Origin of the sequence: Nonomuraea sp. NPDC048826 (assembly GCF_043198225.1) — a bacterium.
Lineage (GTDB): Bacteria > Actinomycetota > Actinomycetes > Streptosporangiales > Streptosporangiaceae > Nonomuraea.
Genome location: NZ_JBICUQ010000005.1, coordinates 337,367 through 393,699, shown reverse-complemented (window position 1 = coordinate 393,699; position 56,333 = coordinate 337,367). Strand labels below are relative to the sequence as shown.

The 56,333-nt window shown below is 71.8% G+C and carries 51 protein-coding genes, 1 tRNA gene, 1 pseudogene and 1 riboswitch (1 of these 54 cut by a window edge); of the genes and pseudogenes, 33 read left to right on the top strand and 20 right to left on the bottom strand.

Going from position 1 to position 56,333, the window contains the following annotated elements:
- The first annotated feature begins 160 nt into the window (after positions 1–160).
- From ACGFI7_RS20160 to ACGFI7_RS20120, 9 genes are all read left to right on the top strand, one after another.
- Positions 161–1,849 carry a substrate-binding and VWA domain-containing protein gene (locus tag ACGFI7_RS20160; RefSeq protein WP_393406393.1) on the top strand — a complete coding sequence of 563 codons (1,689 nt, stop codon included), beginning with the start codon at positions 161–163 and terminating at the stop codon, positions 1,847–1,849.
- Between the two features lie 125 nt (positions 1,850–1,974).
- Positions 1,975–3,507 carry a sigma factor gene (locus ACGFI7_RS20155; RefSeq protein WP_393406390.1) on the top strand — a complete coding sequence of 511 codons (1,533 nt, stop codon included), beginning with the start codon at positions 1,975–1,977 and terminating at the stop codon, positions 3,505–3,507.
- A gap of 263 nt (positions 3,508–3,770) precedes the next feature.
- Positions 3,771–4,142, top strand: a complete 372-nt coding sequence (locus ACGFI7_RS20150; protein ID WP_393406388.1) for a hypothetical protein — start codon at positions 3,771–3,773, stop codon at positions 4,140–4,142.
- A gap of 254 nt (positions 4,143–4,396) precedes the next feature.
- Positions 4,397–5,263, top strand: a complete 867-nt coding sequence (locus tag ACGFI7_RS20145; protein WP_393406386.1) for a GNAT family N-acetyltransferase — start codon at positions 4,397–4,399, stop codon at positions 5,261–5,263.
- 155 nt (positions 5,264–5,418) lie between these two features.
- A complete protein-coding gene (locus ACGFI7_RS20140) occupies positions 5,419–6,252 on the top strand; it encodes a glycosyltransferase family 2 protein (protein ID WP_393406383.1) in 834 nt (277 codons plus the stop codon).
- A 28-nt stretch (positions 6,253–6,280) separates the two neighbouring features.
- On the top strand, positions 6,281–7,222 hold the full coding sequence (locus ACGFI7_RS20135; protein WP_393406381.1) for a glycosyltransferase family 2 protein: 942 nt from the start codon (positions 6,281–6,283) through the stop codon (positions 7,220–7,222).
- Positions 7,219–8,022 carry a polysaccharide deacetylase family protein gene (locus ACGFI7_RS20130; RefSeq protein ID WP_393406379.1) on the top strand — a complete coding sequence of 268 codons (804 nt, stop codon included), beginning with the start codon at positions 7,219–7,221 and terminating at the stop codon, positions 8,020–8,022. Before ACGFI7_RS20135 ends, ACGFI7_RS20130 begins: the two co-directional genes overlap by 4 nt.
- A complete protein-coding gene (locus tag ACGFI7_RS20125; RefSeq protein WP_393406377.1) occupies positions 8,015–9,334 on the top strand; it encodes a lipopolysaccharide biosynthesis protein in 1,320 nt (439 codons plus the stop codon). The genes ACGFI7_RS20130 and ACGFI7_RS20125 overlap by 8 nt, the downstream gene beginning before the upstream one ends.
- A gap of 92 nt (positions 9,335–9,426) precedes the next feature.
- Positions 9,427–12,711, top strand: coding sequence for a hypothetical protein (locus ACGFI7_RS20120; protein WP_393406374.1), 3,285 nt, complete (start codon positions 9,427–9,429; stop codon positions 12,709–12,711).
- A gap of 3 nt (positions 12,712–12,714) precedes the next feature.
- Here ACGFI7_RS20120 and ACGFI7_RS20115 read toward each other — a convergent pair whose 3' ends face one another.
- From ACGFI7_RS20115 to ACGFI7_RS20105, 3 genes are all read right to left on the bottom strand, one after another.
- Positions 12,715–14,109 (bottom strand): xylan 1,4-beta-xylosidase, encoded by a 1,395-nt coding sequence (locus ACGFI7_RS20115; RefSeq protein WP_393406372.1) that lies wholly within the window; start codon positions 14,107–14,109, stop codon positions 12,715–12,717.
- A gap of 98 nt (positions 14,110–14,207) precedes the next feature.
- On the bottom strand, positions 14,208–14,957 hold the full coding sequence (locus ACGFI7_RS20110; protein ID WP_393406369.1) for an SDR family oxidoreductase: 750 nt from the start codon (positions 14,955–14,957) through the stop codon (positions 14,208–14,210).
- A gap of 71 nt (positions 14,958–15,028) precedes the next feature.
- A complete protein-coding gene (locus ACGFI7_RS20105) occupies positions 15,029–16,057 on the bottom strand; it encodes a phosphotransferase family protein (protein WP_393406367.1) in 1,029 nt (342 codons plus the stop codon).
- 146 nt (positions 16,058–16,203) lie between these two features.
- On the opposite strand from ACGFI7_RS20105, the gene ACGFI7_RS20100 reads away from it, so the two are divergent.
- Positions 16,204–17,286: a GNAT family N-acetyltransferase gene (locus ACGFI7_RS20100; RefSeq protein ID WP_393406365.1), complete on the top strand. Its 1,083-nt coding sequence runs from the start codon at positions 16,204–16,206 to the stop codon at positions 17,284–17,286.
- 7 nt (positions 17,287–17,293) lie between these two features.
- Entirely contained in the window at positions 17,294–18,418 is a 1,125-nt protein-coding gene (locus tag ACGFI7_RS20095; RefSeq protein WP_393406363.1) for a DegT/DnrJ/EryC1/StrS family aminotransferase, read from the top strand.
- Here the strand turns inward: ACGFI7_RS20095 and ACGFI7_RS20090 are convergent.
- Positions 18,405–19,790 carry a PLP-dependent aminotransferase family protein gene (locus ACGFI7_RS20090; RefSeq protein WP_393406361.1) on the bottom strand — a complete coding sequence of 462 codons (1,386 nt, stop codon included), beginning with the start codon at positions 19,788–19,790 and terminating at the stop codon, positions 18,405–18,407. The genes ACGFI7_RS20095 and ACGFI7_RS20090 overlap by 14 nt on opposite strands.
- Positions 19,791–19,857: 67 nt before the next feature.
- Here ACGFI7_RS20090 and ACGFI7_RS20085 point away from each other — a divergent pair, with 67 nt between their 5' ends.
- From ACGFI7_RS20085 to ACGFI7_RS20050, 8 genes are all read left to right on the top strand, one after another.
- A complete protein-coding gene (locus ACGFI7_RS20085; RefSeq protein ID WP_393406359.1) occupies positions 19,858–20,496 on the top strand; it encodes a pyridoxamine 5'-phosphate oxidase family protein in 639 nt (212 codons plus the stop codon).
- Positions 20,497–20,582: 86 nt separating this feature from the next.
- On the top strand, positions 20,583–22,967 hold the full coding sequence (locus ACGFI7_RS20080) for a protein kinase (protein ID WP_393406356.1): 2,385 nt from the start codon (positions 20,583–20,585) through the stop codon (positions 22,965–22,967).
- A gap of 110 nt (positions 22,968–23,077) precedes the next feature.
- Positions 23,078–24,718, top strand: coding sequence for a protein kinase (locus ACGFI7_RS20075; protein WP_393406354.1), 1,641 nt, complete (start codon positions 23,078–23,080; stop codon positions 24,716–24,718).
- A 21-nt stretch (positions 24,719–24,739) separates the two neighbouring features.
- A complete protein-coding gene (locus ACGFI7_RS20070) occupies positions 24,740–26,143 on the top strand; it encodes a hypothetical protein (protein WP_393406352.1) in 1,404 nt (467 codons plus the stop codon).
- Between the two features lie 37 nt (positions 26,144–26,180).
- The gene (locus tag ACGFI7_RS20065) at positions 26,181–27,560 is read left to right on the top strand and encodes a DUF2510 domain-containing protein (RefSeq protein ID WP_393406349.1); all 1,380 of its coding nucleotides are present in this window, start codon (positions 26,181–26,183) and stop codon (positions 27,558–27,560) included.
- A 70-nt stretch (positions 27,561–27,630) separates the two neighbouring features.
- Complete coding sequence (orn, locus tag ACGFI7_RS20060; RefSeq protein WP_393406347.1) at positions 27,631–28,224, top strand: oligoribonuclease; 594 nt, start codon at positions 27,631–27,633, stop codon at positions 28,222–28,224.
- Positions 28,225–28,292: 68 nt separating this feature from the next.
- Positions 28,293–28,368, top strand: a tRNA-His gene (locus tag ACGFI7_RS20055).
- 197 nt (positions 28,369–28,565) lie between these two features.
- Positions 28,566–28,751 (top strand): LuxR C-terminal-related transcriptional regulator, encoded by a 186-nt coding sequence (locus tag ACGFI7_RS20050; RefSeq protein ID WP_393406345.1) that lies wholly within the window; start codon positions 28,566–28,568, stop codon positions 28,749–28,751.
- A 47-nt stretch (positions 28,752–28,798) separates the two neighbouring features.
- On the opposite strand, the gene ACGFI7_RS20045 is transcribed toward ACGFI7_RS20050, so the two are convergent.
- Complete coding sequence (locus ACGFI7_RS20045) at positions 28,799–29,644, bottom strand: spermidine synthase (protein WP_393406343.1); 846 nt, start codon at positions 29,642–29,644, stop codon at positions 28,799–28,801.
- 26 nt (positions 29,645–29,670) lie between these two features.
- Here ACGFI7_RS20045 and ACGFI7_RS20040 point away from each other — a divergent pair, with 26 nt between their 5' ends.
- The 4 genes from ACGFI7_RS20040 to lat all read left to right on the top strand — a co-directional run bounded on the left by ACGFI7_RS20040 (position 29,671) and on the right by lat (position 33,821).
- Positions 29,671–31,206, top strand: a complete 1,536-nt coding sequence (locus ACGFI7_RS20040) for a penicillin-binding transpeptidase domain-containing protein (RefSeq protein WP_393406341.1) — start codon at positions 29,671–29,673, stop codon at positions 31,204–31,206.
- 20 nt (positions 31,207–31,226) lie between these two features.
- Positions 31,227–31,871, top strand: a complete 645-nt coding sequence (locus tag ACGFI7_RS20035; protein ID WP_393406338.1) for a hemolysin III family protein — start codon at positions 31,227–31,229, stop codon at positions 31,869–31,871.
- 60 nt (positions 31,872–31,931) lie between these two features.
- Positions 31,932–32,474: an HdeD family acid-resistance protein gene (locus tag ACGFI7_RS20030; RefSeq protein WP_393406336.1), complete on the top strand. Its 543-nt coding sequence runs from the start codon at positions 31,932–31,934 to the stop codon at positions 32,472–32,474.
- A 66-nt stretch (positions 32,475–32,540) separates the two neighbouring features.
- Positions 32,541–33,821 carry an L-lysine 6-transaminase gene (gene lat / locus ACGFI7_RS20025; RefSeq protein ID WP_393406333.1) on the top strand — a complete coding sequence of 427 codons (1,281 nt, stop codon included), beginning with the start codon at positions 32,541–32,543 and terminating at the stop codon, positions 33,819–33,821.
- 116 nt (positions 33,822–33,937) lie between these two features.
- On the opposite strand, the gene ACGFI7_RS20020 is transcribed toward lat, so the two are convergent.
- The 4 genes from ACGFI7_RS20020 to ACGFI7_RS20005 are packed head-to-tail and all read right to left on the bottom strand — an operon-like array spanning position 33,938 to position 36,968.
- Positions 33,938–34,477, bottom strand: a complete 540-nt coding sequence (locus tag ACGFI7_RS20020; protein WP_393406331.1) for a superoxide dismutase — start codon at positions 34,475–34,477, stop codon at positions 33,938–33,940.
- A 27-nt stretch (positions 34,478–34,504) separates the two neighbouring features.
- Positions 34,505–34,780 carry a 4a-hydroxytetrahydrobiopterin dehydratase gene (locus ACGFI7_RS20015; protein WP_393406329.1) on the bottom strand — a complete coding sequence of 92 codons (276 nt, stop codon included), beginning with the start codon at positions 34,778–34,780 and terminating at the stop codon, positions 34,505–34,507.
- A gap of 30 nt (positions 34,781–34,810) precedes the next feature.
- Entirely contained in the window at positions 34,811–36,025 is a 1,215-nt protein-coding gene (locus ACGFI7_RS20010; protein ID WP_393406326.1) for an aminotransferase class III-fold pyridoxal phosphate-dependent enzyme, read from the bottom strand.
- Positions 36,026–36,050: 25 nt separating this feature from the next.
- Positions 36,051–36,968 carry a carbohydrate kinase family protein gene (locus ACGFI7_RS20005; protein ID WP_393406323.1) on the bottom strand — a complete coding sequence of 306 codons (918 nt, stop codon included), beginning with the start codon at positions 36,966–36,968 and terminating at the stop codon, positions 36,051–36,053.
- Between the two features lie 63 nt (positions 36,969–37,031).
- Here ACGFI7_RS20005 and ACGFI7_RS20000 point away from each other — a divergent pair, with 63 nt between their 5' ends.
- On the top strand, positions 37,032–37,622 hold the full coding sequence (locus tag ACGFI7_RS20000) for a TetR/AcrR family transcriptional regulator (protein ID WP_393406320.1): 591 nt from the start codon (positions 37,032–37,034) through the stop codon (positions 37,620–37,622).
- Between the two features lie 54 nt (positions 37,623–37,676).
- Here ACGFI7_RS20000 and ACGFI7_RS19995 read toward each other — a convergent pair whose 3' ends face one another.
- The gene (locus tag ACGFI7_RS19995) at positions 37,677–38,693 is read right to left on the bottom strand and encodes a saccharopine dehydrogenase NADP-binding domain-containing protein (protein WP_393406318.1); all 1,017 of its coding nucleotides are present in this window, start codon (positions 38,691–38,693) and stop codon (positions 37,677–37,679) included.
- A gap of 97 nt (positions 38,694–38,790) precedes the next feature.
- Here ACGFI7_RS19995 and ACGFI7_RS19990 point away from each other — a divergent pair, with 97 nt between their 5' ends.
- Positions 38,791–39,423: a class II aldolase/adducin family protein gene (locus ACGFI7_RS19990; protein ID WP_393406316.1), complete on the top strand. Its 633-nt coding sequence runs from the start codon at positions 38,791–38,793 to the stop codon at positions 39,421–39,423.
- Here ACGFI7_RS19990 and ACGFI7_RS19985 read toward each other — a convergent pair.
- Complete coding sequence (locus ACGFI7_RS19985) at positions 39,395–40,972, bottom strand: DUF885 domain-containing protein (protein ID WP_393406314.1); 1,578 nt, start codon at positions 40,970–40,972, stop codon at positions 39,395–39,397. The two genes, ACGFI7_RS19990 and ACGFI7_RS19985, sit on opposite strands and share 29 nt — an antisense overlap.
- Before the next feature lie 22 nt (positions 40,973–40,994).
- Here ACGFI7_RS19985 and ACGFI7_RS19980 point away from each other — a divergent pair, with 22 nt between their 5' ends.
- The 5 genes from ACGFI7_RS19980 to ACGFI7_RS19960 all read left to right on the top strand — a co-directional run bounded on the left by ACGFI7_RS19980 (position 40,995) and on the right by ACGFI7_RS19960 (position 44,377).
- Positions 40,995–42,224, top strand: coding sequence for a DUF4032 domain-containing protein (locus ACGFI7_RS19980; RefSeq protein WP_393406313.1), 1,230 nt, complete (start codon positions 40,995–40,997; stop codon positions 42,222–42,224).
- A gap of 170 nt (positions 42,225–42,394) precedes the next feature.
- Complete coding sequence (locus tag ACGFI7_RS19975) at positions 42,395–42,772, top strand: roadblock/LC7 domain-containing protein (RefSeq protein ID WP_393406311.1); 378 nt, start codon at positions 42,395–42,397, stop codon at positions 42,770–42,772.
- Positions 42,773–42,775: 3 nt separating this feature from the next.
- Positions 42,776–43,579 (top strand): hypothetical protein, encoded by an 804-nt coding sequence (locus ACGFI7_RS19970; RefSeq protein WP_393406309.1) that lies wholly within the window; start codon positions 42,776–42,778, stop codon positions 43,577–43,579.
- Between the two features lie 29 nt (positions 43,580–43,608).
- A complete protein-coding gene (locus ACGFI7_RS19965; RefSeq protein ID WP_393406307.1) occupies positions 43,609–43,983 on the top strand; it encodes a roadblock/LC7 domain-containing protein in 375 nt (124 codons plus the stop codon).
- A 22-nt stretch (positions 43,984–44,005) separates the two neighbouring features.
- Entirely contained in the window at positions 44,006–44,377 is a 372-nt protein-coding gene (locus tag ACGFI7_RS19960) for a hypothetical protein (RefSeq protein ID WP_393406305.1), read from the top strand.
- Positions 44,378–44,696: 319 nt separating this feature from the next.
- Here ACGFI7_RS19960 and ACGFI7_RS19955 read toward each other — a convergent pair whose 3' ends face one another.
- The 3 genes from ACGFI7_RS19955 to ACGFI7_RS19945 all read right to left on the bottom strand — a co-directional run bounded on the left by ACGFI7_RS19955 (position 44,697) and on the right by ACGFI7_RS19945 (position 47,110).
- Positions 44,697–45,557 (bottom strand): alpha/beta fold hydrolase, encoded by an 861-nt coding sequence (locus ACGFI7_RS19955; RefSeq protein WP_393406303.1) that lies wholly within the window; start codon positions 45,555–45,557, stop codon positions 44,697–44,699.
- A gap of 38 nt (positions 45,558–45,595) precedes the next feature.
- Entirely contained in the window at positions 45,596–46,429 is an 834-nt protein-coding gene (locus ACGFI7_RS19950; RefSeq protein ID WP_393406300.1) for a hypothetical protein, read from the bottom strand.
- A gap of 186 nt (positions 46,430–46,615) precedes the next feature.
- Positions 46,616–46,753, bottom strand: a riboswitch (cyclic di-AMP (ydaO/yuaA leader).
- Between the two features lie 156 nt (positions 46,754–46,909).
- Positions 46,910–47,110, bottom strand: a complete 201-nt coding sequence (locus tag ACGFI7_RS19945) for a DUF5302 domain-containing protein (protein ID WP_393406298.1) — start codon at positions 47,108–47,110, stop codon at positions 46,910–46,912.
- A gap of 159 nt (positions 47,111–47,269) precedes the next feature.
- On the opposite strand from ACGFI7_RS19945, the pseudogene ACGFI7_RS19940 reads away from it, so the two are divergent.
- A pseudogene (locus ACGFI7_RS19940) lies at positions 47,270–47,401 on the top strand (rod shape-determining protein); the annotation flags it as partial.
- A gap of 594 nt (positions 47,402–47,995) precedes the next feature.
- Positions 47,996–48,826: a rod shape-determining protein gene (locus ACGFI7_RS19935; protein WP_393407139.1), complete on the top strand. Its 831-nt coding sequence runs from the start codon at positions 47,996–47,998 to the stop codon at positions 48,824–48,826.
- Between the two features lie 226 nt (positions 48,827–49,052).
- On the opposite strand, the gene ACGFI7_RS19930 is transcribed toward ACGFI7_RS19935, so the two are convergent.
- On the bottom strand, positions 49,053–50,468 hold the full coding sequence (locus tag ACGFI7_RS19930; protein ID WP_393406295.1) for an erythromycin esterase family protein: 1,416 nt from the start codon (positions 50,466–50,468) through the stop codon (positions 49,053–49,055).
- A complete protein-coding gene (locus tag ACGFI7_RS19925) occupies positions 50,465–50,650 on the bottom strand; it encodes a hypothetical protein (protein WP_393406292.1) in 186 nt (61 codons plus the stop codon). The genes ACGFI7_RS19930 and ACGFI7_RS19925 overlap by 4 nt, the downstream gene beginning before the upstream one ends.
- A gap of 223 nt (positions 50,651–50,873) precedes the next feature.
- Between ACGFI7_RS19925 and ACGFI7_RS19920 the strand changes: the two genes are divergently transcribed.
- A complete protein-coding gene (locus ACGFI7_RS19920; RefSeq protein ID WP_393406290.1) occupies positions 50,874–51,689 on the top strand; it encodes an SAM-dependent methyltransferase in 816 nt (271 codons plus the stop codon).
- A gap of 169 nt (positions 51,690–51,858) precedes the next feature.
- Here ACGFI7_RS19920 and ACGFI7_RS19915 read toward each other — a convergent pair whose 3' ends face one another.
- The 4 genes from ACGFI7_RS19915 to ACGFI7_RS19900 all read right to left on the bottom strand — a co-directional run.
- Positions 51,859–52,440 carry a DJ-1/PfpI family protein gene (locus ACGFI7_RS19915; protein ID WP_393406288.1) on the bottom strand — a complete coding sequence of 194 codons (582 nt, stop codon included), beginning with the start codon at positions 52,438–52,440 and terminating at the stop codon, positions 51,859–51,861.
- Positions 52,440–53,384 (bottom strand): GlxA family transcriptional regulator, encoded by a 945-nt coding sequence (locus ACGFI7_RS19910; protein WP_393406286.1) that lies wholly within the window; start codon positions 53,382–53,384, stop codon positions 52,440–52,442. Before ACGFI7_RS19910 ends, ACGFI7_RS19915 begins: the two co-directional genes overlap by 1 nt.
- 64 nt (positions 53,385–53,448) lie before the next feature.
- On the bottom strand, positions 53,449–54,393 hold the full coding sequence (locus ACGFI7_RS19905; RefSeq protein WP_393406283.1) for a hypothetical protein: 945 nt from the start codon (positions 54,391–54,393) through the stop codon (positions 53,449–53,451).
- Positions 54,390–56,333, bottom strand: the 3' portion of a protein-coding gene (locus ACGFI7_RS19900; protein WP_393406280.1) for an AAA family ATPase. 504 nt of this gene lie beyond the right edge of the window; the window shows 1,944 of its 2,448 coding nt (coding positions 505–2,448); its start codon lies off the right edge, out of view; the stop codon is at positions 54,390–54,392. The genes ACGFI7_RS19905 and ACGFI7_RS19900 overlap by 4 nt, the downstream gene beginning before the upstream one ends.

Below are 56,333 nucleotides of genomic sequence, written 5' to 3'. Positions count from 1 at the left end.
CCCGCCAGGGTCTCCGAAAGGTCCAGGCCAACAGGCGATCAAGAACACCAAGAGGACAGCCGTGGGGCGACACCGCACAGACGACTTCGACGGCGGCTACCGAGCCCAGGATCCATCACCCCGCACCACGCGCAGACGGGCGCGTGGCGGGCGAGGGCGAGTGCTCGTGCCGCTCGCGGGAGCCGTGGCGCTGGCGGTGTTGCTCGGCGTCGCGGCTTTCGTCATCTTCAACCGCGAGCACGACTGCTCCGACGGCACGATCCCGCTCCGGGTGGTGGCCAGCCCGGACGTCCAGCCGGCGCTGAACAAGATCGCGGGCACGTACACCAAGGCCCTGCACTCGATCGACAGCAAGTGCGTCGAGGTCACGGTGGCCAAGGAGTCCTCGGCGAAGACCGCGAGCGCGGTCGCGGCCGGGAAGTTCTCCGGTGACGTCTGGGTGCCCGACTCCAGCCTGATCCTCAGCCGGCTGGAGTCGGCGAGCCGGCCGGAGGGGGCCGTGGCGCCGCAGCCGGCCGGTTCGATCGCCAGCTCGCCAGTGGTGCTGGCGACGGCCAAGGCGTCGGCGGCCAAGCTGGCGGGCGCGCTGGAGCCGAGCTGGGCGAGCATGGTCGCGGCGGCGAACGCGGCCGATCCTGACGGTCCCGGCAAGAAGGTGCGCGTGGTCGCGCTCGACCCGCAGAAGAGCTCGGCGGGCCTCGCGGCCCTGATGGCCGCCTCCGGCGTGGCCAGGGAGGCGGGCCAGACCAAGGCGCTGGTGGGCGCGCTCAAGAAGCTGTCCAGCCAGGTCGCGGCCGACTCGCCCGCGCTGCTGGCCAGCCTCACGGTCAAGAGCGGCGGCAAGGTGCCGATCGGCGTCGCCTCCGAGCAGGCCATCCACGTCCACAACACCAACAAGCCGGAGACGCCGGCCGTGGCGCTCTACCCCGCCGAGGGCACGCTGAGCCTGGACTACCCGTTCACCGTCCTGACCAAGGACCTGGCCGCGCAGAAGGCGGCGGCCGACTTCCGCCAGGAGCTGTCCAAGGACTCGGCGCTCAAGGTGCTGCGCGCGCAGGGCTTCCGCGGCCCCGACGGCAAGGCGGGCGAGGCGCTCTCGGAGGACAAGGGCTTCGCCAAGGCCGCCCCGAAGGCGCTGCCTGCCCCCGACGCCAAGACGGTGGCCTCCGCCGCCCAGACCTGGAGCCGGCTCAACCTCGGCACCCGCCTGCTCACCCTGCTCGACGTCTCGGGCACCATGGCGCTGCCGGTCCCCGGCACGAACCTGACGCGGATGCAGGCCATCAGCAAGATCGCCACGGAGGGCCTGACGCTGTTCCCGCCGGACTCGGAGATGGGCGTGTGGATGTTCTCCACCCACCTCGACGGCCGGGGCAAGGACTGGAAGGAAGTCGTCACGGTCGGCCCGCTGACCGAGAGCGTCGACGGCGTGCTGCGCAAGGACGTGCTGGCCAAGGAGCTGTCCACGGTGCAGGCCAAGGCCACCGGCGACACCGGGCTGAACGACACGCTCAAGGCCGCCTACACGCACATGACCAAGACGTACGCGCGAGACAGGATCAACACGCTGCTGATCCTGACCGACGGCGCAGGCAACGACGACCCCGACGGCGGCGTCAGCAACGCGGAGATCCTCCAGTTCCTGAAGGAGACCTACAACCCGCAGCGGCCCGTCAGCATCCTGCTGATCGCGTTCGGCCCCGAGGCGCAGGCCGGGAAGAAGCAGATGGACGCGGTGGCGCAGGCCACCGGTGGCGAGGCGTACATCGCCAAGGACCCGCTCCAGGTGCGTGACTTCTTCCTCCAGGGAATGGAACGCCGCCTCTGCACTCCCGACTGCGACGGCTGACCCATCAGTCACATCTGACCCTGTTTTACCTGGTTAAGGCCACTTAGGCGTGATCTGGCAACCCGCCGGGTGACAGGGGCGTCCTCTACGCCGGGGATGTCCTTGTTACCCGCGGGGAGGTACGAGTGCCCGGATGGCCGATGGTCGACCGCGCCCATGATCTGGAACTGGTGGCGGCGTTGCGTCGCGGCGACCGGGGTGCGCCGGAGCGCCTGTACGACGCGTACGGCGACCGGCTGCACGACTACGCCGCCTCGCTGCTGGGCGACCGGCGCGCGGCCGACGCGGTGCACGACGCCGTGGTCACCGCGCAGGGAAGCGCCGATCGGTTACGCGAGCCGGCCAGGTTACGCGCCTGGCTGTACGCGCTGGTGCGGTTCCAGGCCATGGCGCGGCTCGGATCCGGGCGGGTGGCGGCGGCGCCGCCGGACGACCAGGACGACGCCGAGCTGGCCGAGGTGGTCTCGGTCACGCTGGGCGAGCTGCGCAGGAGCGAGCGCGAGATCCTGGAGCTGTCGCTGCGGCACGGGCTCAAGCCGGCCGAGACCGCCGCGGTGCTGGGGCTGACCTCGCGGCAGGCGGCCAACAGGCTGCGCCGGTCGCGCGACCTCCTGGAGAACGCGGCCGCGGCGGTGGTGCTGGCCAGGACCGGCCGGGCGCACTGCCCGGAGCTGTCGGCGCTGGTTGACTCGTGGGAGGGCCCGCTGACGCCGCCGCTCCGGCGGCGCCTGGCCGCGCACGTCGCCGGCTGCGAGGTCTGCACCGACCGGCGCCGCCGCCAGGTGTCGGCGGCGCGGCTGCTGGAGATGCTCCCGGTGGCGTACGCGCCGTTCTCGCTGCGCGAGCGGGTGATCGGCACGTGCGGGGACCCGGGGCTGGGCGACACCCGCACGATGATCGTCGACCGGGGCGAAGGCTTCGACCGTGCGGGCTTCCCGGTGCTGCCCGGCCGGTCGAGCCGCCGGCGGCGCGGGCGGTTCGGGCTGGCCCCGGCGTTGCTGACGGCCGCGGCGCTGCTGGGGGGCACGACCGTGGTGGTCGCGATGACCGGTCACGAGGGCGCGGGGACGTCCTTGAACCTGCCCCCCGCCGCGTCGGACACCCTCCCGGAAACCGTGCCGGAGAGCCCGTCGCCGGAGAGCCCCTCAGCCGAGTCCGAGGGGGAGCCGGACCCCACGCCGAGCCCGGACGAGCGCGAGCGGACGCCCTCGCCGGAGCCGACCCGGCGGCCCGCCGCCGAGGTGGCGACCACCAGGCCCCCGGTCGTCAGCACCCCCACCCGGCGGCGGGCCGCCCGTCCCGCCAGGCTCACCGCGACCTGCCCGGCGCGGACGGCGAGCACCGCCACGATCGGGTTGCGCGCGCGCAACCGAAACGTCTCCTGGAAGGCGGTGGCGTCGGAGGGCCTGGACGTGGTGCCGGCCAAGGGCTCGATCAAGGCGGGCGGCACGGCGGTGATCTGGGTCACCGTCCAGGACCCCGACACGGCGGGCAGCGGCACCGTGACGATCACGTCCAACGGCGGCGGCTCGACCTGCGGGCTGAGCTGGGACGATCCGGCAACGCCCGAGCCGACGGGCCTGCCGGGCGACGGCGTCACCGAGACCCCCGAGCCGACCGGTACCCCGGCCCCGGAAGCGGCCGCACCACCAGCCTGATTTTCTCCTCATGACAAAGTGTGACAAGTTGGACGCTAGGTCGATACATGTGTGACAGATAGGGCATCCTGGTGTGCTTGGGGAACACGACAGCCCGAGGCGGTTCCTTACCCATGTGGTGAATCCCACATGGGAAGGGGGCGAGCTGCGGTAAACCTGACGTGATTGCCAAGCGTCGGCGTTGACGTGCGCGTGCGCGATTGGTCCCATGGAGCGATCAAACGTGGCCCCTCGCAGCGGAACGAACCAGGAGAGATACGGCAATGGTGAAGCAGCACCGCAGAGCGCTCACATGGCTGCTCTCGCTGGCCTGCATAGCCGGGGCGGCGATCGCCCTGCTCGACATCGACACCCCGCTGCGGCCGTTCCTGATCTCCCTGTTCCTGCTCGTCGTCCCCGGCACCGCGGTGGTCGGGCTGTTGCGTGATCGTGATCCGCTTGCAGCACTATCAGTGGGAGCCGCCGCAAGCCTCGTACTCAACGTGCTGCTGGCCCAGGCCATGCTGCTGTTCGACGCGTGGTCACCCCGAGCAGGCGTGGCGACGGTCGCCGTGCTCGGTGGGTTCATGTACGTGCTGCGCGTGTTGTACCGGGGGAAGAACATGCAGACCGAACAGGGGGCCAGGGCAAGGTGAAGATCAGCGTCGTACGCCCGCGCGAGCTGGGCGACTCGGAGCGGACTCGATGGCGGGAGATCCAGAAGGCCGACCCGAGCCTGGACAACCCGTTTCTTTCAGTGGAGTTCGCGGGCGCCATGGACCAGCTGCGCAATTATGTGCGCGTTGCGGTGATCGAGAATGAAGACCAGATTGTCGGGTTTTTTCCCTATGAGCGGCACAGTTTCGGGATTGGTAAGCCCCTGGGGGGCTTTCTCACTACTTGTCATGGTTTGATCGCGACGCCCGACCTGGAGATCGACGCCCGCACCCTCCTGCGCGCGTGCAAGCTGACCGTTTACGACTTCGATCACCTGGTCGCCGGCCAGCCGGCGTTCGCCCCGTACGAGAACGACGTCCGCCCGGCGCCCGTCATGGACTTCACCGCCGGCTTCGACGCCTGGCTCGACCAGGTCAAGGTCAACTCCCCGAAGAACCTCAAGACGGTCCGCTACAAGGAGCGCAAGCTCGGCAGGGAGCACGGCGAGCTGCGCCTCTCCTGGGCCTCCGGCGACGCCGACGAGCTCCGCACCCTCCTGACCTGGAAGTCCGACCAGTACCGGCGCACCGGACGGGTCGACAGGTTCGCCCAGCCGTGGATCGTCGAACTGACCGACCTGATGCACGCCTCCAGGACGCCCGACTTCTCCGGCGTGCTCACCATGCTGTACGCGGGAGACGTCCCGGTGGCCGGCCATTTCGGCCTGATGACGGCCACCACGCTGGTCGGCTGGTTCCCGGCGTACGACACCGAGTACGCCCGCTACTCCCCCGGCATCGTCCACCACATGCAGATGGCCGAGGCCGCCGCGAGGAGCGGCCTGCACGTCATCGACATGGGCAAGGGCGGCAAGGAGTACAAGGACTGGCTCAAGAGCGGCACCCTCTACGTCGCCGAGGGCCGGGTGTCCAGGCCCACCCCCGCGGCGGCCGTCCACTGGATCGGCCGAACTCCTGTGAACAAGGCCCGAACAATCGTGCTCGACCGGCCGTCTCTCTATAAGGCAGCCGACCGAGTCCTGAAGGGTTTCGGACGGGTGCGTAGTTCCTTACAGCACGATCCGAACGCAGTACCGAAAGAAGTACCGGGAGCGCACTAGCCGGCGGTCCCGTAGCACCACAGCAGCACAACCCCGAGCACAGCCCGCACCTCTGGACCAGCCGATGCACCACTGTCTCGTCAGCTATTCCCTCAGCACCGGGGGATCACTGACGCCGGCACGCTGCGGCGGGTCCCGGAAGGAACAACGTCGCCATGAGTCCCGAGACTGTCAAGCACAACGGCAAGTCCCCCGTCAAGCCGTTGCGTTCGATGCCCCCCATTGAGCGGTTCACGCCTATCACCCCCCATCTGGCCATCTCACCCACGGTGAGCGTGGTGGTGCCGGCGATGAACGAAGCCGAGAACCTGCCCCATGTGTTCGCCACGCTCCCGCAGTGGATCGACGAGATCGTGCTCGTCGACGGCAACTCCGTCGACGACACGGTGGCCGTGGCGCGGCGTCTCCGGCCGAATGTGAAGATCGTCCACCAGACCGGGCGCGGCAAGGGCAACGCCCTGGCCGAGGGCTTCGCCGCCTGCACCGGCGACATCATCGTGATGATCGACGCCGACGGCTCGACCGACGGCCACGAGATCATCTCCTTCGTGGGCGCCCTCATGACCGGGGCCGACTTCGTGAAGGGCTCGCGCTACGCCTCCGGTGGCGGCAGCGACGACCTGACCTTCAGCCGCCGCCTCGGCAACAAGGTCCTCACCGGCATCGTCAACAAGATGTACGGCACGCAGTACACCGACCTGTGCTACGGCTACAACGCCTTCTGGTCGCGTCACCTCGACGTGCTCGACCTCGACTGCGACGGCTTCGAGGTGGAGACCCTGATGAACATCCGCGCCGCCAAGGGCGGGCTCAAGGTGCACGAGGTGCCCAGCCACGAGCGCGACCGCATCCACGGCGAGAGCAACCTGCACGTCGTCCGCGACGGCCTGCGGGTGTTCAGGACGATCCTGCGCGAGTGGCGCCGCCAGCCCGCTCCGCCCAGGCCCGAGCCGGCCGCCGCCCCCGCCGCGGACCGGGGTGTCGCGTAAGCGCGCTCGAACGCCCGAAGGAATCGCCGTGAACACGTCTGTCGTCATCTGCGTCTACACCGAGGAACGGTGGGAGGACATCAGGCAGGCCGTGGAGTCGGTGGAGCGCCAGACGCGCCCGCCCCACGAGCTCATCCTGGTCGTCGACCACAACCCCGATCTCCACCTGAAGCTCAAGCGGGCCTATCCGGACGCGATCGTCCTGGAGAACTCCCACGAGCAGGGCCTGTCCGGTGGCAAGAACACCGGCGTGGCCGCCGCCAAGGGTGAGATCGTCGCGTTCCTCGACGACGACGCGGTCGCCGATCCCGGCTGGCTGGAGGCTTTGGAGGAGGGCTTCCAGGAGCCGGGCGTCGTCGGCGTGGGCGGGCGCACCGACCCGATCTGGGCGTCGGGGCGCCGGCCGCGCTGGTTCCCGCACGAGTTCGACTGGACGGTCGGCTGCACCTACCGCGGCATGCCCGCGGTGAAGGCGCCGATCCGCAACGTGATGGGCGGCAACGCGGCCTTCCTGCGCGACGCGGTGTCCGAGGTGGGCGGCTTCCACAGCGGCATCGGCCGGAGCGTGCAGGGCCGCAAGAGCCGCCCTCTGGGCTGCGAGGAGACCGAGTTCTGCATCCGGCTCAGCCAGCGGAAGCCGGGCTCGGTCATGATCTTCCAGCCCGCGGCGGTCATCGGTCACAAGGTGTCCAGGCAACGCGAGACGTTCGCCTACTTCCGCTCCCGCTGCTACGCGGAGGGCCTGTCGAAGGCCCTGGTGACCCGTGAGGTGGGCACGCAGGACGGGCTGTCCAGCGAGCGGGCGCACGCGATGAAGACGCTGCCCCTCGGCGCGCTGCGCGGGCTCGGCGAGGCGGTCAAGGGCGACGTGGGCGGGCTGGGCCGGGCCTTCGCGATCGTGATCGGGCTGGCCTGGACGGCCTGGGGCTACCTGGTCGGCTCGATCCGGCTGAAGGCGGTGCGCTCATGATCCGGGTGCCCATCCTGATGTACCACTCCGTCACCGACACGCCCAACGACGAGACCAAGCCGCACTCGGTGCGCCCGTCCGACCTGGACGAGCAGCTCGCCTATCTGGCGGAGAGCGGGTTCACGCCGCTGACGCTGGGCGACCTGGTGGCCAGGCTCAACAAGATCAACGGCAAGGAACTGCCCGGCAAGCCGATCGTGCTCACCTTCGACGACGGCTACGCCGACTTCCACGCCAAGGCGCTGCCGCTGCTGGAGCGGCACGCCTTCCCCGCCACGGTCTTCCTGACCAGCGGCTGGGTGGCCGACGCCGGTGAGGACGCCGCGGGCCGGCCGCTCGACGACATGCTGAGCTGGGGTCAGGCCCGCGAGGCCGCCCAGTCCGGCATCGAGATCGGCGGCCACAGCCACAGCCACCCGCAGCTCGACCAGCTTCCCGTGGAGGAGCTCCGCCAGGAGTTGCGCCGCAACAAGGGCCTGCTCGAAGACAAGCTCGGCACGCCGGTCGCCACCATGGCCTACCCGTACGGGTACTCCAGCGCGCGGGTGCGCCGCGAGGTCCGCAAGGCGGGCTACTTCGCCGCCTGCGCGGTGAACAACACGATCGCGGCCGACCGTCACGACGTGCTCGCCATCCCGCGGCTGACCGTCTCCCGCCACACCACCATCAGCATGTTCAAGAAGGCCGTCGAGGGCACCGCGGTGCCCCTGATCTATCTGCGCGAGCGCATGCTCACCAAGGGCTACGCGGTCGTCAGAAGGACGCGATACGGGCTGCGGCGGGTTCGCGGCCATGTCTGAGCTCTGGCGGAGGGTGCGGCGCGACCTCCGCAACCCGCTCTTCCGCAACGGTTACGCCCTGATGGCCAACACCGGCATCACCGCGGTGCTCGGCATGGGCTACTGGCTGCTGGCCGCCCACTACTTCTCCGAGGAGGAGTTCGGCCGGGGCCAGGCGGTCATCACGCTCATGCGGCTGTTCGCGTCGCTGACGGCGCTGGGCCTGGTGGGGGCGCTGGCGCGCTACCTGCCGCTGGCCGGCCGCCGCACGCCGGGCCTCATCCTGCGCGGGTACGGGATCGCCGCCCTCACGGGCATGACCGCGGCGCTCGGCTTCCTGCTGACCCTGCCGCTGTGGGGCGAGACGTACGCGGTGCTCGCCGGGTTCGGGCCCGGGCTGTTCTTCCTCGCCGCGGTCGTGGTCTGGGCCGTCTTCACGCTCCAGGACGTGGTGCTGACCGGGCTGCGCAACGCCGTCTGGGTGCCGCTCAACAGCATCGTGTTCGGCCTGATGAAGATGGGGCTGCTGGTCGCGCTCGCCGGGGCGCTGCCCGACGGCGGGATCTTCGTCTCCTGGATGGTGCCGACCGCGATCGCGCTGATCCCGATCAACTGGCTGATCTTCGGCGTGGTGGTGCCGCGGCACGTGCGGGACACCGCCGACCTGAACCCCCACCCACCGGGTACGCGCGAGATCGCCCGGTTCCTGTCCGGCGACTTCCCCGGCACGCTCTCCGTCCTGGCGATCGTCTATCTCGTGCCGGTGGCCGTCGCCACACAGGTGGGCGAGGCGACGTTCGGACGCTTCTCGATGGCTCACACGCTGGGCTGCATGATCGAGCTGCTGGCCATGAACATGGCCGTGTCGCTGACCGTCGAGGGCTCCTTCGACCGGTCGCAGCTGGCCGCCAACTGCCGCAACGCGCTGCGCCGGGCCCTGATGATCATCGTGCCGATCATCGTGGTGGCGATCCTCGCGGCCCCGCTCATCCTCCGGGTGTTCGGTGACGTCTTCGCCGCCGAAGGGACGCTGCTGCTGCGGCTCATGGCGCTGGCGGTGCTGCCGCGGGTGCTGATCGAGATCTACCTGAGCGCGTTGCGCGCGATGGGCGAGGTGCGCAAGCTCGCGGCCCTGCAGATCGGGCTGGCGGCGCTGGTGCTGACCGCGATCGCCGTCTTGTTCCCGTTGGCGAACGTGGAGGCGGTCGGGTACGGCATGCTGATCAGTCAGACTCTCATCGCGTTGGTGATCTTCGGGAAACTACGTAAAATTCTCAGGCCTGCCGAAAAGCGGCAGCTCAGCGTCGCTCAGGGGTCGCCCGGGGGCCCATGATGGTCAACGTGAGGCAACGGGACGGCGATGGTATGACAGCGGGTTTCACCGGCTCTTCCGGCGTACGGGGGGACACGGGAGAGGAGTCAGAGGTGCCCTTCGATCCGGAGGCTACGGGGATCATCCCGCGGCTGGACCTCGAGGCCGCCAAGACCCCTCCGGGCCCCGCAGACCCCGCCGGCAAGGCCGCCGGCACACCCGCCGATGAGGCCGCCGCGAAGCCCGCTGACGAGGCCGCCGGCAAGGCCCCCGCCGGTGAGGGTTCTGCTGATGAGGCCCCCGCTGACGAGACTCCCGGCGACGAGGCTCCCGGCGACCAGGTCGCCGACGACCGTCCCACCGCCACCGCCACCGCCACCGACGCCACCGTCGACGCCGACGCCGACGCCGACGAGCGTCGGGCTGACGGCGGCGCTGACGGCGGCGCGCGGGGCGCGGAGCGGGACGGCGAGGACGCTGAGGACGCGAGCCAGACCATGACGTTCCGCATCCCCGGCACTCCGGCGGCGCGCATCGGCCGCCCGCCGACCGCCGAGGAAGCGGAGGCCGCGGCCGCCCCCGTCTCCCCCCGCCGTCCGTCCCCTGAGCCTCCCGCCTCCGAGGAGTCCGGCCCCACGGCGAAGGCCCCGGGCGAGGCCGGGAAGCCCCGTTCCGTCCCGGGACCCAAGGCCGAGGACGTCTCGGCCACCACGCCGTTCCCCGTCCAGCAGGCCCCCAAGAAGACCGAGCCCACCTCACAGCCGTCCGGCTCGGACGCCCCGGAGCCCGCCAAGGGCAGGCCCGGATCGCCAGAGGACACGCAAGCGGCGGCCTTCCGTCAGGACGCCGATGCCCGTGAGGACGCGAAGGCCCCGGCGAAGCCCGCCGCCCTCAGGCAGGGCCCGAAGACCCCCACGATCCCCGCCGCGCCCGAACAGGGCACGAAGGCGCCCACGGCCCCTGCCGCGCCCGAACAGGGCACGAAGACCCCCACGGCCCCTGCCGCGCCCGAACAGGGCACGAAGGCCCGCAAGACCTCCTCAACGCCCGAACAGACCACAGAGGCCCTCAAGGTCCCCACCGGGCTCACCCATGGCTCAGAGCCTCCCAAGGCTCCCACCGCGCTCACCCAGGGCTCAGAGCTCCCTAAAGCTCCCACCGCGCCCGAACAGGGCGCGGCGCCCGCCCAGGCCCCCGAGGCGCCCGCCGCGCCTCAGGCGGGCAAGGCGGCCGGGAAGCCGATGGGGCTCGGGGCACGGCTGCTGGCCAGCGCGCCCAAGTGGCTGCCCGTGCTGCTCGTGCTCGAAGGCCTGATCATGTACGTGCTGGCGGTCAAGGCGCCGCCCGGCCCGTACTGGGGCGTCGACCCCGAGGACATCAACGGCCTCGGCCTGATCGCGGCGCTGCCCGCCACCGCCTTCGCGGCCATCCTCATCATGATCGTGTCGTTCTTCGTCACGGTCGCCCAGAGCACCGACCGCAAGTTCCTGCTGCTGTTCCAGATCGCCGCCATCACGTTCGCCCTGCACGGGGTCGGGGCGCTGGTGGCCGAGGAGCCGAGGTTCCCGACCGCGTACATCCACGCCGGTTTCGTGGAGTTCATCGGCAGGACCGGCGAGACGGCCATCGGCATCGACGCCCGGATGGGCTGGCCGGGGTTCTTCGCGTTGTTCGCGTTCGTGACGAAGGCCGCCGGGATCGACGACCTGACGCCGATCCTCAACTGGTCGCCGCTGCTGTCGAACCTGCTCTACCTGCTGCCGTTCGTGCTCATCCTGCGTCAGGTGGTGGCCACCACGCGCGCGCGCTGGTTCGCGGCGCTGCTGTTCATCCTGGTGCAGTGGATCGGGCAGGACTACTTCTCGCCACAGGGTTTCACGTTCGCCCTCTATCTGGCGTTCGTGGCGATCCTGTTGCGATGGTTCGGCCGGGTGGAGCCGCGTACCAAGCCGATCCCGCCCAAGGGGCTGCGCAGGCTGCTGGCCCGGCTGGACGCGATGACGCCGGGCGAGCTGGCCAACACGGGCATGTTCCGGGCCGACAAGCTGCTCATGCTCATGCTGCTGCTGGCGCTGTTCGTGGCCTCGACGGCGTCCCACCAGATCACGCCGTTCATGATGCTGGGCGTGCTGACGGCGTTCCTGCTGTTCAAGCGGACCTCGCTGACGTGGGGGCTGCCGTTCTTCCTCGGCCTGGTGGTGCTGACCTGGATCAGCTACATGGCCGTCGGCTTCTGGGTCGGCCAGATCGACACGATCTTCGGCGGCCTCGGCCGGGTGTTCGACAACCTGCAGACCAACACCGGCGACCGCATCGAGGGCAGCGACCCGCTGCACTCGCTGGTGCTGCAGGCGCGGCTGGGCATCCTGGTGGTGATCCTGGCGCTGGCGGCGGTGGGCCTCTACCGGCGGCTGCACCGCGGCGTGTTCGACCGGGCGGGCCTGATCCTGCTCTGCGTGCCGGCGCTGGCGCTGGCGATGCAGAGCTACGGCGGCGAGATGGGGCTGCGCATCTACATGTTCGCGCTGCCGGGCGCGTGCCTGCTGGCCGCGTACGCGTTCTTCCCGAACATGCCGGCCGACAGCGCCGACGTGCGCGAGGAGACCGTCCCGATCCGCAAGCGGAACGTGCGCTTCAACCCCGATCTGACCAGGAAGATCTCGCTCGTGCTCGCCGCGTGCATCGCGGTGGGGCTCGCCGGCGCCTTCCTGGTGGCCAGGTACGGCAACGAGAAGTTCGAGCGGGTGACCTCGGGCGAGGTCGCGGCCATGCACTACGTGTACGAGCACGACAAGCCGAGTGCCCGGGTCGTCTATCTGGTGCCGAAGCTGGGCCCGGAGGTCACGCCGACGCTCCCGTGGGGCGAGCGCGACATCGAGCTGGTCAACTTCGCCGGCCAGGCGCAGGTGTTCAAGGACCCGTCGAACATCACCGGCGTGCTCGACCGGCTGCGCCCGAGCCCCGACAACCCGCGCAACACCTACGTGGTGGTCAGCCGCGGCCAGGTCAGCTATCTCCAGCTCAACGAGGGGTTCCCGGAGGGCTGGGGCGAGAAGTTCCGGGCCTCCTTGGACGCCGCGCCGGAGCTGAAGCGGGTCTTCGCCAACGACGACGCCGCGCTCTACACCTGGGGCAAGTTCGTGCGCGGCACGGAGATCCCCGATCCGCGACCGTACGAGAGCGGCCGGGGCGACCCGACCTCGCCGTGGACGCCCGTCGGCATCGGGGCGCTGGCCGTGACCTGGATCACCCTCTTCAGCTACGAGGTGATCCGGCTCAACGGCCCGCGCCGCGCGCCGCGCGCCCGCCGGTGGCTGCTGGGGGTGGCCATCCCGGCCTTCCTGGTGGCACTCGGGGTGATCATCGAACGGTTCGTCTACATCGCCGGCCTCAACTGAGGCTCAGGTGCCGCGACCGCTCCACTGGACCTCGTACGGCTTGAGCGTGACCTGCTTGCCGTCGACGGTGGCGGTCACGGCGGTCTCGGCGGTGTTGACCATGACGAGCTGGCGCTCCTGAGCGAGCACGCGCACCCGCGGGTCGGAGGACTCGACCTGCTCCAGCCGCGCGTTCGCGGGGAACCACTTGGTGAAGCCGCTGAGCAGGCCGGCCATGGGCATCTCCTCGCCGGTGCCGGGCCGCCACAGGCAGCCCGCGCACTGCTTGCCGCCCCTGGCCTGCGGGTTCCAGTAGAGAGCCGTGGTGACGCCGCTCCTGGCGAACTCCATGAGGGCGGTGGCCTGGACGGCCACCCGCTTGTCCTCCGACCAGCCGGAGTCGTCGGGCTCGACGTACCACTCGGCCCACCAGACCGGCAGGTTGCCGCTCTTCTGCCGCAGCCAGGTGCTGATCGCGCTGAACTTGGCGGTGGCGGCGAAGTCGTCGGGGACGTTGTCGGCGTCGGTGGTCATGGAGGCGCCGTCGACCACGATGAAGTCGGCGCCCTTCTTGTGCTCGATCCAGTATTCGATCGCGTCCAGCGCGCGCTGGTCGACGCTGCCGTACGGGCCCTGAAGCTCGGAGGGGCGCTGGGCCTTGGTGCTCTCGATCGGCACGTAAGGCCCGCCGACCTTGATCTTCGGGTTCACCTTCTTGAGCGCGTCGTAGACCTTGTTGTAGAGCTCGGTGTAGCCCTCGGCGTCCCACCGGTTGGTGCTGGAGTTCCAGAAGCCCTTGAACTCGTTCCACACCATGTAGTACTCGACCGTCGGGTACTGCTTGGCGACGCGGGCGGCGAGCTTGGCGTAGTCGTCGAAGTGCTCGGGTTTGACGGCGACCGTGTGGTTCTTGCTCCAGTCGGTGCGGCCGGCCTGGCCGCCCTTCATCCAGTCGGGCGCGCAGCACAGGGTGATCACCGGGATGGCCCGCGACGCCGCCATGAACTTCAGCCGCCGGTTGAGGTCGATGAAGTTGTACTGCCCGGGCCGCGGCTCGGGGTTGTTGGCGCCCCAGCCCATGATGTGCTGGTTCTGCAGCATGGGCACCCGGCCGAGGATGCCCCGGGCCTGGTCCTGCACCTCGGGGCCCTCGTTGTCGGCGCTGTACTGGGTGTGGGTGACGCCCCAGCGCGGCCAGTCGTCGACCACGGGCGGCGGCTCCAGCTCGGGCACGGGCTCGGTGGGGGCGGCCGAGGCGACCTCGCCGCCGACGAACGTGGTCGGCCCGTCGTCGGGCGCGGAGCGCATGCTCGCGTAGGTCATGATGCCGGCGACCAGCAGCACCGCGAGGGCGCCCGCGCCCACGGCCAGCGGCCAGGGGGACCGCCTGCGGGCATGACGACCGTCCGTCGGAATCACCGAACCCACCCTTCACGAACATCTCGGAAATAAGGTCGAGCGATAACGCCCGACCTTGTTCACCGTAACCGTCCGGCTTGCGAGTGGCTTGCGGACGGTCAGGACGATGGTGGCCGTTGCCCGGTCGCGGGTCCAGGAACTCCCGCATAACGGTACGGCACCGGTTGCCTACCCGGTTGCACGACGAGCAGGCTACCGGTGTCCACGGTGTAGAAAGCCGATTCGACGGCGGCCGCCACCTCGTCCGCCTCCAGCAACGGGAAGCCGGCGCTGACGAACAGCTCGCGCGCGTGGGCGACCAGCGGGGTGTCGGTGAAGCCGGGGCAGACGGCGGAGATGCGGATGTGCTCCTTGGCCAGCGGCGGGGCGAGCGCGCGGACGAGCCCGACGACGGCGTGCTTGGTCATCGTGTAGATCGGGTCCCCGTCGTAGCCGACCAGCCCGGCCAGCGACGCGGTGACCACGATCGCCCCGCCGCCGGAGCTCCGCAGCAGCGGCAGGGCGGCGGTCACGCCGAAGACGACGCCGTCCACGTTGACCCCGACGGTCTTGCGGTACTGGGCCAGGTCGAAGGCGTTCAGGTCGACGCCGCTGGAGATGCCGGCGTTGAGGTGGACCAGGTCGAGCCGGCCGTAGGTGCTCGCGGCCAGTTCGACGGCCTGCCTGGACGCCTCCTCGGTGCTCACGTCGGCGGCCATGGCGACGCCGCCGACCTCCTTGGCGAGCCGTTCGGCCCCGTCGCCGTCCAGGTCGACGAGTACGCACCTGGCGCCGCCCGCTGACAGGCGGCGGGCCACCGCGGCGCCGATGCCGCTGGCCGCTCCGGTGATCAGTGCAACAGTGCTCATGACGCTCCTCGTGGAGGTGGGTGTGACCGGCGGATCTCGGAGGCGGGCAGTCGTCAGAGGTGGCGGACGGGTCAGGACGGGCCGAGCAGGCGGTGCGCGCGGGCGATCAGGGCAGGCACGGCGGCGCCGATCCGCTCGAACCCCTCCCCCACGGTCTTACCCTGGCGGAACCGGGCGTGGATACCCTCGACGATGACCGCGAGTTTGAAGTTGCCGAGCGCGATGTAGAAGCCGAGCTCGGTGGTGTCGCGGCCGGACACCTCGGCGTAGTGGGCGGCGAACTCGGCGGCGGTCATGAAGCCGGGCGCGACCGTCACGTCACCGGCGACCGGGATCCCGGCCCGTTCCTCGTCCCCGGCCTCCTGCCAGTAGGTGAGCGTGAGCCCGAGGTCGGCGAGCGGGTCGCCGAGCGTGGACATCTCCCAGTCGACGACGGCGCGGATCTCCGGGTCGGGGCCGAGCCGGACGAGCGTGTTGTCGAGCCGGTAGTCGCCGTGCACGAGGGTGCCGTCCGACCGTGCCGGCAGCCGCTCGCGCAGCCGGTCCACCAGCCGGTCGAAGTCGGGCAGGTCACCGGTCTTCGACCGCTCCCACTGCTTGCACCAGCGATCGATCTGCCGGGTTAGGTACCCGTCGGGGCGGCCGAAGTCCGCCAGCCCCGCCTCCCGGTGGTCGACGGCGTGGATGGCGGCCAGCACCTCGGCCAGGCGCTCGCTCAGCCGCCTGGTCGGCCCTTCGGCCAGGTCGCCGAGTTCGTCGCGGGTGCGCACCGAGGCGCCTTCCACGTACTCCATGAGGTAGAACGGCGCGCCGATGACGTCCTCGTCCGCGCAGAAGGCGACCGGTCCCGGCACGGGGACCGGCGTCGGCGCCAGCGCGGAGATGACCCGCCACTCTCGTCCCATGTCGTGGGCGGTGGGCAGCACGTGGCCGAGCGGGGGGCGCCGCAGTACGACACGGCGCTCGCGGGTCTCGATGAGGTAAGTCAGGTTGGACTTGCCCCCGGAGATGAGCGAGACGGACAGCGGCTCACCGGCGTCGGGCGCGTGGCGGCCCATCCAGGAGAAGAGCCGGGGCCGGTCGATCCCAGGTACGGTCATGGTCAGATATTAGAACGTTATTCGGTCCTGAATGCCACCTGGGAGTTGTGTAACGTTCCGGACCTGCGAGAACGAGCCCTGACCTGGGACGATAAAGTGAGCATCCACATGTCTGCCGCCTGAGGCATGTCGACCGTAGGAGCACAGTGCAGGTCACCCTCGCTCATCCCAGAGAGCTGGGAGACGCCGAAGTAAGCCGCTGGCGCGCGTTGCAAGACAGCGATCCGGCGTTCGACAACCCGTTTCTTTCTCCCGAGTTCACGCTGACCGTGGGCACGCTTCGCGACACCGTACGGGTGGCGGTGCTGCAGGACGGGCCCGACATCGTGGGGTTCTTCCCGTTCGAGCGTCACCCGCTGGGCATCGGGAAGCCCGTGGCCGCCGGGCTGACCGACGCGCAGGGCATGGTCTACGCCAAGGATCTCGACCTCGCCCCCTACCGGCTGCTGCGGCAGGCGGGGCTCAGCGTCTACGAGTTCGACCACCTGGTGATGGGCCAGCCCCTGCTGGGCGCCCGTTACGAGACCTACCCTTCGCCGATCATCGACCTGCGCGCCGGCTTCGGCCCCTACACCGACTACCTGCGGGCCAACTCCGGCAAGACCTACAAGACGACCCTGGCCAAGTCGCGCAAGCTGGGACGCGAGGCCGGCGAGGTGCGCCACGAGTACGCGATCACCGACCCGGCGCCGCTCCACACGCTGCTCGGCTGGAAGACCGACCAGTACCGCCGCACCGGCCGCACCGACCGGTTCTCCCAGCGGTGGATCGTCGAGCTGGTCGAGCGGCTGCAGGCGACCCGGTCCGAGAGCTTCGCCGGGGTGCTCGACATGGTGTACGTCGGCGACCGGCCGGTGGCCGGCCACTTCGGCGTCCGCACCCGCACCACCCTGGCCGGCTGGTTCCCCGCCTACGACACCGACTTCGCCAAGTACTCCCCCGGCCTCATCCACCACCTGGCGATGGCCGAGAAGGCCGCGGCCGCCGGCATCCAGGTGATCGACATGGGCCGGGGCCCGAAGGAGTACAAGGAGAAGCTGAAGAACGGCGAGTTCACGGTCGCCGAGGGCCGCCTCGCCCGGCCGGGCCCCTCGGCCGGCGTCCACTGGATGATGCGGGTGCCCGCGCGCAAGGCGAGGGCCACCGTGCTGGCTCATCCGGTGCTCCACAAGACCGCTGACAAGGCGCTCAAGACGTTCGGAAGATTGCGGGCGACCCTGGCAGGATGAGCCCGCCATGAAGCTGATCGAGGAGCGCACCGGACGCCACTGCCTGTGCCTGCCGTCCAACCGCCTCGGCCTCTACCTGGCGCTGCGCCACTGGTGCGCGCCGGGTCAGCGGCTCCTCATGTCGCCGGTCTCCGCCGACGAGATCCTCTTCCTCGTGCTCGCCGCCGGCCTGCGCCCGGTGATCGCGCCGCTGTCGCCGCGTGACGGCAACATCGACGCCGCCCGCGCCGACCTCTCGGCGGTGGACGCGGTCCTGACGACCAACCTGTACGGGCTGCCCGACCAGGTGACGGCGTTCACCGGGAAGGTGCTCGTCGAGGACGTCGCCCACGCCATGGAGACCTCGGTCGGCGGCCGGCCGCTCGGCACGTTCGGGGCGGCCGGGGTGTTCAGCCTGTCCAAGCACGCCGGGGCGGGCGCCGGCGGGGTGCTGGCCGTGGCGGACCTCGCCGACCTGAAGGCGCTGGAGCGGGCCCGCGACGCCCTGCTGCAGCCGGGGTCGTGGCGGGCGGAGCTGGTCTCCGTGGCCACCTCGATGGCCCGCCAGGCGGCGCTCCGGCTCGACCTGGTGCGGCCCGCGCTGTGGCTCATGCGGGCGCTGCGCCTGCAGGAGGAGCGCGACGGCTACCGCATCGCGCTGCTGGCCCGCGAGCTGGCCGAGGCGCTGCCGTACGCCCCCTCCCTGCCGACCTTCGACCCGTGGGTCCGCGCCGACCTGCATGATTACCGGGCCGCGCGGGGCCGCCTGTCCCGGTGGTACCAGACCAGGCGGGTGGCCAAGGTGCCGCGCGAACGCGAGCGCCGGCTGGCCGGGGTCGCGCTGCTGGCCGACCTGCCGATCGCCGCCCCCGCCGTGCGCGAGCACCTGGACCAGCCGTTGTTCAGGGTGCCGATGCTGGTGGACGACCGCGACGCGGCCATCGCCGGGCTGGAGAGGCAGGGGGTGGCGACCGGCTACCTCTACGACCCGCCGTACGACGACTACGCGCCCGGGGTCACCGTGCCGTCGCCCGACCCGGAGCCGGCCCGCTGGTGGGCCCGCCACGTGCTCCCGGTCGATCCGCTCTACGCGCGCCGGGCGCTGCCGGTGCTGCGCGAGCTGGAGCCGGCGCCCGCGCTCAGCCTTCCTTGATCATCTCTGCCAGGATCCGGCAGCCCCGCCGCACCTGCGCGAGCGACGCGGACCCGTACCCGATGACCAGGCCGTGCACCCGCTCGGGCCCGTGATGGTGGCGCTCGGCCGTGTCGAGCAGCACCCCACGCTCCCGCGCCCGCTCCATGATCCGCGGGGCCAGGCCAGGCGGCAGCTCGGCCAGCACGTGCAGCCCGGCGGTGTCGCCGCGCAGCCGGCAGACCGCGCCGAGCACCTCCACCACCACGGCGCGCCTGCGCGCGTACTCCAGCCGCATCCTGCGCAGATGGCGATCCAGGTCGCCCTGCTCCAGCAGGTTGACCACGGCCTGCTGGACCGGCCCGCTGGTGCGGTCGGAGACGGCCCGGCGGATGGCGGCGATCCGGTCGAGCAGCTCGGGCGTGCCGACCAGCCAGCCGACGCCGACGTCGGGGGCCAGTGACTTCGAGAGGGTGCCCAGCAGCACCACCCGCGACGGGTCGAGGCCGTACAGCGCGGGCAGCGGGGCGACGTCGTAGCGGAACTCGGCGTCGTAGTCGTCCTCCACGACCGTCGCGCCGGTGCGCCTGGCCCACGACAGCAGCCGCTCGCGGCGCGGGATCGGCAGCCGCCCGCCCAGCGGGTACTGGTGGGCGGGGGTGGTGTAGAGGACGCGCAGGCCGTCGGGCAGGCCGTCGACGATCACCCCGTCCTCGTCGACGGGGCACGGCAGCACCTCCGCTCCCCTGGCGGCGAACACGGTGCGCGCCACCTGGTAGCCGGGGTCCTCGACGCCCGCGCGGGTGCCGGGGCCGAGCAGCGCCTGCGCGCACAGGTCGAGGCCGTTGCCGGTGCCGCGGGTGACCAGGATGTTCTCCGGTCCGACGGCCACCGCCCGGGTGCGGCGCAGGTGGCCGGCGAGCAGCTCCCTGAGCCTGGGCAGGCCGTAGGGGTCGGGGTAGTCGCCGGGCGGCAGGTCGGCGGCCTTGCGCCAGGCCCGTCTCCAGGCGGCCACGTCGTAGTCGCGCACCCAGGGGTGACCGGGGGTCAGGTTGATCACCTCGTCGCCGGGCCGCTCCCTGCGCGCCATCTTCGGGGCGGACGGCTCCGGCGCGGCCGGGGCGGCCGGCGGCGTCTCCAGCGAGGCCACGAAGGTGCCCGAGCCGTGCCGGCCCTCCAGCCAGCCCTCGGCGTAGAGCTGCTGGTAGGCCTCCGTCACCACGGTGCGGCTGACCCCGAGCTGGACGGCCAGCCCGCGTGACGACGGCAGCCGCTCACCGGCCGAGAGCGCGCCGGACAGCATGGCCTCGCGCAGCCGCGCGGCGAGCTGGACGATCAGCGGCACCTCGGACTCCCGGCACAGGGAGATGGGGAGATCGACGAGAGCGCGCAAGTGGTCTCCGGGAAGGGACTGATAGTGGCTCTCCAGGATAGGTCCACTTCACGGTTACGGTCGCGTCATGCTCTCCACCACCGCACGCACCCGGCTGGGCCGCTCCAAGGAGCGCGCCAGCGCGGACAGGGACGATCTGTACGAGGTCCTCGACACGGGCCTGATCTGCCATCTGGGCGTGGTGGCGGACGGCTACCCCATGGTGGTGCCCACCGGCTACGGGCGCGTCGGCGACACCCTTTACCTGCACGGCTCGACCGGCGCCCGGTCGCTCCGGGCCGCCGCGGGCAACGAGGTCTGCGTGACGGTGACCCACCTCGACGGCATCGTGCTGGCCAGGTCGGTCTTCCACCACTCGGTGAACTACCGCTCCGCGCTCGTCTTCGGCCGGGCCAGGCTGGTGACGGACGAGGAGGAGCGGCTCACCGGGCTGCGGGCGCTGAGCGAGCAGCTGGCTCCGGGCCAGTGGGACTACGCCCGGCGTCCGGACCGCAAGGAGCTGGCCGGCACCGCCGTGCTGGCCCTGTCGCTGGAGGAGGCGTCGGTCAAGATCCGCCGCGGGCCGCCCTCCGACGAGGACGACGACTACGCGCTTCCCGTGTGGGCCGGGGTGCTTCCCGTGGTCACCGCCTGGGGCGACCCGGTGCCGGATCCGGTGCTCCCCGACGGAATCGGCATACCTGTTCACATAAGTGACAGAAAGTAGTTCCATGAACCAGGGCGAACCTGGCAAACTCGCTCTCTAGATCACGCGTCTCATCAGGTGGGCCACCCTGTCAACGAGGCGGACATATGGAGTGGAGCGCACCCGGCTACACGGAGATCAGGCAGCTTGGCGCCGGCGCCAGCGGCCGGGTCGTGCTGGCCGTGCACGAGGAGACCGGCGTCAAGGTCGCGATCAAGTACCTCTCCGAGAGGTGGCGACGCGACCCGGCCGCGCTGGGCAGGTTCCGCTCCGAGGCGCGGATGCTGACCACCTTGCGCGACCCGAACGTCGCCACCCTGTGGGAGTACATCCAGGACCCGCAGGGCGCCGCCATCGTCATGGAGCTGGTCAACGGCGTCCCGCTGCGCGCGCTGCTGCGTGAGAGCGGCGCCACCGGGCCCGAGGCGGCGCTGGTGGTGCTCAAGGGCTCGCTGCTCGGCCTGGCCCGGGCGCACGCGCTCGGCCTGGTGCACCGCGACTACAAGCCGGAGAACGTGATCGTCCGTGAGGACGGCCACAGCAAGCTGGTCGACTTCGGCATCGCCGTCAAGCAGGGGCAGGCGACCCGGGCCGAGGGCACGCCGCCGTACATGGCCCCGGAGCTGTGGTCCGGCGGGCCCGCCACCCCGGCGACCGACGTGTACGCGGCCACGGCCGTGTTCTTCGAGTGCCTGACGGGCCACCGGCCCTACCGCTCGTCCGAGCCCAGCGTGCTGGGCTACCAGCACCTCCACGCCCCGGTCCCGGCGCACGACGTGCCGGAGCCGGTCCGCGAGCTGATCCAGCGCGGCCTGGCCAAGAACCCCGCCGACCGGCCGGCGGGCGCCGAGCCGTTCGTCGCCGAGCTGGAGGCGGTCGCCAGGGCGGCCTACGGCGACGACTGGGAGGAGCGCGGCCGCCGGCGGCTGGCGGCGCTGGTGCTGCTGCTCGGGCTGCTGCTGCCCGAGCCGCCCGAGCCCGCCCCGCAGGTGACCACCACCCTGGCCCACACGGCGTTCAGGGGAGCGCGGAGCAAGGCGCTGCGCGTCGCCATGGCCGGCGGGCTGGCCGCCGTGGTGAGCGCCGCCGTGGTGGTCGTGGCCGTCAACAGGGAGACGCCCACCCGGCTGAACCCGGTGGCCGCCGCGCCCACGGACCCGCCCTCGCTGACGCCGTCCCTGCCTCCGGCGCAGACGCCCGAGCCGACCCTCGGCCCGGTCTCGGATCCGACCGCCGAGCGGGACCCGGTGCTCGGCCGGCTGCCGACCGTCGGCGAGCCCACGCGGACCCCGCCCAGCACGAGCGACATCCCGGCCGTCGTCACCAGCGGCTTCTCCGACCCGCGCACGACCGGCCCCGGCGCCCCGCGCACCGACCCGCCGGAAACAGGCAGCACCTCGGCGCCGCCCACGACGTCCGAGCCGCCGACCAGCTCTCCGCCGACCACGCCGACGGAGACCCCCACCACGAGCCCCCCGACCACGAGCACGCCGACCACGGGCACGCCCACCGCGAGCACGCCCACCACGGGCACGCCCACGCCGAGCGACCCCGTCACCAGCGCGCCGCCCGAGACCGCGGTGTCCTCGCTGACCGTGAGCGGGTTCGTCGTCCGGGGCGCCGTGGCCGCCGGAGCCTTCACCGTCGACGCCACCGGCACCGGCCCGATCACCGCCCGCGCCACCTGGCGCGTCGCAGGAAAGGCCGTGCACACCGAGCGGTTACGGCTCGGCGACGCCCGTACCTACACCCGCACCGTCTCGCACGACCTGGGCGAGCGCCCCTGCGGCAAGGACGTCACCCTCACCGTCGTCTCCGACCCGCCCGCACGCGGCGGCGACGCGACGGCCGCCGTGAGCGTGCCGCCCTGCCCGACCGAGGTGACGGGGCTGCGGGTGAGACTGGCCATGGCGGGCGCCACCGCCCGGGCCACCGTGTCCGTGCGCACCGACGGCACCGGCGGGGTGCCGGTGGCGGCCGCCTTCGCGGTCAACGGCGACCAAGTCGCCACCCGGTCGGCGAACGCGTCCGGGCGCACCTCGTACGTGAGGACCTTCCGGCACGCGTTCCGTAGCCGCCCGTGCGGCTCCACCGTCACCGTGCGGGTGACCGCCGGGGGCCGCTCCGCCACCGGCCGCGCCGCCGTCGTCTGCCCCGTCGAGGTGAAGAGCGTCTCCGTCGTGCGCGCCGTGGCGGGCCGGGGCGGGATGACCGCCACGGTCGCGGTGACCACCGGCGACCAGCGGCCGGTCCGCCTCGTCGTGGGGTTCTACCAGGGCGGACGGCTCGCCGGCACCAGGCAGCTCACCCTGTCCGGCGCGACCTCGTACTCCAGGACGCTCAGGGTCGCGGTGAAGACCGCCTGCGGGTCGTCCTGGCTGGTACGGGCGAGCACCCGGCCCGGCGCGGGCAACGGCGTCTCGCAGCGCGGCGGCGAGCTGCCGGCCTGCGAACCGGAGGTCACGGAGACTCCGCAACCGCAGATCGACTGACCTGCGCTGTTCCGATTTCGGATAACTGCTGCCGGTGATAGCGAAACGCCAGTTAAGCTACGCTCCGTCTGTTGAGGGTGGGGGCCCGGAAAACCGTAGAGGAGACCGCTATGTACGGCGATGAGCGGTGGGGGGTCCCCGGTTACACCGAGGTCCGTGAGCTGGGCACCGGCGCCGCCGGCCGGGTGGTCCTGGCCACGCGCGATCACGACGGGGCCGAGGTCGCCATCAAGTACCTGTCCGACCGGCTCAGGGACGACGTCAGCTTCGTGGCCAGGTTCCGTCAGGAGGCCAGGCTGCTGGGCGCGATGCGCAGCCCGCACAACGCCAGGCTGATCGACTACGTCGAGACCGGCAACGGCGCGGCCATCGTCATGGAGCTGGTCAACGGCGTCTCCCTGCGCGAGCTGCTCCGCTCGGAGGGGCCGACCGGCCCCGAGGCGGCGCTGACCGTGCTGAAGGGCTCGTTACAGGGCCTTGCCGCGGCGCACGCCATGGGCATCGTGCACCGCGACTACAAGCCGGAGAACGTGATCGTCCAGGGCGACGGCCAGAGCAAGCTGGTCGACTTCGGCATCGCCGTGGCCGCCGGCGTCGGGGCCAGCGCGGCCGGCACGCCGCCGTACATGGCGCCGGAGCAGTGGTCGGGCGCGCCCGCCTCTCCGACGACCGACGTGTACGCGGCCACCGTGGTCTTCTTCGAGTGCCTCACCGGCGCCCGACCGTACCGCGCGACCAACCTCGCCGCCCTGGCGCGGCAGCACCAGGCCACCCCGCCGCCCGTCGAGGAGGTGCCGCCGGCTCTGCAGGGCCTGGTGGAACGGGGGCTGGCCAAGCACACCATCGACCGGCCCGAGTCCGCCGACGCGTTCCTGGTGGAGCTGGAGACCGTCGCCCGCGAGGCGTACGGCGACGACTGGGAGGAGCGCGGCAGGCGGCGGCTGGCGTCGCTGGCGGGCCTGCTCCTGCTCCTGTGGCCGATGCCGCCGGAGGCGCCGGCGGAGGCGATCACCACGCTGGCCGAGACCCGGTTCGGCGGCCCGGCCAAGCTGCTGAGCAAGGTGTCCGCCAAGGCCGCGGTCACCACGGCCTGTGTCGGCGTGGCCATCGCCGTGGCGGTCGTCCTGGTCAACCCGTGGAAGGGCGACACCGCCCTGCGCGCGCAGACCAGCACCACCTCGCCCACCGTCGCGCCGCCCACCCCGACGGCCGAACCGGAGGAGACCGAGTCGCTCGACCCGGTCGAGACCGAGACGCCCGAGGAGCCGACGCCCACGCCTGAGGAGACGACGCCGCCGCAGACCCAGACGGCCGCGCCCATCGCCCAGCCGACCACCCGCAGCCCCACGGCCAGGCCCAGCAAGACGCGCAAGCCCACGCCGCGGCCGACCAGGACCAGGGTGCGCACCCCCTCGGCCACGCCGACCGAGACGCCGGAGCCGCAGCTCACCGGTAAGGCCGGCACCGACAACCAGGGCACCGCCCAGCCGACGCGGACCACGGCCGCGCCCACCCAGGCGCCGACCCGCCGGCCGACCAGGCAGCCGACGCGTACCCCGTCCTCGGAGCCGACGCCCACGCCGAGCGAGACCTCGACCGACGAGGAGCCGCCGAGGATCACCAGGACGCCCGAGCCGGAGATCACCGAAGGAGCCGCGTTGCTGGGGCTCGGACTGGTGACGTCCGGCGCGGTACCCGTCACACTGGCGGTGAGGCGACGCATGGCGGGGCGTCACCGCAGGAAGCGCTGACGCTCCGGGGGGCAGACGGCGATGAGCCAACCGAGACACGGGATCGCGGGGTTCCGGCTGACCGAGCACACGTGGATCACCGAGCTGGGCAACTGGATCGACGCGATCTCGCCCGACGGCCGCAGGGCCGGGGCACTGCTGTTCGACTCGCGGATCATCGAGCTGCCGGGGGTGCGTGACCGCGTGGTCGCGGCGGTGCTCACCGACCGGCAGCTCGTCATGGGCGGCCTGGGCGGGCTGATCCCGGTCGCCGACGTGGTGGCGGCCGGTGACCAGGTGTGGCTGCTCACCGGCCAGGCGGTCACCCCCACCCTGTCGAGCCTGCTGGCGTCCGGCGCGGTGGAGGCGTCAGGCGCGGCGGCGGTGCTGGCCGACACGGCCCAGACCCTGCTCGCGCTGCACGCGTCGGGGGTGGCGCACGGCTCGGTGCACCCGGGCACGGTGGTCGTCACGGCCGACGGCGCCGCGCTGCTGTCGGAGCGCGGGCTGGCCGACGCCATCCGGGGGGAGAACTCGCCGCCGGACCGCGACGTGTCCGGCTGGGCGGCCCTGGCGCGCGGCCTCGCCGGCGCCTGCCAGCGCCAGGCGCCGCAGGCCGCCGCGATGTTCGAGCGGGCCGCCGCCACGGCGACCACCCACGGGCTGGCGGCCGCCAGGAGCGGCCTGCTCGCCGAGTCGCACGCGCTGCCCGGCGGCATGCTCACCCGTGACCGGCTGGCGCAGGCGGCACGCGGCCAGTCGGTGTTCGCGCAGCCGCCCGCGTACGCCAGGTCCGCCGAGATCGAGCAGGAGCGCGACGAGGGCGACATCGTCACCCTGCTGCACGTCCCGCAGGGCCGTGAGAGCGCGCGCCACACCGCGCACGCCGGCCGGGCGACCACCCATCCCAGTCCCGGCCGCGGGGAGGCGATGCGGTTCGGCCCCGGCGTCGAGGCGGCCCCGCCGCAGACCGCGGCCGAACGGATCTGGCGCGACGGCGCTCCCTCCGGCCGGGGCGGGCGCAAGGCGGCCGTCCGCGCGCGACGCCGCCGGACGATCGTGTCGGCGCTGGTGTTCGCGGCCGTCATGGCCGGGGCGATCCTGGCCTGGCTGCGGCTCAGCGGCGGCGACGCCCCGCCCGTCACGGTGGAGCGGCTGGCCGTCAGCGCGTCGGAGAAGACGGTGGGCTGCGACGGCGACGCGTTCGTCTCCGGCACGATCACCACCAACGGCGGGGTCGGCGACATCCGCTACGAGTGGCGGATGAACCTCGACAAGGACGTCGAGGAAGGCACCCTGCGCGCCACCTCCGGCACCACCTCCTACGACGTCGACCTGACGTGGCGGCTCCAGGGCGAACGCACCGCCAAGGCCACGGTCACGCTGAAGGTGCTCTCGCCCGGTCCGGCCCGCAGCGCGAAGACGACCTTCACCTACAAGTGCTGAATGCACATCAAAGCGGTTGTTTACTACGCTGACGTGCATGACCTCGCAGACCCCCGCGGGCTGGTACCCCGACCCGTACGGCTCTCCCCAACTGCGGTGGTGGGACGGCGACGAGTGGACCGACGCCACCCACCCGATGGAGCAGGGCCCGACGGATCAGGGGCCGGCGCCGCAGCAGCCTTCCGGACCCCAGCAGCCGTCCGGCCCGCACCAGCAGCACGGCGACCAGCAGCCCGACTGGCCCTCGGCGGGGGCCAACCCCACGCTCGCCTACGGCCAGCCGCCGGTGCAGGGCGGGCCGCCGGCGCCGGCACAGCCGGGCCCGTACGGACCCTCGGGCCCGCAGCAGGCCCCGTACGGCCAGCCGGGCGCCTCCGGTCCCCAGCAGCCCTCCTTCACCCCGCCCGGCGGCTCCGGTCCGCAGCCGTACGGACAGCCCGGCCCCTACGGTCAGTCCGGCCCCTACGGTCAGTCCGGCCCCTACGGTCAGTCCGGCCCTTACGGTCAGTCCGGTCCGCAGCAGGCCCCGTACGGCCAGCAGCCGCCCTATGGCCAGCAGGCTCCGTACGGGCAGCAACCGCCGCATGGCCAGCAGACCCCGTACGGGCAGCAGGCGCCGTGGGGCGGGGCCGGTTACGGCGCCCCGCCCAAGAAGAGCAACCCGACGCCGTGGATCATCGGCGGGGCGGCGGCGGTGCTCGTGCTGGCGATCCTGGTCGTGGCCGGCATCGTCTTCGTCAACAACGCCGCCGACCCGGTCGCCGCGCCGACGCCGACGACCCAGGCCCCGACGGAGGATCCGCCGCAGACCGAGGAGCCCGACCCGGACCCGGTGCCCTCCACCGACCCGCCGCAGTCCTCCGGCGAGCTCCCGCAGCCGGTGGACGGGCGGGTCACCGATCCCCAGCTCAAGGTCTCGTACGAGGTGCCCGAGGGCTGGGAGGCGTCGAAGTCCGCGGAGATCAACAGCACCCAGCCGGGGGCCCAGCTGTGGAGCAGCGGCGTGCAGAAGACGTCGCAGGAGCGGTTCGACGGCCAGTCCGACTGGATCGGCAACGTCTACACCGGGCTGCTCAGCGAGCGCTACCCCTATCAGGGGGTCGACGGGATCGGCCTGTCGGCCAAGGCGGTCTACACCGACTTCAACAACAGGTTCTACTCGCTCAAGCACACCAGCAAGATCGTCAAGGACGAGGCGATCAAGATCGGCGACCGTGACGCGTGGCTGGTGCAGTACGAGCTCGACTTCACCGAGATCTCGGAGGAGAAGGGCTTCGAATGGAAGAAGGAGAACGGCGCCGTCGTGCTCATGGACCGCGGTGAGGGCGAGCGGCCGGCCCTCGTCTTCGTGTCGGTGCCCGACAACCTCGGCACCGATGTCGTGGACAAGGTGGTGAGCTCGCTCAAGCCCGCCTGAGCGGTGGCACTAGGCTGGTGGCACAAGCAAGCGGGCGGGTCACTCCGAGCCGCTGCGGCGAGGAGAACGCATGAGTGATTCGCTGGTCTGGATCGACTGCGAGATGACGGGTCTCGACCTCGGGCGCGACGCGCTCGTCGAGGTGGCGTGCGTCGTCACCGACAGCGAGCTCAACGAGCTCGACAAGGGCGTCGACGTGATCATCAAACCGCCGCCGGAGTCGCTGGAGCAGATGTCCGAGGTCGTCCGCGAGATGCACACCGCGTCGGGGCTGCTGCCGGAGCTGGCGACCGGGGTCACGCTGGCAGAGGCCGAGTCGCTGGTGCTCGACTACATCCGCCGCCACGTGCCGGAGCCGAAGAAGGCCCCGCTGTGCGGCAACTCGATCGGCACCGACCGCACGTTCCTGGCCAGGGACATGCCGGCGGTCGACGCCTATCTCCACTACCGGATGGTCGACGTGTCGTCGATCAAGGAGCTGGCGCGGCGCTGGTATCCACGGGTCTACTTCGCCGCGCCCGGCAAGCAGGGCGGCCACAGGGCTCTCGCCGACATCCTGGAGAGCATCAGGGAGCTGCGTTACTATCGTGCCGCGGTGTTCGTCGGTCAGCCCGGGCCCGACTCGGCGACGGCTCGGACACTCGCGGAGCGTGTCAGCGGTTAATCGGTGGCGTGAAGAGTCCCGAACACCGCTACACTTTTCCTGTGCCGTCCACGCGGGCGGCACCAATGGTGGGTGTAGCTCAGTTGGCAGAGCGCCAGGTTGTGGTCCTGGATGTCGAGGGTTCAAGTCCCTTCACTCACCCCAGGTGCTGACGGCCGGTCCTTCGGGACCGGCCGTTGCCGTTTTCTTCCGGCAACTCCCCAAAAACATGTCAATGCGAGTTATGCTCGCTGTCTACCGCTAACGCCGGTTGGTCGGGGGGACTCGGCGATCTGACCGTCTGCCGCCCCGGAGGCCGGATGAGAGTCGACGACGCAGCGTTCGATAGCGTGTTCACGTCCTTGAGCAAACGTGAAGCCGAGGTCATGGACCTGATCGCGACAGGACAGTCCAACAGCCAGATCGCCCAGCGGCTGTTCCTCAGCGAGAAAACGGTCAAGAACCACGTCAACCGCATCTATGCCAAGCTCGGCGTGGACTCCCGCGTCCGCGCCATCGGCCTCTGGCGTTCCCGCTCCACCGAGTGATCCCGGCGCGCCGGCCCTGAGCCGCGCCTGGGCGCCCGCTCCGGGCCCTAGCCGAACACCGCGGGCGGGGGCACCGGAGCGAGCACCGCGTCGCCTTCCTTGATCGGGGCGGCGCCGGCGACGAACTTCGCCAGCGCTTCCCCGTGCACGCATCTGGCCTGGGTGAGGCCGCCGGCGGCGCGGCGGGTGAGCGCGTCGAGCGGCAGTTCGGCGCGCGAGGCCGCGACGATCAGGTTGCCGAACCTGCGTCCGCGCATCACGCCGGGCTCGGCCATGAGCGCGACGTGGCGGAAGGCGCCGGTGACGGTGGCGAGCAGGCGCCTGGCGAAGGCCAGGCCCTTGCCGTCGGCCAGGTTGATCAACAGCGTGCCGGTGGGGCGCAGGACGCGGGCGATGTCGCCGAGATACTCCACCGTGGCCAGCTCGACGGGCATGGTGGCGCCGGTGAACGCGTCGAGCACCACCAGGTCGGCCGAGGCGTCCCAGACCTTGGCGGTGCCCTCGCGGCCGCCGGCGATGATCATCTTCAGCTTGGGCACGGAGCGCAGGTCGAGCTGCTCGCGGACCAGGTTGACCAGCAGGCCGTCGGGCTCGATCACGATGTGCCGGGAGCCCGGCCGGGTGGCGGCGACGTAGCGGGGGATGGTGCAGGCGCCGCCGCCCACGTGCACGCAGCTGAGCGGGCCCTCGTCGAGCAGGTCGATGACGTCGGCCATGAGCCGGACATATTCGAATTCCAGAAATGTCGGGTCTTGTAGGTCCACGTAGGACTGAGGTACGCCATCCTTGGACAGCACCCAGCCGTCCTGCCTGTCCAGATCCCGCAGCAGCTCCACCTCGCCGAAGCTCACGGGGTACTGGCCGGGCATCGGTTCCCTCTGTCCACGTGCCACGTTCATCTCCTCCTGGGAGAAACCGTATGCGACGCAGAAGGCTGATTGTGGTCGTAGGCGCGGTTCTGGCCGTCATCGCGGCGGCCACCTTCGCGGTCTGGGCCTCGGGCGGCGTGGAGGGCAGCCCCGCCGAGACCGCGGCCGCGTACTTCCAGGCGTGGGAGGACGGTGACGTGGCCGCCATGTCGCGCCTGGTCGACCAGCCCCCCGCCGACTTCCGCGCCCGGCACGACGCGATGAGCGGGGCCCTCGGGGTGGAGCGGCTGCGGCTGGAGCCGGGAGAGGTCAGGAGCACCGGCGAGGAGACGGCCGAGGTGGCGTTCAGCGGCGTCAGGGAGCTGGAGGAGCTGGGCGAGTGGCCGTTCAGCGGCACCCTCCGGCTGGCCGTGCGCGCCCATGCGTGGAAGGTGCTCTGGCAGCCCGACGTCCTGCACCCGCTGCTCAAGGACGGCGGCACCGTCCACCTCGCCGAGGTGTTCGCGTCCCCGTCCGAGCTGGTCACCCGGGAAGGCGACAAGATCCCGCACAACAGCTACGCCGACGCCCACCTGGTGCCGCTGCGCGACGACCGGGAGGACACCGAGGCGATCGGCTGGGTGCTGGTGGCCAAGGCGCCGGGCAAACCGGACCAGGAGTTGCTGCGCGCGGTGCCGGAGGCGAAGAGCCAGAAGACCACGCTGGCGCGCGCGACCCAGGCGGCGGCCGCGCGGGCGCTGGACGCCCGGACGGACGCGGCCATCGTGGCGGTGCAGCCCAGCACCGGGGAGATCCTCGCGGTGGCGGACCGGCTGCGCGACAACTACAGCGCCTTCAAGGACGTCTTCCCGCCCGGCTCCACCTTCAAGGTCATCACGGCGGCGGCCCTGCTGAGCTCCGGGCTCGGTCCCGGTGACCGGGTGCCGTGTCCCGGCACGTACACCGTCCCGGGCCACAGCGTCTTCCGGAACGACGGCGAGGTGGCGCGCGGGACCGTCTCCTTCATCGACGCGTTCGCCTACTCGTGCAACACCACGTTCATCGAGCAGGCGCTCGGCCGGCTGGACGGCTCGGACCTGCGCGAGACGGCCGAGCAGTGGGGGTTCGGGCGCCCGCTGCCCACCGGGGCGGACGGGTTCTGCGGCAAGATCGAGGAGACCGACGACCCCGATCAGCGGGCCATCGACGCCATCGGGCAGGGCACGGTCATGGCCAGCCCGCTCTGCATGGCCTCGGTGGCCGCCGCCGTGCAGAGCGGCACCTGGCGGTCGCCCAGGCTGGTCCCTGAACGGACCGCTCGGATGCTCGACGGCCCCGCGCCCGACCCGGTGGAGCTGGACCCGGGGGTGGTGGACGGGTTGCGCGCGATGATGCGCGCGGTCGTCGACCACGGCACGGCCGGCGGCGGAGGGCTGCCGGCCGACCTCTTCGGCAAGACCGGCACGGCGGAGGTCCCGGACGGGGCCCCGCACGCGTGGTTCATCGGCTATCGGGGCGATCTGGCCTTCTGCGTCTTCGTCAGGCACGGCGGATCCGGCGGGACGGCGGCGGTGCCGATCGCCGCCCGGTTCCTGAACGGGCTCTAACCTACGGTACCGTAGGTTATATGACCACGATCTCCATAAAGCCCGTTCTGCGGGGGTGGTTGCACGCGGGAGCCCTGCCCGTGACGCTGGTCGCCGGGATCCTGCTCGTGGCGCTGGGCCCGACCCTCCAGGCCCGGCTCGCCTCGGCCATCTACGCGATCACCTCGGGGCTGCTCTTCGGCATCTCGGCCACCTACCACCGCGGCACGCTCGGCCCCAGGCTGGCCGAGTGGCTGCGCCGGTTCGACCATGCCAACATCTATCTGATCATCGCGGGCACCTACACGCCGTTCGCGCTGCTCGCGCTCGACGGCCCCGCACAGGCCGCCGTGCTCGGCGTCACCTGGGGCGGCGCGCTGGCGGGCGTGCTGTTCAGGGTGCTGTGGATGGGCGCGCCGCGCTGGCTCTACACCGTCCTTTATCTCGCGCTCGGCTGGACCGCGATCTTCGTGATGCCCCAGCTCCTGGAGGGCGCCGGGGTGGCCGCCGTGGTGCTGGTCGCCGTCGGCGGCGTCTTCTACAGCGCCGGGGCCGTCGTGTACGGGCTGCGCCGGCCCGACCCGTCGCCCCGGTGGTTCGGCTATCACGAGGTTTTCCACGCCTTCACCCTGGCCGCCTACCTCGTGCAGTACATCGCGGTGTCGATCGTGGTCTACTCCCAATGATCGCCCATTCTTGACCGTGCCGGGAGGTGCCCCGACGGCAAGCGGGGACATCAGGGAGGAATGGAACACCTCGCACGCACCTGGTGGCTGCCGCTCGTCCGGGGCATCGCGGCCGTCATCTTCGGCGTCCTGGCGATGATCTGGCCGGGCATCACCCTGCTGGTGCTGGTCACGTTCTTCGGCGCGTGGGCCATCGTGAACGGCGTCATCGCGATCTTCAGCGCGTTCCGCCACGAGGTGCGTTCGCGGGTCTGGGCGGTGGTGGTCGGCGTCCTCGGGATCGCGGCCGGCCTCATCACCTTCGCCTGGCCGGGGATCACCTCGCTCGCCCTGCTCTACGTCATCGCCTTCTGGGCGATCTTCTCGGGGATCGCGGAGATCGTGGACGGGATCCAGCTCCGCAAGGTCATCGCCAACGAGTGGATGCTCATCGTGGGCGGCGCGCTGTCCGTCCTCCTCGGCGTGCTGCTCCTGATCTGGCCCGCCGCGGGGATGCTCAGCCTCGTCTGGCTGATCGGGCTTTTTGCGATCTTGTACGGGATCGCGCTGATCGTGCTGGCCATGCACTTGAAGAAAATCGCCCCATCGAGTGCGAATCCGTAAATTTTACGGATACATCGGCGTTACGGTGGGGAATATACGGTCTGCACGGCTCAACGCGGAGGAGACATGGACGTTCACGCCCGCCTTGCCCGCCACCTGCTCGTCGACGGATACCGACTCGTCCTCGATCTCGAGCTCAGCCAGGGCGCCTGGCTCGTCGACGCTCGCGACGGGCGCCGTTACCTGGACTTCTACACGTTCTTCGCCTCCGCGCCGCTCGGCGTGAACCCGCCGTTCGACCCCGACTTCACCCGGCTGCTCGGCCAGGTCGCCAGGAACAAGCCGGCCAACCCCGACATGTACACCGAGCACCTGGCCGACTTCGTCGACACCTTCACCCGAGTGCTCGGCGACCCCGAACTGCCCCACCTGTTCTTCGTCGAGGGCGGCGCGCTGGCCGTGGAGAACGCGCTCAAGACCGCGTTCGACTGGAAGAGCCGCCGCAACGAGGCCGCCGGCCGCTCGCCCGCGCTCGGTGCCAAGGTGCTCCACCTCACCAAGGCCTTCCACGGCCGCAGCGGCTACACACTGAGCCTGACCAACACCGACCCGGTCAAGACCGAACGGTTCCCCACCTTCGACTGGCCGCGCATCGACGTGCCCGCCATCCACGCCGGCGACGTCGAGGCGGCCGAGGAACACGCACTGGCCCAGGCCCGCGCCGCCTTCGAACGGCACCCGCACGACATCGCCTGCTTCATCGCCGAACCCATCCAGGGCGAAGGCGGCGACAACCACATGCGGCCGGAGTTCCTGCAGGCCATGCAGCGGCTGTGCCACGAGCACGACGCGTTGTTCGTCCTCGACGAGGTGCAGACCGGCGGCGGCACCACCGGCACCGCGTGGGCCTATCAGCAGCTCGGGCTGCAGCCTGACATCGTCGCCTTCGCCAAGAAGGTGCAGGTCGGCGGCATCATGGCGGGCCGTCGGGTGGACGAGGTGCCCGGCAACGTCTTCGAGCGGAGCGGCCGGATCAACTCCACCTGGGGAGGCGGCCTGGTCGACATGGTCCGCAGCCGCGGCATCCTGGAGATCGTCGAGCGTGACGGGCTCATCCCGCGGGCCGGCGCCCTCGGCGCCACCATCCTGGAGCGGCTGGCCAAGCTGGAGGCCGAACATCCGCAGACCGTGTCGAGCGTGCGGGGACGCGGGCTGATGTGCGCCTTCGACCTGCCGACCCCGGCGGACCGGGACGCCTTGATCACCCGGCTGCGCGAGGACGCGGGAGTGCTGGTGCTGCCGTGCGGGCCCCGGTCGGTCCGCCTGCGCCCGGCGCTCAACATCCCCGAGTCGGACGTCGACCACGGCCTCGACGCCCTCGCCACCCTGCTGGAGACCGCGCCCTGACCGGGCGGAGACGGAGTGATCAGGCCCGCGTGTGCGCGTCCTCGTGGGCCTGATCGAGAGAGGCTCCCGCCCGTCGCCTGCGTGATCGCCGGCGACCCGACCGGCGACGGCTGACGCTAGCTGATCGTCAGGCAGGCGATGCGGTCGCCCGCGTCGCCCGCGTCGGGGCCGCTCGTCTCGGTCGGCTTGGCGTGCAGGACCAGGGAGCGCGGCGGCGCGGCCGGGTCGAAGCCCCACGGGTGGCGGGCGGTGGCCCGGCCGGTGCCGGAGGTGTCGGTCTTGAGGTCGAGCCAGATCTCGTTGTCGGCGCTGGCCGGGCCTGGCCGGTGCTGGTAGTGCGGCCCGGCGTCGGTGGCCGCCTTGCCGCACGGCGCGGTGTGCAGGTGAGCGCCGTAGGCGCGGCGCGGCAGGAAGCCCTCGACCACGAGCGAGGTGATCGTCTGGCCGCCGGACGACTCGGCGGTGACGCTGGCCTGGGCGCCGCCGGGCACGAGCTTGCGGTCGTAGCGGATCGCGGAGTCGCCGTCGGCGGTGAACTCGCCGCCGCCGTTGAGCGTCGTGGCGGGCGGGCCGGCCGGCTGGGCGAGCTGGGGCGGGCTCGCCCCACAGCCGGCGGCGAGCAGGACGAGCAGCAGGACGGGCAGGCGTGTCGGCATGCCCCACTCATATCAGTAACCGACCGGCTACGCACCGTGTTTCGCGGCGATGGCGTCGATCCGCGCCGCGAGCGTGAAGTCGAGCTCGGTCAGACCGCCCTGGTCGTGCGTGGTCAGCGCCAGGTGGAGGGTGCGCCACCGGATGTCGATGTCGGGGTGGTGGTTGAGCGCCTCGGCCTCGGCCGCGATCTCGTCGACGACGCGGATGGCGGCGGGGAAGTCGGGAGCGGTGATCGTGCGCCGGATCTCGTCTCCCTCGCGCCGCCAGGCCGGCAGCTCGCGGAGTTTCTGCTCGACGTCCATGTTCCTACTGTAGAGACCCGGATCCGCCTGTCAGCCGAAGTGGGCCCGGGTCTCGGCGAAGGCCCGGTCGGTGCCTTCCAGGGCGCGGGCCACGTCCTGTTCGGTGTGGGCCGCCGACATGAACCAGTTGTGCCAGGGGTGCAGGTAGACGCCGTGCCTGAGGCAGGCGTCGCTCCAGTGCAGGGCCACCGACAGGTCGGCGTCGCCGTCGAAGCTGAGCCACGGGATCGTCACCGGGCCCGTCTGGTTGATCACGAAACCGTGCGCCTTGGCCTGCGCCGCCAGCCCCTCCCTGAGCCGGGTGCCGGCCCGCTCCATCGCCGCGATGCCGTCCGTGTCGCGCAGCGTCTCGATGGTCGCCTTGGCCGCCGCCATGGCCACCGCGGAGAACCAGAACGACCCGGTCGTGTAGAGCGTCTGGGCCGCGCCCCGCAGCGCGTCCGTGCCGGTGACGGCGGCGATCGGGTAGCCGTTGGCCATGGCCTTGGACCAGGCGGTCAGATCGGGCCGCACCCCGTACTGCTCCCACGATCCGCGCAGGTCGACGCGGAACCCCGCGCGCACGTCGTCGATCACCAGCGCCGCGCCGATCCGGTCCGCCAGCGCCCGCGCGCCCCGGGCGAAGGCGGGCTCGGCGAGCTCCTGGTCCTCGAACGAGTCGTGCTTGAACGGCGTCACGATGATCGCCGCCACGTCGCCGTCGGCGCCCGCCGCGGCGGCCTCCAGCGACTCCAGCGAGTTGTAGTCGAACTCGACCAGGTCGGCCCGCTCGTTGGGGGTGGTGCCCGCCGTGGAGGGCGTGCACCAGGGGTCGGCGCCGTGGTAGGCGCCGTGCGCGCGGAGCACCTTGGTACGGCCGGTGGCGGCGCGGGCGACCATGAGCGCCTGGGTGGTGGCGTCGGTGCCGTTCTTGGAGAACATCGCCCAGTCGGCGCTCGGGATGGTGTCCACCAGCAGCTCGGCCAGCTCCACCATGATCGCGCCGGGACCGTTGAGACAGTCGCCGAGCGCGGCCTGGCGGGCCGCGGCCGCCTCGACCCGGGGGTCGTGGTGGCCCAGGACGACCGGGCCCCAGCTGCACATGAAGTCGATGTACTCGCGCCCGTCCGCGTCCCACTGCCGGCACCCCTCGGCCCGCTCGAAGAACTGGGGGTAGCCGGGGGCGAAGATGGCCGCGTTGAGGTGTCCGTACATGCCGCCGGGGACGACCTTGGCGGCCCGCGCGCGGAGTTCGGCGTCTGTCATCGGAGGACTCCTGGGTGTGGATCGGTCAGTCGAGGAGGGCGAGCGCGGCGTCGAGACTGGTCAGCCCGGCGTCGGAGCCGAGCCCGGTGGCCACCAGGGAGGCGGCGGCGGTGCCCCAGCGGGCGGCGGCCGGCACGTCCTGGCCGTGCAGCAGCCCGGTGACGAACCCGGCGCAGTACGCGTCGCCGCAGCCGGTGGTGTCGGCCACCTCGGTCTTGATCGCGGGCACCTGCTCGGCGCCCGCGCCGGTCACCACGAGGCTGCCGGCCTCGCCGAGGGTGACGAGCACGCCGCGCGGCCCGTCGGCCAGCAGCGCCTCGGCGGCCTCCCGTACCCCGTCGGCGCCCGCCATCAGCCGGGCCTGGCTCTCGTTGGGCAGCACGTAGTCGACGTGCGGCAGGAAGGCCCGCGCCATGCCGAGCAGGTCCGGCATCTCCGACAGCAGGTCCATCGTGACCACCGTGCCGGCGGCCCTGACCTCGTCGAGCAGCGCGAAGAACGCGGGGTCGGCGAGCGCGAAGGTGACGTCCATGCCGCCCAGGTGGATCGCCCGCGCCCGGCGCAGCACCTCGGGGTCCAGGTCGGCGAGCGTGACGCCGAGGTTGGCGCCTGGGACGTGGAAGCTGGGACGCCCGCCGTCCGGCCGGATCGGCAGGATCGAGGCGGCGGTGCGCTCCCCCGCCCTGCGGGCCAGGCGGGAGACGTCCACCCCGTGCTTGGCCAGCACCGCGACGAGGAAGTCGCCGAGCTCGTCGTCGCCCGCGGCGCCCATGGTGACGACCTCGTTGCCCAGCTTGACCAGGTCGACGGCGGTGCCCGCGGCGGAGCCCGCCGCGGTGAGCCGGATCTCGTCGACGAGGACGGTGTCCTGCCCGTCGGGGATGTGCGAGACGGGCCTGGCGAGGATGTCGACGATGTGCACGCCGACGGTGACGACGGTCATGGGTTTAAATAGACAGACGTCCGACTAAAAAGTCAATATGCTGGAGCGAACGCGAAAGGGGGCATGCCGGTGCCGAAGATCGTGGACCACGACGAGCGCAGGCGCGAGGTGCTGTCGGCCGCCCGCCGGGTGATCGTCAGGGACGGCATCGACGCCGCCACCACCCGCGCCATCGCCAAGGAGGCGGGCTACTCCAACGGCGTGCTGGCCCACTACTTCACCGACAAGGACGAGATCCTGCTGTCGGCGCTGCGCCAGTCTCACCAGCGCATCCGCGACCGGCTGGCCCGCAAGGTCGACGGCGTCTCAGGGCTGGCCGCCCTGCGCGAGCTGCTCCTCGACAACCTGCCGCTCGACGCCGAGCGCACTCAGGAGACCCGGCTGGAGGTCAGCTTCTGGAGCCGCAGCCTGGCCTCCGAGCGGCTGGCCGAGGTGCAGCGGTCGGAGGCGGGCGAGCTGCGCGCGGCCGTGCGCGACCTGCTCGGCCAGGCCAAGGAGGCGGGCGAGCTGACCACCGGGCAGAACCTCGACGACGTCACCGAGCACCTGCTCGCCCTGGTCGACGGCCTGAGCCTGCACCTGCTGCTCTACCCCGACCGCCTGCGCCGCGTCGACCTGGAGCGCCTCCTGCTGCAACACCTCGACGGGCTCTGAAGCACCGGCCCGGCAGCACCTCGACGGGCTCTGGAGCGTCAGCTCGACGGGCCTCTAGAGCGTCAGCTCGAAGGCGCCCAGCGCCGCCATCCGGCGCAGGAACGGCTCGGCCTCGAACGCCTCCGCCGTGGCCAGCACGCCCGCCTTGCCGGGGCCCTCGCCGCGGAGGAGGCGCACCGCCGCATCGGCCGAGGCCAGCGCGCCCACCCACCAGATGTCGCCGCCCCGCAGGTGGGCGGTGCGCCCGCCGCCACCCTCGGCGACGACCTGGACGGCCACCATGAACGCGGTCCGGGCACGTTCCTCCGGCGCGGCGTCCTGGCTGGTGAAGATCTGCTCCTCCTCGAACGTGCTCGCCGTGAGCTGGGACTCGACCGTACGGGCGGGCACGTGGCGGGGGATGGTGACCATCTCGCCCGACGGGAACGGCGCGATCATGGAGCGCGGCCCGACGGGCGGCGGGAACGGGTAGACGGTGTTGCGGATGTCGACCGGGCCCACGCGGAGCGCGCCGCCGGTGTAGGTGACACGGTCGATCTCGCCGATGAGCAGCTCGGCCGTCTTGACCGCGGCGGGCGTCATCCGCCAGCCGGTGATCGAGTAGCCGACCGTCACCCGGTCCACGGCGGGCAGCCCGGCGGCCGCGGCGGCGGCGAGCAGGTCGGCCAGGCCGCCGTAGAAGCTGAGCTGCGGGATCATCACCACGCCCGCCTCGCCGGCCGGGCCCTGCATGGTCTCGAACAGCCACTTGACCGGCTTGGGCTCGATGGCGTGGTCGATGTAGTGGCATCTGCCCGCCACGGCGGCCAGGGCCAGCGGCTCGCAGGTGCGGGTGAACGGGCCCGCGCAGTGGATCAGCACCTCGCTGCCGGCCGTCAGCTCGCGCAGCGCGTCGGGGTCGTCGAGCGCCGCCCGGTGGACGCGTACGCGGGGCGAGTCCAGCTCGCCGGCCAGCGCGTGCAGGGCGTCGGCGTCGCGCCCGGCGAGGACGATGTCCTGGTCGCGGGCGAGCAGCTCGGCGGCGACCAGGCGGCCGGTGTGGCCGTTGGCCCCGTAGATCGCGATGGTCATGCGCGTTCCTTCCAGGAGTGGAGTTTCGAACTTAGGTTCGATTCCGCCTCTCGTCAACATCGTTGCCGCATTTCGGACGACCGACTACATTGCCGCCATGAGCCTCCGCGAGCAGCTGTGCGCGTACGGCCGGCGCGCCGTCGAGCTGGGCCTGGTCATCGGTACGTCCGGCAACCTCAGCGTCCGCGAGGGCGACCGGGTCACGGTGACACCGTCCGGGGTGGCTCTCGACCGGCTGACCCCGGAGCTCTGCCCGGTCGTCGACCTCGACGGCCACCTCGTGGAGGGCGACGCGCGGCCGTCCTCCGAGACGCCGATGCACCTGGCGATCTACCGCACCACCGACGCCCGGGCGGTGGTGCACACGCATTCGGTGTTCGGCACGGTCGTGGCCACGACCAAGACCGAGCTGCCCCCGATCCACTACAACGCGCTGCTGCTGGGCGGGGTGGTCAAGGTCGCCGAGTACGCCACGTACGGCACCGACGAGCTGGCCGCGAGCGTGCGGGTGGCGCTGGAGGGCAAGCGGGCGGCGCTGATGGCCAACCACGGCGGGGTGACCATCGGGGCCACGCTGGAGGAGGCGTTCGAGGCCACCCGGCTGCTGGAGTGGCTGTGCGAGGTGTACGTGCGCGCGCTCGGCGTGGGCGAGCCGGCCGTGCTCACCGACGAGCAGCTCGCCGCCGTGGTGGAGCGCGCCTTCAACCCGCCGGAGTTCCCCCGCCGTTGAGCGCCGCCTCGGCCAGCCCGAGCGGGAGCCCGCCGGAGCCGGCGAGCCGGTCGTGGAAGGACTTCAGCGAGCCCGTGTACGCGTCGCGGATCCGCTCGATCTCGATCGCGCCGGTGAGGTACGAGGGAGCCTGGGTGGGCCAGGCGCAGTAGCGGCTGACCTCGCCCTGCGCGGTGCCGGGCGACAGCGACGCCTTGGTGGCCATGAACGTCTCGGCCTCCTCGATCGTCATCTCGCCGCAGTGCAGCGCGGTGTCCACGACGATGCGGGCCGCGCGGAAGATCCGGAAGTCCAGGTGGGCCAGCTCGGCGGCGGGGGTGTCGAAATAGCCCTGCTCATGCAGGAGCTTCTCCACGTACAGGGCCCAGCCCTCGGTGAAGTACGGGGTGCGGAACACCTTGCGGACCGGGTGCGGGTTGACGGCGAGGGTGGCCAGGTGCCAGTGGTGCCCCGGGTAGGCCTCGTGGACCGCGATCGACGGCATCTGGGCCCTGCTGTTGGTGCGCAGCCGCTGCCGCACCTGCTCGGGGGTGAAGTGGCCGGGCGTGTACGGCACGAAGAACACGCCGGTGCGCGAGCCGCTGAGCGGCGGCGGCGCCAGGTAGTGGGCCACCGCCACGACCGGCCGGCTGTAGACCGCCGACGGCAGCACCAGGCACTCCTCCCCCTCGGGGAACGTCACCAGGTCCCGCTCGCGGACGAACGCGCGGGCCCGCTCGGTCTCCGTCTCGTACTCGGCCCGCATCTGCTCCAGGGTGTCGGGGTGGTCGTCCATGAGGGTCTCCATGGCGGCCCGCCAGTCGGGTGAGCCGCTCACCCGCACCGCGACCTCGCGCATCCGCCCGTCGAGCTCGTCCCAGGCGGCCCGGCCGCGCTCGTGCAGCCCGTCCGCCCCGTACCCGAGCAGTTCGCGCTCGCGCAGCAGGCGGGAGTAGAGCCGCTCCCCCATCCGCCAGGTGCCGCCGCAGCGGAAGCCCGTCAGGAACGCGACCAGCTCGTCGAACGCGGCGGCGGCCGGTTCCGCGGCCTCGGCGAGCCGGGCCCGCAGGTCCGGGTCTTCGACCATGCCGGGGACGGTCTCGGTGAGGAAGCCGCGCCCGGTGCGCGCCTGCCCGAGCCCGCGCGTCACGAGCAGCGGCGCGGCCAGCTCGGGGTCGAGGTTGGCCCGGCAGGCGGCCAGCACGCCCGGCACCTCGGCCAGCCGGGAGATCGCGGCGGCCACCAGCTCCGGCTCGGGCCTGAGCCGGTGCTGGAACGGCGTGAACAAGGCGGCGAAGACCGCCGACAGGTAGACGGCCGGGTCGCGCCGCCAGTCGGGCCACTCGGCCAGCGCGACGGCGCCGCGGAGCTGGGAGAGCACGAGGCCGCGGTCGATCGGGTCGCCGGACGGGGCGGCTTCGAGCCGCGCGAGCCACTGGGCCTCCTCCCGCTCGCGCTCGGCGAACGCGACGGCGGAGAAGTCGCCCAGCGTGTGGTCGTAGCCTTCGGCGCCCAAGGTGCTCGCCACGACCGGACGCCGGGAAAAGTACCACCTGAGAAACTCGTCCACCGACGCACCATATCCTGGTCGAATGCCCCTTCAGATCACCGGCGCGTTAGGCGATCCCGACCTGATCCGGCTCCCCTGGGAGCTGCCGCTCGCGGAATGGCCGCAGCACCACCTCGTCGACCTCCCCCGCGGCATCTCTCGGCACGTCGTCCGGTTCGCCCGGCTGGGCGGCAAGGTCTACGCGATCAAGGAGATCAGCGAGCGGTACGCCAAGCGGGAGTACCAGCTCCTGTGGGACCTGGCCCGGCTGGACGCGCCCTCCGTGGAGCCGGTCGCCTACGTCACCGGCCGCGAGGAAGGGCTGGACGCGGCGCTGATCACCCGGCACCTGCAGTTCTCGCTCCCGTACCGGGCCGTGATGTCCGGGACGCTGCGGCCCGACACGCTCACCCGGCTGATGGACGCCCTGGTCGTGCTGCTCGTGCGGCTGCACCTGGCCGGGTTCTACTGGGGCGACTGCTCGCTGTCGAACACCCTTTTCCGGCGCGACGCCGGGGCGTTCGCCGCCTACCTGGTCGACGCCGAGACGGGCGAGATGCACCCGATGATCAGCGAGGGGCAGCGGCTCGGCGACATCGACGCCGCGCACACCAACATCTTCGGGGAGATGCTCGACCTGGAGGCCGGCGGCCTGCTGCACCCGTCGATCGACCCCATGGACACCGCCGAGGACATCGTCGCCCGCTACCACCGGCTGTGGGCCGAGCTGACCCAGGACGAGATCATCGAGGAGGTCGACTGGCACCGGGTGGAGCAGCGGATCCGGCGGCTGAACCTGCTCGGGTTCGACGTGGCCGAGATGATGGTGCGGCGCAAGGTCGGCACCGGCCGGCTGATCGTCCGGCCCAAGGTGGTCGACTCCGGTCACCATCAGCGCCGCCTGCTCCGGCTGACCGGCCTGGACGCGGAGGAGAACCAGGCCCGCCGGCTGCTGAACGACCTCGACGGGTTCCGGGTGGCCAAGGGCCTGCGGCACGAGGACGAGGCGATCGTGGCGCACCGCTGGCTGGCGGAGGTGTTCCAGCCGACGATCGCGGCCATCCCGGCGGGGCTGCGCGGCAAGCTGGAGACGCCCCAGCTGTTCCACGAGATCCTCGACCACCGGTGGTACCTGTCGGAGGCGGCCGGGGCCGATGTGGGGCTGGCCGCGGCGGTGAAGTCCTATGTGGACAAGGTGCTGGTTTTCAAACCCGACGAAAAGGCGCTCCTGCCGGACGAGGCCACGGAACAGAACGCGAATCACCTTTCCTGATTCGGCCCGTAACCTGCATAAATCACGGAATTCTCCGCCTCGGTGGGGTTTTTCTTCGCCTCAGCCATAAACAACTTCATCTCAGTACGGCTCCCGTTATCGCGGTCAATTTCCGCCCCTTGCGTCGCTCCTAAGCTGTCGACGTCCTCATGACGGCGAGGGAGGCCACCGTGCTCGCACTCGATAGTTGCCTGACCGAGGTCATGGCCATCCCGGGAGCGCTCGACGCGATGCTCGTGGACCATACGAGCGGGATGGCCGTGTCCTTCAGCGGGCAACCGCACGGCGTGGACGCCGACAAGGCCGCCGCGGCGCTGACCGAGATGCTGCGGGCCAGCATGGACGGGCTGTCGCGAGCCTGCCCCGGCGACACCGTGCGCCTCGGCGACCTGCTCATCAGCACCGACCAGGGACACCACCTGATCAGGCTGATGGACACCCTGTTCGAGGGGCCACTGGTGATCTACGTCCGGCTGGACGCGGAACGGTCGAACATCGCGCTGGCCCGGCACCGGCTGCGCGCCATCTCCGAGCAGCTGCTGGCGTGACCGATGCCCTCGCTGGACACGCTCCTGGCCGGCCTCGCCAAAGAACGGGCCACCGGCGCCCTGCGCGTGGGCCGCGCGGGCGCCGTCTACTTCGACGACGGGCGCATCACGTACATGACCTGCGCGCAGGTGCCCGGGGCCGAACGGCTGCTCGCGGCGCACGGCCGGGTCTCGGAGTCCGCGCTGCGCCGGGTGCAGGCCGACGGCGGCACCGAGCGCCTGCTGGAGGAGGGCCGGGTCACGCTCGGCGAGCTGCAGTACTGCGTGCTCGGCGCGGTGCTGGACGCGGCGTTCTTCCTGCTGCCGGTGACCGGCACCCGGCCGAAGTTCCGGCCCGGCGAGACCCACTGGCTCGGCGGGCGGTGGTACTTCGACGTGCCCGGCCTGGTGCGGGAGTGCGCGCGCCGGCGGGCGCAGCTCGCCGACGCCTGGCCGCGCGCCGACCTGGACACCTCCCCCGTACGGGTCGCGCGGCGGCTGCCCGGCCAGAGCGTGACGCTCAGCGACGTGCAGTGGGACGTGGTGGTCCGGGCCGACGGCGAGGCCGTGCCCCTGGAGCTGGCCAAGCGGATGGGCCGGTCCGGGTACGCGGTCCTGCTGGCGGTGCGCAGGCTGGCGGCGGCGGGCCTGCTCGTCACCGCCGAGGACACGCCGCCCTTGCCCAAACGGGTCAAACGACTCGACGTCACCCGGGCCAAGGCGGCGGCCCCGGCCGGCGGCGGCCCGCTCGGCCCGGTCGTCACCGGGGACCCCACGGACATCGAGCTGCTGCTGCGGCTCAGGAAGGCGCTGGAGGAGCTGTCGTGAGGTTCCCCTCACGCAGGAGGAGGCCATCGGTGGAACTGCGTCATGAGGTGCTCAAGGAGATGGTTCTCCTGCGCGAACGCACGCCCGACATCAAGGGGAGCGTCGCCTCCACGATCGACGGGCTGACGATCGCCTGCGACCTGGCCGAAGACACCAGCGAGCACGTGTCCGCGCTGGCCGCGGCGCTGGTCGCGATGAGCCGGCGCATGCTGATCCTGGCCGGGCGGGGCGACCTGGAGGAGACGCTCGTCTCCGGCAGCGCGGGCTTCGCCGCCTTCTACTCCGCCGGCCCCACCGTCGTCCTCACAGTCCTGGCAGAGCCCGGGGCCAACCTCGGGCTGCTCCGACTGGAGGGCCGCAAGACCGCCGCCGCGGTGGCCGCGGTGGCAGCAGGCAACAAATGATCACTTCTGATCGGAGGAAGACATGGCCAGCATGGACATCTCGCTCAAGGAAATGATGGCGATCGACGGCTCCATCGGCGCCGCCATCGTGGACCACGGCAGCGGCATGGCGCTCGGCGCCCTCGGCGGATCCAAGGACCTGGACCTCCAGGTCGCCGCCGCGGGCAACACCGAGGTCGTCAAGGCGAAGCTGCGCACGATGGACTCGCTCGGGCTCAACGAGGCGATCGAGGACATCCTCATCACGCTCAGCGGCCAGTACCACCTCATCCGGCCGATCTCCGGACGCGGCGGCAAGGGCCTGTTCCTCTACCTCGCACTGGACCGCGGCCGGGCCAACCTGGCCCTGGCCAGGCATCATCTCAAGGGCATAGAGGAGAAGCTGGAGGTCTGACCTCCGGCTCCTCCTCCTACGACCCGGTGGCTCGCGCTCGGGCGCGGCGAACGCGTGCCGCCGCCGGGGCGCGTCTCGCGAGGCAGCTGCCTCCCGGCAACCCGCGAGACGCGCCCTTTCCACCCCTCGCACCTTCGTACGACCCGTCGGCGCCCCTTACACCGGGGCTTCGCCGCACGGCCCTTTCCGGGGTCTTACGTCGTATGCCTTCCAGGGTCTTCCGCCGCACGGCCCTGCCAGGCTCTTACGTCGCACGGCCGGCCCTTTCGGGTTTCTTCGTCGTACGGTCCTTCCGAAGTTTTCCTCGTACGGCGGGATGTCACCTCGTCGGGCTGGGATGGCCGGCGGTCAGCTTGGTGACGGCCTCGACGATCTCCGGCCAGAGGGCACGGGGCAGATCGTGTCCCATACCGGGGAAGACCTTGAGCTCCGCGCCCGGGATCGCCGCCGCCGTGGCCTGCCCGCCCGCGAGCGGGATGAGCTGGTCGTCGGCGCCGTGGATGACCAGTGTGGGGATGTTGAGCCGGGAAAGGGCCTCGGTCCGCTCGGGGGAGTTGACGATCGCCGCGAGCTGCCGGGCCACGCCCGCCGGGTCGAAACACCGGTCGAACGCCAGCTTGGCCAGCCGCTCGACGCGCTCGCGGTCGAGTTCGTACCCCGGAGAGCCGATCACCGACTGCGTGGCCAGCGCCTGTGTGACCGCGCCTTCCCGGGTGGTCACCGGCTTGGCGAACAGGACCGCGCGGGCGGCCTCGGTGGGCGGGGCCACCGAGCCGCCGGGGGTGGACATGATCGAGGTCAGGGTGAGCACCCGCTCGGGATGCCGGATGGCGAGCGTCTGGGCGATCATCCCGCCCATCGAGGCGCCCACCAGGTGCGCGGCCGGCCAGCCGAGCGCGTCCAGCAGCCCGGCGACGTCCTCGGCCATGTCGTCCAGCAGGTACGCGGGCTTGCCCGGCTGAGGCACGCCCGCGTCGTGGAGGTGGGTGGACAGACCGGCGTCGCGGTTGTCGAACCTGACGACGTGGTGTCCCTGCTCGGCGAGTTGCTCGCAGAACTCGTCGTCCCAGTGAATGAGCTGGGCGCCCAGCCCCATGATCAACAGGAGCGGGCGCCCGTCAGGAGAGCCGAAGCTCTCGTACGCGATGTCGATGCCATGAGCCGATGCAGTCGAGGTCACGGCACCAGAATGACATTCTGATCAGGGTGACGCCAAGGTCAGCGGCGCACGAGCTTGCGGATGCGCTCGCGGCCCAGCACCAGGGCACCGCCGATGAGCACCGCGCCGCCGACCGCCGCGGCGCCGGCCACGTTGCTCTGCTCGGTGGCAGCGGCCGCCTGAGCAGCGCCGGAGGCGGCCTTCGACTCGGCCACCGGCGCGGCGGCGAGGGTCTTCTCGACCTTCTTCTCGACCTTCCGGGCCTCGTCCTTCGCGCCGCCGGCCAGGGTCTTCTCGTCCTTCTCGGCCTTCTTCTCCGCCTTGTCCTCGGCCAGCACCGGCGGGTTCGCCGGGTTGCGGTCGATGCGCTTCCAGGCGCCGGTGGAGAAGGCCACCGGGTGGTTCTTCAGGCCCACGCCGTCACCCCACTTGGTGATGACGTACTCGACCTCGATGTGGCCCTTGCCGCCATTGCCGTCCACCATCAGCGTGCGCGGGTTGAACCTGCCGCCGGTCAGGTCGGCGAAAGTCTTGGAGTCCAGGTCGAGCATGATGCCGTTGCTGGACGGGTTGCCCGGGCCGCGGTCACCGACGAAGAACGGCATCTTCTTGCCGTTGTAGACCACGTAACCCTCGGTCAGCAGGGGCCAGCTGGGGCTTGCCGCCAGGCCCTTCTGCATGGGCTTGCCACTGGCCGGCATGCCGGTGTCACCAGCGCGGCCGGAGCCGTCGTCCCAGAAGTAGGAGGCCGTGGTCTTGCCCTTGAGCAGGACCTTCTCCGTGCCCTTGTCGATGTCGGCGTGAGCGGCGGTACCGGCCCCGGCGCCGAAGGCGAGCGTGCCGGCGGCGGCGGCGATCACGGCGAAGGAGCGCATGCTGAAGCGAGCAGACATGAAAAGCAGAAGTCCTTTGTGAGGCAACAGTGAGAAAGCGCTCGCAACAAGGCGCAGCCGGGCATCAAGCCGTGCGGACGCTACGCGTGGAGCGCGAAAAGAAGATCAGGAATCAGCCGCTGCTCAATGGCGGCCGGTGACATCCCGCGATAGGGGGGAACTGACGCGGCGATCGATCACGAGAAGATGTCCTCTCCATCTCGCCTACCGGGTTAGCTGACGGGTTCGGGCGTGGAGATGCCCTACCGGCCGCGAAGGTCGGATTCACCCCAAGGAGATGGGTCCCCGGTTCCCGCGTGGTGCGGGATTCGGCGCCAGGCAGCCGCCTCTTCCTGGTGAAGAGTCAAGGTCACCGCCTGGTAACGCTCACCAATCTAGCGAGCAAACTGGACAAACGCAAAGGTAAGCCCATGATTCGGGCGAAGATCTACCTAGAAAAAGGGGGTACGGCATGCCGTACCCCCTTGAAACACCCGGCTTTCAGCCGCCGCTCTTGCGCCTGAAGGACCGCTTACCGGCAGCCGGACCGTGCGCTCCGTGGATCTTGGAATGGTCGGCGCCCCTACCACCCCCGCTGGTTCCCGCCTGCTGGCCGCGCTTGCGCTCCAGAGCCTCACGGAACTTGCGCTTCATCTCGTCCTCGGGAGTCTCGTCGACTTCCGGCTCTGGGGTTTCCGCCATGAGGACCTCCTGGTGTGCGTACGCCCCCAGCTTCCCATGCAGGCCCCCACTGCGCGAAACCAGGCATCATGCCGCGCGGCGCGCCGGGGGCTTGGTATTGGCTTGACCTGATCCTGGATACACCCCTGACATGCAGCTCGATCCCCCGGAGCGGCGGCAGTGAGCCCGCTCGGGTTCCTCGGCCGGGACCTCGCGATCGACCTCGGCACGGCCACCACGCAGATCTACGAACGAGGCCGGGGCATCGTCCTCAACGAACCCTCGGCAGCCGCACTCAAGCCCACCGGCGGCTTCCCCTTCGGCATCCCGGCCTTCGCAACGGGCACCAGACCCGGCACCTCGACGCACCGCCCCACCACCACCACCACCCATCCGAGCACCCCCGCCCGACGGAACGCACACCGAAACCCGCACCGGAACAGTCACTGGAACGCGGGCCCGGACACGTCCCCGGACGCGGCCGCACACCCGGGCACGCACGCGGACCTCATCGCGTACCTCGCCCCAGACCCGAGTTCGAACACCGCACATCCACCCGGGGACGCTCGCCGCCCACCCAGGGACGCAGGCCACCCGAAGCCAGAGCCACCGTTCACCGGGAGCCCGACCACGGACGCCCGGTTCGATGCTGCCCAGCGACCCACACCAGAGAGGCCGTCCCCCGCGGGCCCACCCCCGGATGTACGGTCACTGTCCCACGTCGCGAGCTACCCGACCGCGGACGCGTGGTTCTGCGCCCCCGGATACGCGCTCCCGAAGGCACCCGAGCACCAGCCCGGAGAGACGTTCAACCCCTCGGCGTACCTTCCTCCCGAGCCGACCGCCGGTGTCATCCCGTTCAGCCAGGGATCCGGCGTTGCGGCCGCGGCGGAGATGCTCTTCGGCGTGGACGCGGTGCGGCACGGCGGGATCGCCCAGTGGCCGGTGCACCAGGGCGGCGAACTCGTCAGCCGCATGATCAAGCATTTCGTGAGAAAGGTGCACGGCCACCCGTTCGCCCGTCCGCGGCTGGTGATGGCGCTGCCCGACGGCGCCTCGCCGATCCTCCGCGCGGCCCTGCGCGACCTGGCCTACGAGGCGGACGCCAGGCGGGTGTTCCTCGTCGAGCACTCCTTCGCGGTGGCGCTCGGCGCGGGGCTCCCGATCACGGAACCCGCCGGACGCATGATCGTCGACATCGGCCCCCGCCTGACCAGGATCGCGATCCTCGCCTGCGGCGCCGTCGTCGCCGCCAGAACCATCCACACCGGAGGCGACGCCGTGAACGCGGCGATCGCCGCCCTCGTCGCCCGCGAGCACAACCTGCTCCTCGGCGAGGCCGAGGCGGAAGCGGTCAAACTCCGCGCGGGCCCGTCCTGGAAACCGCTGGACCGGCACGTGATCGTCCGCGGCCTCGACCCGGACTCCCGGCATGAGCGGGTCGCGTGGCTGCCCGTCCAGCAGTTGTACGAGGTCACGAGGGCCCAGGCGGACGCCATCGCCCGCGGAGCGGCGGCGACCCTGGAACACTGCCCTGCCGAACTGTCCGCCGACGTCGCCGCCCACGGAGCAGTGCTGACCGGCGGCGGCGCCCTGCTGCGCGGCCTGGCCAGACGCCTGCGAGCAGCGATGGGCATACCGGTACGCCGCGCCGACCGCCCCGTGGAGGCGCTCGCCCTCGGCCTCGGCCGCTACGTCGACCGCCTCAACCCCCTCGGCCCCCGCCACCCCGTATGACAAGGCACCCTCCCGCCCGCCAACGCAAACCCATGTCACCAGACCTCCGCTCACCTCTCCGCCCACCCCGCGAAGCACCCTCACCTCTCCGGCCGCCCCTTACGCGAGGCACCCTCACCTCTCCCCCCACAGCGCGAGACGCCCCCCATCCCGTAACGCAGTGCCTGCCAAGGCCGTGAAGCGACCCGAGAATCCCTGGGTCCGGCCAGCACCCGACCCCGAGCCGTCACAACGGGGTCGAGCAGGTGCCGTGGGCTATGTAGGCCAGGCCGTCGAAGTCGTGGCCAAGCACCGTCGGGGTGAAAGCCAGCTTGTACGCGAAGCGCCCGGCCACGCCTCCGTAGGCGCGCATGGACCGCTCTTGGCCGAGCCACTGTTCAACCGAGTCAGGTCTGGGCCCGCCGCGCAGGTCCACCAGGTGATCGCGGGGGCATGCGGCTGACAGGCTGAACTCGGTCATCGTGGGCTTGGCGGTGGCGGGCACCCGGTGCCCCACCGGTGGCCTCCGCACGTCCGGCTTGCCGAAACGGAGCCGCCTGGCCCGGAACTCGCCCTCCCCGAAGAGCAGCCCGAGCGCGTAATAGCCATCACCGTGGCGCCGGCGCAGATAGTGCCCCATGGCCGGAATGCCACCGTCGTTGCCGTAATGACCAGCGCTCACGTGGCCGTTGTGCGCCCACACAGCGATCTTCGCCGCCGGATCCGCCGGCAACCGGTCGACGTTGTCGGCCATGAACCGGTCACGGGCCGCCGCCACGGTGCGCGCCGCATCGGCATCTCGCCTCGGCCGCGTCATCAACGTCGCGAACTGCCACACGGTCACGGCATGCGCCACCGCACCCCCGGCAAGGTCCGCGTCACCACAACCCTCACATGCTGCCTCGTCTGAAACGCCGGCGCCACCTTCCGCCTCATGTGAGACGCCCGCGCTGCCGGAGACGGCCACGCCACGAACGCCACGTCCCGCACCGCCTGGGATATCCGCGCCACGCACGTCACCTCGCGCGCCTCTCCCTTCTGACCAAGGCCTCGCCCCGGGCGGCTCGTTGTCCGGGCCCCCTACCTCCAGGACGTGGTCCAGCAGACGGCGGGCGGCGGCTTCGACAGTCGGAGAGAGGGGGCCGGTCACGCCCAGGCGCGTCTCGCCCAGCACCTCCAGAGGCCCCAGTAGGTCGTCGGCCCGGTCGCCCAGGTGGTCGCGGAGCCATCGGAGAGAGGCTGCGGGGAACTGCGGGTCGATGCCGGCGAAGCGGACCTTGGTCATAGCGGTGCGGTTGTGCTCGCGCATCCACTCCACCACCGCCAGCATCTCCCGCGTGTGCCACGTCCAGAAGCCGAGGTCGGCCAGCAGTCGCTCCGGGTCGCCCGGGCCGCCGAGGACGTAGGCGTCCAAGGCCTCGGCGGCCGACACGCTGGCCTCCATCGCCAGCACGGTGAAGCCCAGCTCCTCCACCAGGAACCGCAGCAGCCGGTGCTTGAGCAGGAAGAACTCCCGGGTGCCGTGGGTCGCCTCGCCCAGCCCCACCACTCTGACCCCGTCGAGAACCTCCCGCAGCGGCTCCAGGTCGGCGGCCGGTGAGCGCGGGTCGAGCCCGGCGAGCGGGATCGCCCGGGACGCGAGCCAGCCGGTCACCTCGGTCATGACCTGTCCCTCAGACTCGTCAGCGAGAGCACCAGGCCGAGCACGCCCACCACCAGGCTCACCATCGTCAGCACCCCGCCGTCGAGCCAGAGGTGCAGCAGCCCGAAGTCGCGGTCGAAGAACTGACGGGCCACGAACCCGCCGAACCCCTGGATCATGAGAATGACGCCGATGAACCCCATGCGCACCACCGTGCCACCCTCGGTCGGCCCGCCGCATCAGACCGAAGTATCGCCCGCCTCCGCCTTGGGCCGATTTCCGGCCTCGCCCCGTCACGCCGACATGCCCGCCCGCCCCAGACCTTGGCCGATACGCAAAAGCGGCTCACTTTTCCGATGGATAACGAGCCCCACGCGACGAAAAAACACTACATTTCTGCCAGATGCTTCGAATGAAGGCGAGGACATGACGCAGCTTCCGGGGCAGATTGACCCCAACGTGCCCAGTGTGGCCCGCATGTACGACTACTACCTGGGCGGCAAGGACAACTTCCCCGCCGACCGGGAAGCCGCGGAGCAGGTGATCGAACTCGGCCGTCAGACCGGCTCGGACATCCGCGAAGTCGCCCTGGCCAACCGCGGGTTCCTCATCCGGAGCGTGCGGCACCTGGCCCAGGCGGGCATCCGGCAGTTCCTGGACATCGGTACGGGTCTGCCCACCCAGGACAACGTCCACCAGGTCGCGCAGCGGGTCGCGCCCGAGTCGAAGATCGTGTACGTGGACAACGACCCGATCGTGCTCACCCATGCCCGCGCGCTGCTGGCCGACAACAGCGAGACGGTCATCGTCCAGGGCGACCTGGCCGATCCGGACGGCGTGCTCGCCGCCGCCGCCGAGCATCTGGACTTCTCCCAGCCGGTGGCCGTGGTGGTGGCGGCCGTCTTCCACTTCTTCCACGACGACGACCAGGTCGCCAAGATCGTGGAGGCGCTGCGGAAGCCGCTGGTGTCCGGCAGCTACCTGGTCATCTCGCACGGCTACATCGAGCCGGGCGAGGGCGAGGAGAACAAGGTCGACGAGGTCCGCGGCGTCTACAAGCGCAGCACCTCGGGCGGCGTCGCCTGGCGCGGCCGGGAGGAGCTCTCGGCGCTCTTCGACGGCCTGGAGATCCTCCCGCCAGGCGTGGTGCCGGCCCAGAAGTGGCGCAACGAGGACGATCCGTACCCTTGGCCCGGCCTGGCCAAGGGCGGCGTCCTCGGCGTGGTGGGCCGCGTCCCTTAGAACCCGGCCGCTTCCCCGGTACCGGGCCGTCTTCCCCCGTACCGGGCCGTCTTCCCCGATACCTGGCCGCTTCCCCGATACCTGGCCGCTTCCCCGATACCTGGCCGCTTCCCCAGTACCTGGCCGCTTCCCCGGTACCCGGCCGTCTTCCCCAGTACCCGGCCCGGGTCTAGATCGGCGGGGCCGGGTCGTACTGGATGTAGTGGCGGACCTCCTTGGCGCGTTCGACGCCCGCCAGCCGCGCCACCAGGTGCAGCGCCATGTCGATGCCCGCCGACACCCCCGCCGAGGTGATGACGTCGCCGTCGTCGGCGAACCGGTCGTCGGGCCGTACGTCGATCGTCGGGTCCAGTTGCGCGAGGTGGTCCAGGGCCGACCAGTGGGTGGTGGCGGGGCGGCCGGCGAGCAGGCCGGCGGCCGCGTACACGAGCGACCCGGTGCAGACGCTCGTCATCAGCGGCACGGTGGCGCGCCGCTCGCGGATCCAGGCGAGGTGGTCCTCGTCCTTGAGCAGCGGCCGGGTGCCGCGCCCGCCCGGGTGGAGCAGCACGTCCAGCGGCCCCACGTCGGCCATGCCGTGCTCGGCGAACAGCCGCAGGCCCTTGGCGGCGCGGACCGGGCCGGGCTCGCGGGCGAGGGTGACGACCTGGGCCTCGTCGGGGTGGTCGGCGGCCCAGGAGGCGAGCACCTCCCACGGTCCCACGGCGTCGAGTTCCTCGACGTCCTCGAACAGCAGGATTCCGATGCGCATCAGCGGCTCCTTGTCACGCGGAAGTGGCGGCGGTACTGGCCGGGGGTGACGCGCAGGCTCCGTTTGAAGCTGCGGTGCAGCGTCTCGACCGTGCCGAACCCGCAGGCCCTGGCGACGGCGTCGAGCGTGGCGTCGGTGGTCTCCAGGAGGCGGCGGGCCGCCTCCAGCCGCACGGACTCGACGAACGCGCCGGGCGTGCGGCCGGTCTCGGCGGTGAAGACGCGGGTGAGGTTGCGCTCGCTCATGCCCGCGCGGCGGGCCAGCGCGGGCACGGTGAGGTCCTGGTCGGGGTACGCGGTGATCCACGCCAGCAGGTCGCGCAGCGGCTCGCGGGCCGGTCGCTGGACCGCGAGCTGGGCGGAGAACTGGGCCTGGCCGCCGGGCCGCTGGACGAACATCACCAGGTGGCGGGCGATCCGCCGGGCGGTGTCCGCGCCGAGGTCCTCCTCGACGAGTGCCAGCGCGAGGTCGATCCCGGCGGTCACGCCCGCGGAGGTCCACACGTTGCCGTCCTGGACGAACAGCGGGTCCGGCTCGACGGTGACGGACGGGTGCATCCGGGCCAGCTGGTCGCACGACGACCAGTGGGTGGCGGCCCGCCGCCCGTCCAGCAGCCCGGCGGCGGCCAGCACGAACGCCCCGCTGCACACGGACGCCACCCGCCTCGACCGCTCTGCCGCCTCCCGCACCCAGCCGACCAGCCGCGCGTCGGCGCACGCGTCGACGTTGCCGTACCCGCCCACGACGACGAGCGTGTCGATGTCGCCGTCGCAGTCCGCGACGGTCCCGGTGGGGTGCACGGCCAGCCCACCCGACGCGCGGACCGGGCCGCCGTCCACCGCGACGGTCTCGATCTCGTACGTGCCGGCCTGGTGGAACACCTCGTGCGGGCCGGTCAGATCGAGGATCTGGAAATCCGGATAGATGAGGAAAACGACGCGCACGCCTTCATGCTGCAAGCCCGTCCGTCATGGCGGCAAGGACACGGATATGACGATTCCCGCCAGATCAGCCGCGTGAGGCGGTGCGCAGCGCCCGGTAGAGCAGCCGGGAGTCGCCCAGGTGGTGGCGGAGCAGTTTCTCCAGCCCGCCGATCGGCACCAGGTTCTGGGGCGCGCGCGGATCCTTGTAGTCGACGCCGGCCAGCGGCGGCAGGGCGAGCGTCACGGCGTCGGCCAGCCCGGCCGCCTCCGCCGGGTCGAGGTCGGCGCTCGCCTCGCAGCGCACGATGCCCGCCCACGGGGTGAGCGCGTGCACGGGCAGCCGGACGTACCAGGCGTGCCGCCGCCAGCTCGTGCCCATGAGGAACACCGGCGTGCGCTGCCCAGGCGCCAGCGCCGACACCACCGCCGACTGGGCGGGCGGCAGGTAGGCGGTGTGGTGGGTCTTGATGTAGCCGATCGTGCGCGGCAGGTGGCCCCGCCCGCGCAGCGGCCCGTCGACCAGCAGCAGGTCGTCGGCCATCCCCCGGTGCCGGACGGACAGCTCCACCTCCAGCTGGCTGACCTGCCGCTGCAGCGCCAGCGACAGCTCCTCCACGGTCGAGTCGGCTGCCCTGCCGGGACGGTAGGTGGCGTGCGCGGTCTTCACCTCAGGCGCGTACGGGGAGGCGCTGATGAGGGCGCGGTGCACCTCGATGTCCGCGAGCTCGGCGCCGTCGGCGCCGCACCGGACGATCCCGGCCGCGTACGAGGCCGCGATCCCGGGCATCGGCATGGCCGCGTCGGGGTCGTTCACCCACACCCGGGCGTCGATCCGGCGGACCCCGTCGGCGACCAGCAGGGTCTCGGGGGCACGGGCGTCGGGGCCGGGGGTGACGGGCTTCCAGTCGCCGGCGGGCCGCTCGATGTCCAGGACCAGCTCGGCACTGGTGGCGCCCAGCTCGGAGAACGCCTCGCTCGCCAGCGCCGCCGCGTAGCCCGGATCCCAAGGATCGACGGAGAACGCCGTCACAACCCCACCTTCCGCACGTGCGAGCCCTTGGCGTCGCGGCTGACCTCGAACCGCACCGGCACCCGCTCGGCCAGCGCCGGGACGTGGGTGACGACGCCGACCACGCGCTCCTGCCCGGCCGCGAGCCGTTCCAGCGTGGTGGCGACCGTGTCGAGGGTGGCGGGGTCGAGCGTGCCGAACCCCTCGTCGAGGAAGATCGAGTCGAGCCCGCGGGCGACCGCGTCGGACAGCGCCAGCGCCAGCGCGAGCGCCGCCTGGAAGGTCTCGCCGCCGGACAGGGTGCGGGCGCTGCGCCGCAACCCGGCCTCGGCGTGGTCGATGACCTCGATCTCGGTGCGGTCGCTCAGCGCGAGCTCGTACTGGCCGTCGGACAGCTCCCTGAGCATGCCGGACGCGGTCGTGACGAGCACGGCGAGGGCCTCGGCGCACAGCCAGCGTTCGAAGGCGTTGGCGCGCAGCCGCAGCGCGAGCTCGTGCGCGACCTTGGCGGCGTGCTCCTTCTCCGCGACCTCCCCGGCCAGCTCGGCGGCGCGCTCACGGGCCTCCTTGACCCGTTCGAGCCGGGACTCGACGCGGGCGACCTCGCCGGCGACGGCCGCGCCGAGCTGCTCGGGGGTGCCTTCGCCGGGGAGCGGGACCTGGTGCTCGCGCAGGCGCTCGGCGAGCCTGGCGCGTTCGCGGGAGAGACCGGCGGTGGCGGCGGCGAGCGCCTCGTCGCGTTCGGCCAGCGCCTCGGCGGCGGCGAGCGCGGCCCGGTCACGCCAGCCCAGCAGGTCGGTCCAGGCGCGGTGCAGGTCGTCGCGGGTGAGAGGTGGCGGCGGGTCGTCGTGCGAGCCGAGCGCGAGCAGCCCGTCGCGGGCCGTCTCCAGCGTCCGCCACGCGTCGGCGGCCCGCCGGTCGGCCCGCTCGGTCTCGGTCTGCGCCTGTCGCAGGCGGGTGCGGGCGGTCCGCGCGGCGCTGCGGGCCTCGGCGGCCACGGCCTCCGCCTTGGCGATCGCGGCCAGCCGTCCCTCGACCGCGGCCCGGTCCACGGCCGGGGGCAGCGCGGCCAGCTCCGCCTCCAGCTTGGTCACCTGGTTGGCGTACAGGCCGGCGGACGTCTCGCCCTTGGCGTACGCGGTCCGCGCCCGTTCGGCCTCCTTGCGCGCGGTGACCAGCGCGCCCTCCGCGGCCCGGATCTCCGCCGCGCCGGGCGCGCGCGCCGCGCCCGAGCCCGGATGCCCGCCCGCGTGGCCGGGATCGGTGGGGCGGAGGCAGACGGGGCACGGGTCGCCGGGAGCGAGGCGGGAGGCCAGGTCGGCGGCCGCGTGCGCGTCGCGCAGCCGGTCGCGCCGCCGCTCCGCCTCCGCCACCGCCCGGTCGGCCTCCTGGAGCGCGGACCGCAGCGCGCCGAGCGACTCCGCCGCGGAACCGGCCTGCGCGCGGGCCGACTCCGCCTGGGCGGTGAGCCGGTCGCGGGCGTCGAGCGCGGCCAGCGCGGCCTGGGGACGCTCGCGCCCGCCGAGGGCGGCCAGCGCCTCGTCGGCCGCGTGCTCGTCGGCTTCCAGCGCGGCGACCTCGTCGAGCAGGGACGCCACCGCCTCGGCGGCGGCGCGGCGGGCCGTGGAGAGCGTCGCCACGCCGTCGGGCATGCGCGGCGCGGCCAGCGCGGCCTGCCGCTCGGCGACGGCGGCGCGTTCGCGGGTGGCGCGCAGGATGTCGGCCTCGCGGGCGCGCAGCAGGTCGAGGTCGGCGTCGATAGTCTCGGCCAGCCTGCGCAGCGCGGCGAGCCGCCCGGTCAGCTCCTCCTCCAGCTCGGCCGTGGCCCCGGACAGCTTGCCGAGCTGGTCGCGGGCGAGGGAGGCGGCGCTCCTGGCCGTCTCCTCCTCGCGCACCGCCCGCTGCCTGATCGCCTCGTACACGTCGGCGTCGAGCAGCTGCACCAGGAGGTCCTGCCGCTC

Excerpts from the sequence above, each read along its gene's own strand:
- ACGFI7_RS20150 (WP_393406388.1), top strand. The coding sequence starts at position 3,771 with ATGGTGAAGCAGCACCGCAGAGCGCTCACATGGCTGCTCTCGCTGGCC.
- ACGFI7_RS20140 (WP_393406383.1), top strand. The coding sequence starts at position 5,419 with ATGAGTCCCGAGACTGTCAAGCACAACGGCAAGTCCCCCGTCAAGCCG.
- ACGFI7_RS20130 (WP_393406379.1), top strand. The coding sequence starts at position 7,219 with ATGATCCGGGTGCCCATCCTGATGTACCACTCCGTCACCGACACGCCC.
- ACGFI7_RS20125 (WP_393406377.1), top strand. The coding sequence starts at position 8,015 with ATGTCTGAGCTCTGGCGGAGGGTGCGGCGCGACCTCCGCAACCCGCTC.
- ACGFI7_RS20110 (WP_393406369.1), bottom strand. The coding sequence starts at position 14,957 with ATGAGCACTGTTGCACTGATCACCGGAGCGGCCAGCGGCATCGGCGCC.
- ACGFI7_RS20105 (WP_393406367.1), bottom strand. The coding sequence starts at position 16,057 with ATGACCGTACCTGGGATCGACCGGCCCCGGCTCTTCTCCTGGATGGGC.
- ACGFI7_RS20095 (WP_393406363.1), top strand. The coding sequence starts at position 17,294 with ATGAAGCTGATCGAGGAGCGCACCGGACGCCACTGCCTGTGCCTGCCG.
- ACGFI7_RS20085 (WP_393406359.1), top strand. The coding sequence starts at position 19,858 with ATGCTCTCCACCACCGCACGCACCCGGCTGGGCCGCTCCAAGGAGCGC.
- ACGFI7_RS20080 (WP_393406356.1), top strand. The coding sequence starts at position 20,583 with ATGGAGTGGAGCGCACCCGGCTACACGGAGATCAGGCAGCTTGGCGCC.
- ACGFI7_RS20075 (WP_393406354.1), top strand. The coding sequence starts at position 23,078 with ATGTACGGCGATGAGCGGTGGGGGGTCCCCGGTTACACCGAGGTCCGT.
- ACGFI7_RS20070 (WP_393406352.1), top strand. The coding sequence starts at position 24,740 with ATGAGCCAACCGAGACACGGGATCGCGGGGTTCCGGCTGACCGAGCAC.
- ACGFI7_RS20065 (WP_393406349.1), top strand. The coding sequence starts at position 26,181 with ATGACCTCGCAGACCCCCGCGGGCTGGTACCCCGACCCGTACGGCTCT.
- orn (WP_393406347.1), top strand. The coding sequence starts at position 27,631 with ATGAGTGATTCGCTGGTCTGGATCGACTGCGAGATGACGGGTCTCGAC.
- ACGFI7_RS20040 (WP_393406341.1), top strand. The coding sequence starts at position 29,671 with ATGCGACGCAGAAGGCTGATTGTGGTCGTAGGCGCGGTTCTGGCCGTC.
- ACGFI7_RS20035 (WP_393406338.1), top strand. The coding sequence starts at position 31,227 with ATGACCACGATCTCCATAAAGCCCGTTCTGCGGGGGTGGTTGCACGCG.
- ACGFI7_RS20030 (WP_393406336.1), top strand. The coding sequence starts at position 31,932 with ATGGAACACCTCGCACGCACCTGGTGGCTGCCGCTCGTCCGGGGCATC.
- lat (WP_393406333.1), top strand. The coding sequence starts at position 32,541 with ATGGACGTTCACGCCCGCCTTGCCCGCCACCTGCTCGTCGACGGATAC.
- ACGFI7_RS20020 (WP_393406331.1), bottom strand. The coding sequence starts at position 34,477 with ATGCCGACACGCCTGCCCGTCCTGCTGCTCGTCCTGCTCGCCGCCGGC.
- ACGFI7_RS20015 (WP_393406329.1), bottom strand. The coding sequence starts at position 34,780 with ATGGACGTCGAGCAGAAACTCCGCGAGCTGCCGGCCTGGCGGCGCGAG.
- ACGFI7_RS20010 (WP_393406326.1), bottom strand. The coding sequence starts at position 36,025 with ATGACAGACGCCGAACTCCGCGCGCGGGCCGCCAAGGTCGTCCCCGGC.
- ACGFI7_RS20005 (WP_393406323.1), bottom strand. The coding sequence starts at position 36,968 with ATGACCGTCGTCACCGTCGGCGTGCACATCGTCGACATCCTCGCCAGG.
- ACGFI7_RS20000 (WP_393406320.1), top strand. The coding sequence starts at position 37,032 with ATGCCGGTGCCGAAGATCGTGGACCACGACGAGCGCAGGCGCGAGGTG.
- ACGFI7_RS19995 (WP_393406318.1), bottom strand. The coding sequence starts at position 38,693 with ATGACCATCGCGATCTACGGGGCCAACGGCCACACCGGCCGCCTGGTC.
- ACGFI7_RS19990 (WP_393406316.1), top strand. The coding sequence starts at position 38,791 with ATGAGCCTCCGCGAGCAGCTGTGCGCGTACGGCCGGCGCGCCGTCGAG.
- ACGFI7_RS19980 (WP_393406313.1), top strand. The coding sequence starts at position 40,995 with ATGCCCCTTCAGATCACCGGCGCGTTAGGCGATCCCGACCTGATCCGG.
- ACGFI7_RS19970 (WP_393406309.1), top strand. The coding sequence starts at position 42,776 with ATGCCCTCGCTGGACACGCTCCTGGCCGGCCTCGCCAAAGAACGGGCC.
- ACGFI7_RS19960 (WP_393406305.1), top strand. The coding sequence starts at position 44,006 with ATGGCCAGCATGGACATCTCGCTCAAGGAAATGATGGCGATCGACGGC.
- ACGFI7_RS19950 (WP_393406300.1), bottom strand. The coding sequence starts at position 46,429 with ATGTCTGCTCGCTTCAGCATGCGCTCCTTCGCCGTGATCGCCGCCGCC.
- ACGFI7_RS19945 (WP_393406298.1), bottom strand. The coding sequence starts at position 47,110 with ATGGCGGAAACCCCAGAGCCGGAAGTCGACGAGACTCCCGAGGACGAG.
- ACGFI7_RS19930 (WP_393406295.1), bottom strand. The coding sequence starts at position 50,468 with ATGACCGAGGTGACCGGCTGGCTCGCGTCCCGGGCGATCCCGCTCGCC.
- ACGFI7_RS19925 (WP_393406292.1), bottom strand. The coding sequence starts at position 50,650 with ATGGGGTTCATCGGCGTCATTCTCATGATCCAGGGGTTCGGCGGGTTC.
- ACGFI7_RS19920 (WP_393406290.1), top strand. The coding sequence starts at position 50,874 with ATGACGCAGCTTCCGGGGCAGATTGACCCCAACGTGCCCAGTGTGGCC.
- ACGFI7_RS19915 (WP_393406288.1), bottom strand. The coding sequence starts at position 52,440 with ATGCGCATCGGAATCCTGCTGTTCGAGGACGTCGAGGAACTCGACGCC.